Genomic DNA, 57,671 nt, shown 5'->3' with positions numbered 1-57,671 from the left:
CAAGCTCGGCGTCAGCAACCGGATCGAGGCCGTCTCCCGCTTCAAGGAGAAGGGCTGGTTCAAGTGAAATTGAGTAAAGGCCGCAAAAGCCGACTAATCGGCTTCTGCGGCCTTATTTTCGCTCCTCGCCTGCTCTGGCTGCTGCTCTAACGCCGCCGTTACGCGGATAAACCGAGCCACTCCTCTCCAGCCGCCGCCGTAGCTCCGCCGTTGCTCGGATAAACTGAGTAACTCCACTCCAAACACTTCCCTAGCGCCGACGTTGCTCGGATAAACTGAGTAACTCCACTCCAAACACTTCCCTAGCGCCGACGTTGCTCGGATAAACCGAGTAACTCCTCTCCAGCCGCTGCCCTAGCTCCGCCGTTACGCGGATAAACCGAGCAACTCCTCTCCGAGTTAGTGTACCGCAGCGCAACTCGATGGCTGTAACCCGAAAATGTCGGGTTGCAGGCGTCCATGAGCTCGGTTCAAAGGCTGTAACCCGAAAATGTCGGGTTGCAGGCGTCCGGGAGCTCGATTCAGAGGCTGTAACTCGAAAATGTCGGGTTGCGGGCGTCCGGGAGCTCGGGCCAGTGGCTGTAACCCGAAAATGTCGGGTTGCAGGCGTCCGGCGGACGATCGCTTGGTAGGTCAAGTGAAGCGCGACCATCCGAGCGAAGTTGGACTTGGAGCAAAGGTCGCTTGTGCTGCGGCAGTGGGCGTGCTGGCCCAGCGGAGCGGACGGAATCCTCCTGGAGAAGCGGCAGCGGTTCCCTTGAAGGCCGGATTCCTTCCGTTTCGGAAAGGGAGATCAGAGGAATCTGGGCTTCAGCGGAATCGGAGGGAGGTTCCGTCCGCGCAGCGGCTGTCCTCGGCACGCTGCTTCGTCCGCGCAGCGGCTCTCCCCGGCACGCAGCTCCGTCCGCGCAGCGGCTCTCCCCGGCACGCAGCTTCGTCCGCGCAGCGGCTCTACTCGGCACGCAGCTTCGCCCGCGAAGCGACTCCAGCCGTCCGCGAAGCGGCGGACTACGCCAATAACCCCCGCCGCTCAGAAGCCAGGCTTCCGAGCGGCGGGGGCCAGCGGCTTCCCGTCGGCTCAGCCCTTCACGCCGCCGACGGTCATGCCTTTGACGAAGTATTTCTGCAGGAACGGATAAACGATGATCATCGGCAAGCTCGCCACGATCGTCATCGTCGCGCGGATCGACGTCGGCGTGACGAAGTTGGCGCTCGCGTTGGCGCTGTTGGCGAACGCCGAGGCGGACGTCATCGACGAGTTCGAGTTGGAGTTGGCCAGCATCTTCATCAGCTCGTACTGCAGCGTGCTGAGGTTGGCCTTCTCGGAGTTGTACAGGAAGACGTCGAACCATGAGTTCCACTGGAACACGCCGGTGAACAGCGCCACGGTGGCGAGCGCCGGCAGCGCCAGCGGAATGACGATCTGCATGAACGTGCGGAACTCGCCCGCGCCGTCGATGCGCGCCGACTCGATGATCCCCTCCGGCAGCCCTTCGATGAAGGAGCGGATGACGATCATGTTGAACACCCCGATGATGCCCGGCACGATGTACACCCAGAAGCTGCCGATCAGGTCCAGGTCGCGCATGAGCAGGTAGTTCGGGATGAGGCCGCCGTTCAGGTACATCGTCAGGATGAACGTCACCGTCACGAAGCGGCGCAGCAGGAACTCCGGCCGGCTGATCGTATAGGCGACCATCGCGGAGCAGAACACCGTGACGATCGTGCCGATGACCGTCCGCAGGATGGAGACGAGCGTCGCGTGGAAGATCGTCGCTTCCTGGAACACGTACTTGTAGTTGTCGAGGCTGAAGTCGCGCGGCAGCAAGTAGATGCCGCCGCGGATCGAGTCGTTGGCGTTGTTCAGCGACACGGCCAGCGTGTTGAGGAACGGGTAGAGCGTGAAGATGACGAGCAGGGAAAGGAAGATGAAGTTGAACAGGTCAAACAGGCGGTCGCCCGGGGATTGGAACCGTTTGTACACCTTGCGCGGCTTTTCGGGCTTCTTGCCCGCGCCAACCTGCTGCGCTGCCGGTGTTGCCATGATACATCGCTCCTTTTAGAACAGTCTCTGCTCGCCAAGACGCTTCGCCAGCGAGTTGGCTCCGAACAGCAGGATGAAGCTGACGACCGTCTTGAAGATGCCGGCCGCGGTCGCGAGCGAGAAGTTGCCCATCGAGATGCCGTATTTGAGGACGAAGATTTCCAGGTTCTCCGAATAGTCGGCGTTCATGCCGTTGCCCATCAGGTACTGCGGCTCGAAGCCCGTCTCGAGGATGTTGCCGAGGTTCATGATGAGCAGGATGATGATGACCGGCTTGAGGCCCGGCAGCGTGATGTGCTGGATGCGCTGCATCCGGTTCGCGCCGTCGATCTCGGCCGCCTCGTACTGCGACGGATCGATCATCGTCATCGCCGCCAGATAGACGATCGTATTCCAGCCGACGTCCTTCCACACCTCGGAGGCGCCGAGGATGCCCCAGAAGTAATGGCCGACGCCGAGCCACATGATCGGCCGGTCGATGATGCCGAGCCACATCAAGAGCTCGTTGACGATGCCGCCGTCGATCGACAGCGCCGTCGAGATGATGTTCGCCGCCACGACCCAGGAGATGAAGTGCGGCAGGTAGCTGATCGTCTGCACGGCGCGCTTGAAGAACGCGATGCGCACCTCGTTGAGCAGGATCGCCAGAGCGATCGCGGTGACGAAGCCGAGCACCAGCTTGATGACGGCCATCGCCAGCGTATTGCGCAGGACGCGCAGGAACGAGTCGTCGGAGAACAGGAAGCGGAACTGCTCGAGGCCGACCCACTCCTGCTCGAACATGCCCAGGTTCGGGCGGTAATGCTGGAAGGCGATCGTCCAGCCCCACAGCGGCACATATTTGAAGATGAAAATCCAGATGACGAACGGCACCGACATGAGCACCAGCGCCTTCTGCTTGGACAGCGTCCTGAACCAGCGTCCTACCTTTCCCGGCTCCGCGGACGGCGCGGACCGGACGGCGGCGGTTTCTTGGCTGCGCATCGTATCTCTCCTCTCCTATCCAACCGGCATGCCGATCGGCAAAAACCGGACCGGTGCGACTGACCCGGTCCGGTCCGAAACCATTCAGCCTGTTCTCAGTTGCCTTGCGTCTTGGCAATCTTCGCGGCGACTTCCTTGGTCATCGTCTCCTCGTAGGCCTTCACGTCGAGCTTGTTGAATTCCTTGAGGTATTCGTCCCAGATGCCGTCGAACTGCTCCGGCTTCGCCAGCACGAGCTTGGAGAAGTACTTGAGCTTGAGGTCCTTGGACTTCTGCGTGAAGATCTGCGCCGGCGAGCCTTGCTCCAGCGAGATGCTCCAGGCCGGGTACCACGGACGCTCATCCGGCTTGGCGAACAGGTCGGAGAACGTCTTCGCGCCGTATTTCTCGAGAATCAGCTTGTCGCCTTCGGTGAACGAAGCCTGCGCGACCTCCGGCTGGCGGCCGGCGTTGAACGAGTTGCCGTCGGCCAGCGTGGAACCGCCGCCGTACATCGGCCAGCTGTAGTTGAAGTAGGAGAAGCCGATGCTTTCCTGCGTCTTGTTGTCCTTGAGCATCTCGATCTGCTCCGGCGTGCGGTAGAAGCGGCCTTTGTCGTCCACCTCGTACTCCTCGCCCTTGACGCCCCACTGGATGAGCACCTGGTTCTCTTCCTTGAGCATGTTGTCGAAGAACTCGATGATGCGCACCGGATCCTTGGCCGACGTTGTGATGCCGACGCCGCGGTTGTTGACGAAGGACGGCGGATCGAGGTACTGGTCCTTCTCGACGCCGCTGAACACGATCGGCAGCGGCATGTAGTCGAGGTCGTCGTTGCCCGTCTTCTTGATGTTCTGCAGCGCCTGGTTCACCTGCCAGCCGTAGTCGAAGAAGCCAAGCACGTTGCCGGAGGAGATTTTCGCCAGGTACTGGTCGTAGTTGTTGACGAACGAGGATTCGTCGTAAAGTCCCTTGCTGTTGACCTCGTTCAGCTTCTTCAGCCAGTTTTTCGTGTTGTCGGTGTTCGAATACGTCTTGGCCTCGTGGCTCGTCATGTCGACGATGACGTCGCCGTCGTTCGGATAGCCGGCCAGATGCATCGGCGGGTTGAAGATGCCCATCGTGCGCCAGTCGTAGATGAGCGAGGTGAAGCCGGTCAGCTTGTCGCCGGAGTGGTTCGCCTTATACTTGTCGATCAGGTCGAAGTACTCGTCCAGCGTCTTGATTTTCGGATAGCCGGCTTCCTTCAGCACGCGGCGCTGGATGAAGAACGCGCCCTGCTCGATCGTCGGGTTGGAGATGTATTCGCCTACGACCGGGCTGAACGGCAGGAAGTAGATGTTGCCGTCCTCCGCCTTCATCAGGTTCATGTAAGGGCCATAGACGCGCTGGATGTTCGGAGCATGCTTCTCGATCAGCTCGTTGAGCGGGATGAACGCCTTGGCGTCAAGCACCTTGTCGATGGCCGTATCCGGCGAGAGCACGTCCGGATAGTTGCCGCTCGCGATCATCGTGCCGATCTTCGTATTGACGTCGCCGACCGGATACTGGAGGTTGAAGTTGACGCCGGTCTGCTCCTCGAGCAGCTTGCCGATCTTCGTCTTGTTGGACTCGATGTTCGGCACCTGGGCTCCGGCGTTGAAATACGTGAACGTGACCGGATCCTTCGCCGGCGCCGCCTTCTCGCCTGCGCCCGCGTTCGCCGATGCCTCCGGAGCTGCCGCTCCTCCGTTGCTGCCCGCGTTCCCGGAATTGCCCGAGTTGCCGCTGCAGCCGGCCAGCGCCGTGGCCATCGCTACCGCGAGGACCAGCAAGCCCTTTTTCGTCTTGACCATCTCTTTGCTCCCCTTCCCTATCGTCCGTGAATGTGCAGCTGTTCCTGTAAGCACTTTCATTTTATGACGGAAGCGCTTTACCGACACCCCTGCAAACTTTAGCTCCTACCCTAAAAAGTTTAGGAGTTGCCTCGGATCGCTGCCGGCTCCGCGATTTCCTCGCGCTGCGGAAGGCGGATGCGCACGCTCGTGCCCTGGCGGCGGACGCTGTCCATCTGCAGCTCGAACCGTTCGCCGTAATAAAGGCGCAAGCGCCGATAGACGTTCTGGATGCCGACATGGTCGCCGAAAGGCTCGTCCCGCTGCAGCCCGCCGCGGATCGCCTCCAGCTCCTCCGGCTCCATGCCGGCTCCGTCGTCGACCACCTCGGCGATCAGCGCGCTGCCCTCGACGCGGAACAAGAGGTTGATGCTGCCGCCGCGCTTGCTCTTCTCGATGCCGTGGATGCTGGCGTTCTCGACGAACGGCAGGACGGACATCTTCGGCACGAGCCAGCCGAGCGCCTCGTCGTCGGCCACGACGGAGTAGTCCAGCTTGTCGCCGAAGCGGTATTTCTGGATCTCGAGGAAGCAGTGGATCAGCTCGAGCTCCTCGCGCACGGTCATCCAGTCGCGGTCCCAGGAGAGCGAGCGACGGAAGATCTTGGCCATGTTGTGGATGATCTTGGCCGTCTCCTCCTCTTTTTTGATGAGGCTGCGCATGCGGATCGTCTCCAGCGCGTTGAAGAGGAAATGCGGATTGATCTGGCTCTGCAGCGCATGCAGCTGCGCCTGGTTGCGCTTGATCTCGAGATCCTTGCGCAGGATGTCGGCCAGGTAGACGTCGTCGATCAGGCTTTTGATCTGCAGCGTCATGCGGTTGAACTCGTTCGTCAGCTGGCCGATCTCGTCGCGGTAGTCGGGCTGCTCGACCGGCTCGAACGAATGGTTGCGCACCCGCTTCATCTGGTGCAGGATGCGGGCGAGCCGCGAGCTGAGCGAGCGGGTGAACCAGAGGATGATGAGCGTCGGCACGAGGATGTTCGGCAGCGCGAGGTAGACGACGAAGTCGCGGGATTTGTACACGTCCTGCAGCACCCGATGCTCTGGGAACGCGCCCTCGAAACTCCAGCCGCGCAAATAATCGACGTTGGCGATCGGCTTGCTCACCGAGATCGCATCGGCCGCGAGCGCCTCGGGCAGGAACGACGCCTGCTCCTGCTGCCGCTCCGCGCTGCCGGACGCCGCCTCGATCCGGCCTTCCGGCCCGACAAGGTACACGTCTCCCTGCAGCGTCGCGTTGCGCATCAGCGCGCTGATGGCGCTGTAGCCGATGTCGATCTTGAGGATCGAATAACGACCGTGCTTCTGGCCGAAATAGTCGAGCCGGCGCACGAAGCTGAACACCGTCTCCGGACCGTGGGAAGTCTCGTTGACGCTGCGGATGACGATCGGCGAGCCGTCGCCGCCGCCGAGCGCGAGCGCGCGGTACCACGAGGAGGCCTCCACCTCCTCCGTGATCGGCCGCATCCCGCCGCCCCCGACGATGGTCGGATTGGGGGTATAGATGGCGACGTCGCGGATCGCCTTGTAGATCGGCGAGTAGCGGTACATCGTGGCGTAGATGTCCGCGTAGTAGGCATCCACATATTCCGAGGAGCTCGTGTAGGAGCGCTCGATCGCCTCGTTGAATTTGGCGTCGGTGTAGAAGATCGAAGAAATGCCGGCCGCGACGTCCATCTGGTCGAGGAAGTCGCGCCGGATCTGGTCCATCGCCGCCGAGATGTCGCTCAGCTTCTGCTGCCGGACGTTATGGGTCGTCACCTGATAAAAGACGATGTTCGTCAGCACGATCGGGATGAGCACGCAGACGATATAGACGATGAGCATCTTTTTGCGAAGGCGGACGTGGTTCAAGCTGAATCGCATCTCCGTATCCCCGTCTCTGTTTCGATTAAGGACCTTGCGCTGCCGCCGCTGGCGGCTCCAAGCAAAAAAAGCCCTTTCAAGTAGACTTTAGTCGGCTTTCGCCGCCCTGTCTACCGAAAGGGACGATGCGGGAAGGCGCTTTCTTTGCGAGAGCGGCCGTTCCCCGGCGGGCTCAGCCCGCCTTTCCTTCGATCTTGGAGCCTGCGCGCACGATGCTGTAGCTCAGCACGGCGCCGCTCCCGAAATGCAGGCGAAGCCGGACCTTGCGCCCCTCCTGCAGCGATTCCAGCAGCGGCTTCTTGAGCATGATGTCGCCCGTCGGATAGGAGGGCGCGAACGCCAGGCCGTACTCCTTGAACGGAGTCCACTCGCCAGGCCCCGGCACGCCTCCGTCCTCGTACTCGGCCTCCAGCGTCGACAGCCGCTCGCCGCCAAACGCGACCGGAATCGCCAGCCCCTCGATCGAGCCGGTCGAATCCTGGGCCACGGGCTGCGAGACGACGGCGACAAACACGTCCCAGTCCGCTCCGCCGCTGAACGACAGCGTCAGCCGGGCGGCATCGCCGGCCTGGCCGCCGACGAGCGACGAGAGCAGCGCCGCCGACAGCTTCAGCTGGCCGTCCTCCGCCGTGTAGTCGGCGCCTTCCTTCAGCGTCCGCTCTCCCGCGGCGACCGCCTGCAGCCGGTTGCCGTTCAGATCGAGCTGCAGCACGGCTTCCGCCGCCGGCTCGCCGGCCTGCATGTACACGGTGTCGGGCGACGTCGTGGAGGAGCGGCCGGTCCAGCCGGCGACCATCGTCTCCCGCAGCCGGGCGTCCGGCCAGCTGCGCGTCAGGCGGTTGAAATGCTGGCCGTTGTCCCACAGCATCGTCGCGAAGCCTTTCTCGCGGGCGTAGTACGCCAGATGCTCGAAATACTTGAGCTTCTCCCCCTGCTGCACCGTGTCCAGCGACTTGTCGAACCCGAGCAGGCCGAACTCGCCGAGCACGACGGGGATGCCGGCGGGAGAGAAGGTCGCCGCCACGCGGTCGAACGTCTCCTCCAGGTCGCGCCTCGCCCGTTCGTCGAACGTCGTCGCTCCGCCGAGATTGACGCTGAACGGATAGTAGCCGTAATAGTGGATCGTCGCGATCAGCCGCTCGTCCTCCATCTTGCGCATCGTCCGCAGCAGCTCGTCCAGCCTCGCCTGCGACGCGCTGGCCGTCATCGACGAGAGGACGAGCGGCCGCCGCGAGTTGCCTCCTCCCGAGCCGCGCACGATTTCATGGAAGGCCACGTTCAGCTCGTCGAGCATCGCGAAGTACGCGGGATCGTCCTTGTTCCAGTCGTCCGAGAAGCGCGGCTCGTTGACGCTCTCGAACATCAGCTGCTCGGGATAGCCGCGGAACCGCTCCGCGATCTGCCGCCAGAGCGCCTCGTAGCGGGCCTTCACCTCGTCGGGGTTGCTTTGCATGTCCTTGATCCACTCGCCGGAATCATGATGCAGGTTGAGCATGACGAGCAGGTCCGCGCCGAGCGACCAATCGACGACTTCCTGGATGCGGTCCAGAAAAGCGGGATCGATCCGGTATTCCGGCCCCGGCCCGGTCCGGTGGAACCAGGTGACCGGCAGCCGCAGGCTCCGGTAGCCCTGGCCGGCCACCGCCTCGACGAGATCCTTCGTCGTCCGCGGATTGCCCCATGAAGTCTCGTCTCCGATCGCATCGAACGTATTGCCCAAATTCCACCCGGGCTGCATGCGCTTCACATAATCGTCCATCGCCATCTCCTTTTCGGGCTTGACCAGCATCGCCGCCAGGACGGCGCAGACGGCCGCTGCGGCCGCCAGTCCCAGCATCGCGGCAGCCCATCGCTTGTGGTATGCCTTCATGAGCCGCCTTCGATCCGGTCCGCTCCGGTGTCCTGCATGGACATCCAGGAGATGCGGCCGGGCCGGGCCGGCTGCCCCGAGGCGCCGTGGAACGATACCGTCCTCGGCAGGCCCGGCAGCACGTCGAAGAAATTGTCCGAGAACCGTCCGGCCTGCTCCGCCGCCAGCCGCACCTGCCGCGCCAGCGTATCGGACGAGACGGTCCAGCTTCCGTCCTCCGCCTCGGTGACGGCGATGCGCGGCCGCTCCAGCCGCTGCTGCTTGAGCGGGACGAAATAATGCCACGCCTCCGCAAGCGGCGCCCCTCCGTCCTCTTCGAGGGCGGCGACGAGCACGGCGGAGTCCGCCGGCAGCCCGCCGAGCCAATCCTCGTCCCGAAAAGCCAGCAGGACGGAGGAGCCGGCCTCGTCCAGCCGCACCTCCATGGCCTCGCGGCGCCGCTCCGTGCCGTCGAACTCCAGCAGCCGCAGCGTCAGCCTCCCGCGGACGCCGCCGGGACGGTCGGTCACCGCATGCAGGGAACGCAAGCCTCCGCTGTCGCCGAACGAGAGGAGCGTCTCCCGGAAGCTGCGCTTCGCCTGATACTGGAGCGCTTTCCAATGGCCGAAATAATCGATGCCCGACCAGGAGGCCGCCGGCCAGCAGTCGTTCATCTGCCAGTACAGGCTGCCCATGCAATAAGGCTTGGCGCGCCGGTGGGCCTCCATCGCCTCCTTCATCGCCTCGGCCTGCAGCACCTGGCTCCGATACACGAACGACGGAAAGTCCTTGGGCTCGCTCATGTAAAGGTTCATGAAATGCCGGATCCGCTGGTTGCCGCCGCCATGCTTCTGATGCGCGAGCATCGGCCTCGACTCCAGCTCCAGCTCGCTCTCCTCCGCATAGGTTCGGATCGTCGACAGCTGCGGGAACGACTGGAAGCCGTATTCGCTCATGAACCGTCCGACGTTGCCGCGGAACGCCTCGAACGGCTCCATGCCGTGCCACACGCCCCAGTAATGGACGTCGCCCTCGCCGGCATCGGCATGCCCGTGCTGGCCGGCATCGCCGGACAGCCGGGCGAGCGGGGACGACGGCCAGTACGGCACTCCCGGAGAGAACGCCTCGACCGCCCGGGGCAGCAGGACATGGAACAGCTTCTCGTAGCCGCTCCAGATCGCGCTCCGCTGCTCCGCCGAGAAGCGGCCCTTCCACCCCCAGCCTCCCTGCTCGTCGTACTGCGACCAGGCGGAGTCGATCTCGTTGTTGCCGCACCACAGCACAAGGCTGGGATGGCGCCTCAGCCGCTTGAGGTTGTCCTCCGCCTCCGCCGCCACGCTTGCGAGGAAGGCGTCGTCGGACGGATACATGCTGCAGGCGAACATGAAGTCCTGCCACACCATCAGGCCATGCTCGTCGCACAGGTCGTAAAACGCCGAGTCCTCGTACAGCCCGCCTCCCCATACCCGCAGCATGTTCATGCCGCATTCCGCGGCCGCCTCGACCTCGGCCCGGTACTTCTCCACCGGCACCTCGGACGGGAAGCTGTCATGCGGGATGTGGTTGGCCCCCTTGGCGAACACCGGCACGCCGTTCAGCTCCAGCACGAAGCGGCTTCCGCGCTCGTCCCGCTCCGTATTCAGACGGACCGTGCGCAGTCCCGTCACGACCGTCGCCTCGTCGATCGGCTCCCCGTCGTCCAGCCGGAGCAGCTCCGCCTTGAAGGCATGGCGCTCGGGCTTCCCGAGGCCGCGGCACCACCAGAGCCGCGGCTGCTCGAGCTCCAGCTCCACCGACAGGACGTCGGTCCCCGGCCGCAGCTCCACCTGCCGCTCCCAGCGGCGCCCGCCCTCGCTGATGCGCAGGACGGCGGCGCATGCGGCCAGCGTGCGCACCTCGACCTGCGCCGTCAGCCGGGCCGTCTGCGCCGTGATCTCGTCCTGGCGGATGAAGAAGTCGGCGATGCGGCTGCCTCTCCAGCCGGCCAGCCGGGCCTCTCGCCAGATTCCGCTCGTGACGAAGCGCGGTCCCCAGTCCCAGCCGTAGTGGTACGGCGCCTTGCGGGCGAACACGCTGATCTTGTCGTCGCCGAGGCCGCCGAGCTCCGACTGGTCGTTGGCCGCGGGCAGGGCGATGCCGAGCGCCTGGAGCTTCGGCAGGTCCTCGCGGACCGGCGAGCGGAAGACGACGCGGAGCACATTGTCCTTTTCCGCCGCGATGCCCTTGACGTCGGCGCTCCAGCGGCGGAACATGTTGTCCGCCGAGAGCACCGGCCTGCCGTTGAGGCTCACGTCCGCATACGTGTCCAGCCCGTCGAACTCCAGCTCGAGGCTCGGCAGCAGCAGCATCTCCGCCGGAACGTCGAACCTCGTCTCGTAGTCCCAGTCCAGCTTGTCGATCCATTGCAGCTCGCGCTCGTTGTCGGAGCCGAACGGATCGGCGATGACGCGGTTGCGCAGCAGGTCGGCATGCACGCAGCCGGGAACGACGGCCGGCATCCATTCGTCGCTGCCGCTCGACTTGAACATCCATTGGCGAAAACGAAGGACAGATGCCGTCATGCCCGCCCTCCCTCGGCCGCGCGGAGCTCGCCGGCGAGCGGATAGGAGGCCAGGTCGGGCAGCTGGTCGCGGGAGAGGGCGAGCGGATGGGCGTAAAAGGCCCGCAGGCGCTCCGCCTCGGTATGCTTGCCGGAGTAGGCGATGCGGCCGTCCTCGCCGCCCCGCTCATAGACGTACTCCCCGTACCAGGTGCAGATCCACGCCCAGAGCGCGCCTTCGGCGGCCATCGCGTCGAGGTCCGGCAGCGCGCCGTTTTCCGTCATCGCGACGATTTTGTCCTCCGCGGAGAACGATCGGGCGAGCCGGTACCGGCCCGCCTGCGACTCGTGGCTGCGCGCCGGCGGATAGATGTCCTCGCCGATGATGTCCACCGTCTCGTCGCCCGGGTACCAGTCCGCATGCTGTCCGTTCCACACCCAGATCAGGTTGTGGAGGCCATGCAGGCCGGTCAGCCGCCGGAACATCAGGTTCCACAGGGCGATGCACGCCTCGGGGCCGGACGCCCCCCACCAGAACCAGCCGCCGGACGCCTCGTGCAGCGGCCGCCACAGCACCGGCACGCCGGCCTCCTGCAGCTTCGCCAGCTGGACCGCGATCTCGTCGATGTCGCGCAGGAGCAGCCGGTAGCCGTCGGAGTCCTCGTCGGCCAGCGCCCGCGCCAGATCGAACGTCGTCGCCTTCGTATAGAAGCCGCTGCTCCAGCTCTTGTCCGGCGGCTCGTCGATCAGATCCTGCGGCGCGTTCCAATGCCAGCAGAACGTGACGATGCCTCCGCTCCGCCACCAGTCGATGGCGAGCTCCGTGTCCTTGCCGGACGATCCCCGTTCCGTGCGGGACGGAGAGTAGTCCATGAAGTCGAACCCGCCGATCGCGGGATAATGCCCCGTCGTCTCGCGGATGAGGTCCAGCTCCGGCGTCGAGGCGACGCCGATCTGCTGGCCGGTCAAGCATCTGCGGCCGTACTGGTCCCTCAGGAAGGCCATGAGCCGCCGAGCGCCGTCTCCGGCGTCGCGATCGGCCATGCCCTGCCCGCCGAACCGGGAGTCGCGTAGCTGTTCCATCGTTCCTTCCTCCTTGCCAAGTCTGGATTCGGCTGCCGCCGGCAAGCGCCGGGGCGGGTCAGCCGATGATGCCGCTGCGCTCGACGCTCTCGACGAAATAGCGCTGCACGGCGAGATAAAGCAGCACGAGCGGAAGGATCGCGAGCAGGATGCCGGTGTCGATGATCATCGCCACATGGTTCGGATCGGCCTTGACCGCTCCCCCGCCGGCGGACGTGCCCAGCATGCCCGGGATCAGCATGTTCGCCTGCGCGGCGAGCGTGCTGATCTTGGTCGGCATCAGCTTCAGCTCGTTCATGAACAGCGAGGTGAAGAACGTGTCGTTGTACTGCCAGACGAAGCTGAACAGCACGACGGTAATGAGCGGCGGAACCGCGTTCGGCATCATGATGCTGGCGAACGTGCGCAGCCCGCCCGCGCCGTCGATGAGGGCGGCCTCCTCGATCTCCTTGGGCATGCCCTTGAAGAACTGGCGGAAGATGTAGATGAACAGCCCCGCCTTGAGCCCGATCGCCGTCGCCGAGGCGATCAGCGAGGGCCAGTATGTGTTGAGCAGGTTGAAGCCCGGCTTGCCCGTCAGCAGCTGGACGAGGCCGAGCGGGTCGAAGCTGCGGAAGTTCAGGTACATCGGCACCATCAGCGTGCCGGTCGGCACGAGGATCGTCAGGATGACCAGCCCGAACAGGACGCTGCTGCCCGGGAACGGGAAGCGGGCGAAGCCGTATCCGGCGAGGGCGCAGGAGGCCGCCGTCAGCGCCGTCGTCGCCGCGGCGAACAGCAGCGTATTCCCGAGCAGCGGCGCGTAGTCGAGGATCTGGGCCGCCATGCGGATGTTGTCGAGCGTGAAGTGCACGGGAATCATGTAGATCGTCGGGTTGTAGATGTCCGCCTTGTCCTTGAAGGCGATCGACACCTTCATGAGCAGCGGGTAGAGAATGATGAACGAGATTCCCGCAAGCAGCAGGTAGCGGAACAGGACGTACAGCATGTCGGCCGACTTCTTCCCCGCCTTCTGCAGCCGCATGTTTGGGCTCCGGACGGTTCGGCCGCGGCGGGAGCGGCCTCGGGCATTGCCTGCATCGGTTTCCTCCTCCTTCTATTCGGTCAGTCGTAGTGGACCTTGCGGGACAGCGTCCAGCCGATGACGGCCAGGATGATGCCGACGATGACGGTGTAGATCCACGATATGGCCGCGCTCAAGCCGAAGTTCTGCGTCGTGAACGCCGTCTTGAAGATCGTGTCCGTGACGGCGCTGCCGCTGAAGGAATCGATGATCGTATAGATGACGTTCGTCAGGATGAGCGGGCTCACGAGCGGAAAGGTGATCTTCCAGAACGATTCGTACGCGGTCGCGCCTTCCATCTTGGCGACCTCGTACATCGCCGACGGCACCGACTGGAGCGCGGCGAGGAAGATCAGGATCTGCACGCCGGAGCTCGTGATGATGTCGTAGATGCGCAGGATGGCGCTGACGATATAGTCGGCGAAGGCGTCGGGCAGCCCCGCGTCGCCGAGCAGCATGACCATCGACATCGCGTTGTAGGACGAGCTGGACCCGGCCATCTCGTTCACGGCCGTCGCATCGCCGACGAGGTTGATCAGGCCGGACGCCTCCGCCGCGGAGATCGCGCTCGAGGCGAGGATGACGGGCAGGAAGAACACCGCCCTCGCCAGCGCCCGGCCCCGGAACCTCTGGTTCAGCAGCGTCGCGGAGAACAGGCTGAAGAACAGGATCATCGGCACGTTCAGCGCCATCTCGGCGACCGATTGCGTGAGGATCCGGTTGAACGAGGCGTCGACGAACAGCGCATTCCGGAAATTGTCCAGGCCGACCGACTGCAGCGCGTAGCCGCCCGGCTCGACCGTCAGCTTGCTGAGGCTGAAGCGGATCGACTGCAGCAGGGGAGCCGCGAACAGGAACGCGAAGCCGAGCAGCCAGGGCGCGATGAACGCGAGCCCGAGCAAGGAGCGCTTGCGGGCCAGCGACAGCGGTGCCATTCTCATGAGGCCTTCCCTCCGATCCAGTAGCTTTCGGGCGCGAGCGTCCGCCCGTTCACGGTCTGCGGCTGATCCGAATAGTTGATCAGGAACGTCGTGCCCTTGGCGTAACGCACCTCCACGACCCCGCCGGGATGGCGGACATGCTCGGCGATGACGTCGTTCTGCACCGGCGCGAGCGCCTTGTCGGCTTCGAGATAGAGCGCGGCGGCTTCCTTCAGCCAGAGGCCGCTCTCCGAGGAGAAGCGGGCGTCGAACGAGGTGAACTTCAGCTTGGACGACGGCTCATGCGACAAATAGAAGCGCGGAGCCGCTCCCAGCTCCAGCGAGCGCAGCAGCTGCTTGCGCATGTCCTGCTCGTCGGCCAGGTTCCACGCCTGCCCGGCGTAGGGAATGGAGCCGTGGACGACCATCTGGTAGAACGGCACCTCCTCGTCGGTGAGGACGAAGCCGCTGGAGCCCGTCGGCACGTCGACGAGATGGTCGGCGTCCTTCCAGGCGTACGCGTTGCCGCCGACGAGCAGCGTCCGGCCGACGCTGCCGGAGATCTTGCCGAGCTCCCGCTCCACGATCGTCTTGGCCGCCTCCCGCTGCACGACCCGCCCCTCCCGGTAATCCGAGGCGAGCACGTCGCCCAGATCGCGCAAGGCGACTCCGGAGGCGGCGTCCTGCCGCTTGAAGCCGGCGAGGAAGGCGTCCACGTAGGAAGGAAGCTTCGTCGGCGACAGCAGGTAGAAGGAGCCGAGCGTCATGTCCATCCGGCTCAGCGCACGGTTGTACGGATACAGCTCCGCCTGCTCGCGGGTGACGAAGCGCGCCGCGTCCGCGGAAGGCTTGAAGCCCCCGTCGTCCCGGTAGATTCGCTGGAAGGCCGTGTCCGGGAACAGCAGGCCGCCCTGGCTCTCCAGCTGCTGGCGCAGCGCCTTGAGGCCGCGTTCTCCTCCGAGGCCGCCCGCAGCCCGGAGCGAGTCCGGGGAGCCGTGCTCGGCGCCGCCGCTGGACCAGCCCTCGTAGCGCATCAGGACGCGGCTCGCGCCGAGCTGCTTCAGCTGCTCGGCGATGCTTCCCGCCTGCTCGAACGTCGTCATCGTCACGAGCGAGCGGTACGGCACGCCGAGGAACGACTTCCGCTTGTCGACCGCGCCGAGAATGTCCAGGTAGAAGGGAAGGCTCCCTTGCTCCTGCAGCGGCTGCAGGACGCCGGACGCCTGCAGCTGCGAGCGGTACTCGGCCGCCATCCCGGAATAGCTGGCGGCGTCATGGTCGAGGAAGCTGTAGCGGACCGTGAGGTCTCCCCGATGAAGCCGGTCGTTCAGCAGCTGGATCTCCTGGACCTTGTTGCCGGTGTACAGCTCCAGCACGTCCTCGCCGCGGACGTGGAAGCGGCTGTGGACGAAGTTGTAGCTGTTCTTCTTGCCGCTGATGTCGGCCGCGACGCTCGCGAGCGCGTCGCCCTGCTCGATCGTCGCGAGCCACGCCGCGTTCCCCGCCTTCAGGCCGAACACGGGCATGCGCGCGCTCTGGCTCACCTGGCCGCGCCGCCAGCTGTTGTCGTTCGGGTCCATGCCGTAGATGCGCTGCACGTACTGCTCTTCCTTCACCTTGCCGTTGCCCAGATGGATGAGGCTGCCCGAGCCGTCGGGCACGAGCATGTAGCCCTGCTCCCCGCTGCCGGCCGCGCCGAAGAAAGGAAGCACGTCGAGGCTGCGGATCTGATAGCCGGCGCCCTCCTCCACCCGGCCCATCGGCACGGTCGCCCGCAGCGAGCCGCCGTCCAGGCGGTATTCCAGCGGCACGGTGAAGTTCGGCTTGGTCGAGGCGGCTCCGCCCTCGATGCCGGCGGCCGCGTTGTCGGCCGCGAGATCGTCCGGCGTGTAGCCGGCCTTCTCGAACGCCTCGGTCATCTTGCTCAGCACGAGCGGCTTGGAAACCTGGGCGTCGAGGCGCTCCAGCAGCTCGGGATCGGCCTCGGTCGGATAATAGCGCTTCTCGACGTACTTGGCGGAGGAGCTGTCGAGCTTGGAGAGCACCTTCTCCTCCAGCCGGGCCTTGGTGATGAGCCGAGGCAGCGCGTCGACGCCGAGCGACGTGTCGCCGATCGTATAGACGACCCGCAGGCCGCCCGGAATCGCTTCCGCCTTGAACTGCTTGGAGGAGATGCTCTGGGCGAAGTTCGTATAGGTTTCCAGCGTGCCGACGGAATCGCGGAACGAGACGGACAGCTGCGAGGAGAGCAGCTCCTTCTCGAAGCCCGAAGCCTTGGCGTCGGACTCGCGCTCGGGCGGATTGCTGTACCAGACGTCTCCTTGCCGCTTGTCCTTGACGGCGATCTCGGTCGTCTCCATGTCGTAGTACAAGGAGAGCCGGTCGGATTCGGCCGCCAGGATCATGCCGGGCACGCCGTCCGTGGCGTCGGGCAGAGCCTTCAGCTCCGCTCCCGCCTCCAGCGGCGCGGCGACGTCCGCGTAGGCCGAGGCCGGCACCGCCTTCGCCCCCCGGTCGCCCAGCAGCAGGACGGCGCAGGCGGCCGCGACGCAGACGGCGCCTCCGATCCAGGCCGCCGTTGTTCTCTTCGGTTTTTTCACAGCTGCGCCCCCTTAAGTGCGGAAAGACAATTCCCGATAGATGTTGACGACGAACTCGATCATCTGCTGCGCCATGCTCGCGACCAGCGTGCCGAGGAAAACGATGATGCCCATGACGGCGACCGTCAGCGCCATCGTCACGATCGTCTTGAGCGCCGTGTATTGATGCACGGTCATCGTGCCGACGAACAGCAGCGCCACGAACCATAGGGAGGCGACCGACAGCATCAGGTAATAGAAGGCCGTCTCCTCCATCACCATGAAGCGGCTGGCGACGGTCATCGGCAGGTAGATCAGCGCCATCGGCACGAGCGCGTAGCCCGTCGCCATGACGATCTCCTTGAATTTCCCTTCCCCGTCCAGAAGCGTCGTGATCGACCAGTTGGAGACGCACCAGAGGAAAAAGGGCACGACGATCGTCAGCAGCTGGACGATGCTGTTGAGCTGCCGGGGATCGTTGTAGTTGACCAGGAATCCGGCATACTGGCTCTGCACGATCGTGGAGACGACGACGAGGCCGAGCACGATCAGCGCGATCCGGACGCGGCCGCGGCCGTCATATTTGAGATCCCAATAGCCGTCGAACGGATGCACGATGAGATGCAGCGGAAAAGACAGGTCGCTTCGCTTCATGCTCAGCCCTCCTTCGCTTTCGATGAAGTCCATGGCGGCGGCGGTCCGGCGGACCGTCCGCCGCGCAGCAGCCTGCGCCCGGCCAGCCGCCAGAGCGCGTACGCGGCGACGGCGGCGAGCAGGATCATCAGCGCCGTGCCGAAGTGCTCCTTCATCACCTCGCGCCGATATCGCTTGAAGGCGACCGAGTAGGAGTCGCGGTCCATGCCGAGCTCGAAGTACGTCATCGCTTCCTTGTTCTTGCGCTCCATCAGCAGCGACTTGCCGATGCCGATGTAGGCGAGGTCGAAGTTGGCGTTCAGCTTCAGCACTTCCTTCCAGGCGGGAACCGCCTGCAGCTCGTCGCCGGTGTAGTGCAGCCCGGCCGCCTTGTTGACGGCGCTGCCGTACCTCGTCGGGGCATACACCTCGATGCTCGCCCGGCCGCGGTCCAGCACGAGCTGCCGGTCGCCGAGCTGCTCGATCGCCGCCGGCGTCTTGACCGTGCCGCGCTGGCTGCCCTTGCCGCCGTAGATGTAGAGCAGATTGCCTTCATGATCGTAGGTGAACACCTTGCCCTGGCTGGAGTCCAGCACGCTGTAGAGGCCGCTCTCGCGCACGTTCACGTCGATCATCCGCGACGGCCCCACCGCCGAGCGATACCGGACGTCCCCGGCTACGTCGAAGTAGCCGAAGCGCTTGAGCACGTCATCCCCGGACGGGTTGAGCCGCTTGATCGGCTCGCGCGAGCCGGGGTCGATGTTCGTCGCGAACAGGAAGCCTTTGCCGTCCATGTCGAGATTGGAAAATTCCGTCGGGACGAACAGCACCATCTGGGCTTTCTGCGCCTTGGTCGAGAGCATCCTCCAGAAATATTCCGCATAGTCCGGAGACACCTTGTTCGTGCCGACATAGCCGATGAACGCTCCGCTGCCGTCGAACTGCATGATGCCCTCGAAAATGCCTTTGGCGACGACATAGACGCGCCCGGCCTTGTCGACGGCCACCTTCAGCGGCGTGAAGGCGAATCCGTCGGGCAGGATGTCGGAGCTCGGCTTCTCGATCGTCCGGATGAAGGCTCCGTCGGCGCCGAGCACTACGATCCGGGAATGGCCGGAATCCGCGACATAGAGCTGCTCGCCCTCGTCCACGTACAGGCCCGTCGGATTGCTGAAGCCGTCCGGCTGTCCGTCCCGCTCGAAGCGGTCGATGACGGACTTCACCCGCCAGTCCCCGTCCACGACGACGATCCGGGCATTGCCGCTGTCGACGATGTAGAGCAGGCCGCGGGCGGATACGGCGATGTCGCTCGGCTCGACGAAATCGCCGACGCCGAGGTCGGCGCCGCTCACGCTCTTCTCCGGCAAGTAGGCGGCCGGAGCCGGCACCGCGTCGCTCCAGGAGTCGTAATTGTAGCTCTCGTACGGCGCCGACTCGGCGAAGGCCGGGCCGGGAAGGCCGAGCGCCAGCAGCGCCGCCGCCGACAGCGAGAGCAGGCACGCATGGAGTTTCATGGACTTCCCTCCTAATCCTTCATTCCCGAGGTGGCCATCGTCTCGATGATCCGGCTCTGGGAGAAGATGAACATCGTGATCGGCACGCTCATGAGGATGAGCGCGACCGCGGCCGCCGCTCCGGCGCGCGCGATGCCGCCGGCGACGATCTGGCCCGCCGCGAAATGCAGCGACTTGAGCTGCTCGCTGTAGATGAAGCCGTTGCCGTCCGTCCCCCACAGAATCTGGAACTGGAGGATGACGAGCGTCAGCCAGGCCGGCTTGACGTTCGGCATGACGATCGTCCAGAAGATGCGGTATTCGCTCGCGCCGTCGATCTTGGCGGCCTCCAGCAGCGAATCCGGGATCTGCTCCATGAACTGCTTCATCAGGTACAGGCCGAGCGAGTAGGCGAACGCCGGCACGATGACGGCCCAGTACGTGTCGATCAGGCCCAGCCACGACAGGATCATGTAGTTGGGGATGGCCGTTACGGCAGGCGTGAACATCAGGGACAGGACGACGATGCCGAACATCGCCTTCTTGCCGGGAAACTTATGCTTGGCGAGCGGGTACGCCGCCGCCGAGGCGAGCACGACATGGCCGAGGATGCCCGCGCCGGTGATGAAGACGGTGTTGAAGATGTAGCGCGAGAACGGCACCCACGAGTTGCCCATCAGGGCGAACAGGTCGACGAAATTGTTGAGCGTCGGATTGCGGACGAACAGCGTCGGCGGGAACAGGAAAATCTCGTCCAGCGGCTTGAAGGCGTTGTTGACGGCATAGACGAGCGGCAGGATCATGAAGCAGCCGAACAGCACGAGCAGCGCGAACAGCGAGATCGTGCCTCCGAGCGAGCGGTTCACCCGCTTGCGGCGAAGCGGCAACGAGAAGTTCACGGCCTCACTCACCTACCTTGCGCAGCAGTTTTTGGACGAGCAGGTTGGCTCCCACCATGATCAGGAACAGCACGGTCGCGATGGAGGACGCATAGCCCATCTCGTATCTCGTCGTGCCGAAGTCCATCAGATGCGTGACGATCGTCGCGGCCGCGTTGTTGACGCTCGGGAATCCGGCCAGCGCGATCGAGACGTCCGCCACGGCGAACGCCGTCGTGATCTGGATGACCGCTCCGAACATCAGCTGCGGCCGCATCGACGGCAGCGTGATGAACCACAGCTCCTGCCAGCGGTTGCGGATGCCGTCGACCGCCCCGGCCTCGTACAGCGTGCGGTCGACGGTCTGGAGGCCGGCGATGAACGCGAGGAAGCCGGTGCCGAGGCTCAGCCACAGCTGCACGAGGATGATGATCGGCAGGATGTAGGCTTCCGTCTTGAGCCATTGGATCGGCTCCAGCAGGATGCCGAGCTTCATGAGCATCCCGTTCATGATGCCGTAGCGGTCCCCGGAGAAGATCATCAGCCAGATGAAGAAGACGTTGCCGGATATCGACGGGGCGTAGAAGACGAGCGTCATGAACGCCCGCAGCTTCGGCGACAGCTCGTTGATGATCCAGGCGAATACGAAGCAGGCCATGTAGCTGACCGGGCCCGTGATGACGGCGAACAGCAGCGTGTTTTTCATCGCGATCAGGAAGACGTCGTCCTCGAGGAAGAGGCGCGTATAGTTCTGCCAGCCGATGAACTTGGGAAATTCCAGCATGTTGAAATAGGTGAAGCTGAGTACGATGGATATGAGCACCGGAAGCACGGTGAACACCGAAAAGAGGATCATGTACGGAGCCAGCATCGCATAGGACTGCCGGCTCGTCTTGACTTCCTTCCATTTCATGCTCCACCAGGTCTGCATGATCGCTTCCCTCCTCTAGCGAGGCAATCCGAATTCGCTGCGCTTCGTCCGGATCTCGTCTTGAATGTATTGGACGTAGTCCATGATCGATTCCCGCGCTTCCACGCCGCCGTTCACGGTCTTGTAGAAGGCGTTGAACAGATGGCGTCCGGTGAAGTAGCCGCCCGGAACCTCGGGAACTCCCTTCACCCACTCGAACTGCCGCTTCAGGCTGGCGTAGTCCTCCGCCGGCCAGGGCAGGCTGTCGAGCGCGGCGATGTTGGCGGTCGGATAGCGGGCGGCGGCTCCCATCAGCCCTTCCATCTCGCGGCCGAACTTCGTCTGCGTCTGTTCGCTCGTCCACCACTTCATGAACGTCCACGCCGCGTCCTTGTCCTGCGCCTTGCTCAGCAGACGACGCCGCTGCCGCCGCTCGGGACGGAGCGGTCGAGCGATCCGCCGGCTCCGGGCGTGCCGGGGATCGGGGCGAAGCCCCACATGCCGCGGATCTCGGGCGCGAAGACGGACAGCTGGTTGTAGGTCGTATAGTCGGCGATGCCGACGGGCATCTGTCCGGTGCGGAACCGGTTGGCGAAGTCGAATTCCTTCTCCAGCTTGTAGTCGGTGTAGAACTCCGTCCACGCCTTGAACGTCTCGATGCCGGTGCGCGAGTCCAGATCGGACTCCCGGCCGACGTTCCGATAGAACTGGCCGCCGTTCTGATAGAGCAGCGCGGCGTACAGCGAGTTCGGCGGCACGTTCTCCCCCTGCACCGTCCCCTGGACGACGGGCGGCAGGCCGAACTGCATATGGTTCTTGCTCAGCACCGCCAGCATCTCCGAGACGTCCTCCCAGCTCTGCGGCACGCGGAGGCCAAGCTCCTGCAGCACGTCCTTGCGGTAGAAGAGCATGTTGAACGTCTGCGTCTCCGGCAAGGCGTACACCCCGTCGCCATAGCTGTAGGGCACCATCGCGCTCGGGCGGAACCGATCCCGCACGTCCTCGAAGTCGGGGAAGCGGGTCAGATCCTCGGCCGCGTTGCGCATGGCGAAATTGACGGGCAGGTCGTTGCCGATCTGCATCGCGACGTCCGGACCTTGGCCGGCCAGCGTCGCCGGCAGCAGCGTGCCCATGTTCACCAGCTTCAGGTTCACCCCGATGCCGGTCTCGGCCGTGAACGTCTCGTCGATCATCGCCTTGATCGTATTGGCCTGGTCGCGGCCGCTCCCGATCCATACCGTGACGCTGCGCTGCTCGTCGTCCTTCGATACGTTGCCGATCTGGTTGTAATCGGTGAAGAACGAGCTCAGGAACGTCAGCGCCTCATGCTTCAGCTTCGCGCCGAAGCCCATTCCTTTGCGGGGAAGCTCGACGTCCGCGGAAGCGACGTACAGCTCGTCGATCTGCAGCGGCTGCTCGCGCGCCTTCTGCACCCAGGTGCCGAGGCCGCCGGTATTGGTCTTGTAGGCGGCCAGCCGCTTCGGAATCGTATCGGGCTCGCCGATCATCGACTCGAGCTGCTCCGCCATCGTGTCCAGCAGCGCCTCCTGGTCGCCCGAGCCTCCCGACAGCTCGACGATGCGAGCGGAGACGGCCTGCAGCCGGTCGCGCTCGGCCTGCAGCGACTCCATCAAGCCGGGAATCTTGCGGTCGACCTGATAGTCGCGGAACGGGTCCGGCGTATTGCCCGTGATCATCAGAATGCTGCGGTACGCCGCGTTGAGGTTGAACAGGCTGTCCTCGACCTCGCGGATGAGCGGAGCGAACTCGCCGAGCGAGGCGGTCAGCCTCAGCGTCCGCGTTCCCTTTTCCAGGTAGAACAGATACGGCTCCTCGCCGCCGAGCACGTCGATGCGGTAGCCGCTCTTGTAGCGGAACGCCACGTTCTCCATCTCGCGGAACGGCACGACGCCGTCGATGGTCAGCCTGCGGGTCGAGTAGATGCCGCGGACGAAGTTCTGCTTGGACTTGAAGGCGATCCGGTACAGGCCCGTTTCCGGGACGTCGATTTCCCATTCGAGCCATTGGTTCGGGATGCGCCAGTTGTAGCCGCCGATCGCGTTGATGCGGATCTTCGAGCTGCTGTACGGCGTGACCGCGGCGCTCGCCCGCTCGCTGACGGGATACAGCGTCGGGGACGACTTCGCGGATGCGGCCTCTCCCTGCACCGTGACCAGCCGGCCGGACGTCGCCGCCCGTCCCGAGCTCTCCTGCTCGGCGATCCACTCGGAGTAGGTCGGCGGGGACGGCAGCTGATGCAGCCTGAGCTGGCGGATCACCATCGGCTCGCGCGTCGACTCCAGCCGCAGCGTGTGCGTCCCGGCGGAAAAATAAAATTGGAACGGCTCGTTCTCGTAGCCGTCGGAGTCGGCGAACGGCGCCTCGCTCCACCTAGGCGCCTCGCCCTGGTTCGGCCTCAGGTCGTTGTCCTGGTTGTCCCGCTGCACCTGATCCTGCACATTGTCCCAGATCCGGTCGAACTGCAGGAAGCCCGCCTCCCGGAACGGACGCTCCCCGTCGATGGACAAGGCGCGCTCGATCGCCGAGCTTTTGCCCTCGATCGGGTAGTAGAGCAGGCTGATGCGGTACAAGCCTTCCTCCTTGACGTCGAAGGTCCATTCGGCCGCCCCGGACTCGCCGGTCAGCAGCGAGACGCCGTCCATCCCCTCGTAGTCCTGCAGCTGCCGAAAGCCCTCTCCCTCCCAGCGGCTCGCCTGGGCGGCCTGCAGGACGATCTCTTCGCCCGGCGCCTTGGCTTCCTCGTGCTCCGCCAAATAAGCCGCGTAATGACGCTCGCGCATCGCGGCCGCGCCGTGCTCCGCGGACGGCTCGGCCGCGGCGCTCGTGGCGTCAGGCGGCTGCGCCTGCTCCGCCCGGACAGGGGGCAGGCCGAGCGGCAGCAGCAGCGCCAGGCTCAGCGCCGCCGCGGCCAAGCGGACCGGGGCGTTCTTTTTTCGACGATGGCTGATGTTCACCCGAATCCTCCCTTCACGAAAAAAGGGGAGCGCAAGCTCCCCCGTTGCTGGCCGTTCGATGCGGTCAATTGCCGAGTTTGCCGATGGAAGCCTCGGCCTCCGGCTTGTATTTCTGCGCCGAAGCGGTCACCGATTGGCTGTTCACCAGGATGTCCGTCAGGAACTTGCCGGTCGGGTAGTCCGGATACGCGTCCTCGAGCACGATCTGCCCCTTGCCGTTGATGTTGTCCTTCATCATCATGATGTCTTCCTCATGATTGTACTGGCCTTCCAGCCATTCCTGCCCCGGGAAGTCCTCGGTCTGGGCGATGTCGAACGTCTCTTCGTAGATCTTGTAGACGAGCTGGGGATCCTTGACCCCTTTCGGAATGAACTTGGCCGCGCTGCCGCTGTCCGCGAAGGTGAACTTGTCGCTGCCGTGAGGGCCGACCGGGAACGGCACGACGCCGAAGTCGAACGGCAGCTCGCTATTGACCGCCCAGATCGGCGCCGGGAACATCGCGACGTCGCCGTCCTTGAACGTGTTGAACTCCTCGTAGTTCATCCGGTCGCCCGTCTTGTTCTTGACGACGTTCTCGACGTTGTAGAGCTTGTTGACGAATTCGACGGCCTCGATCGTGTTCGGATTCGTGAAGCCCTCCGCTTTGTTCTCGGGGTCGACGAAGGCCCCGCCGTTGGCGGCGACGAAGTTGCGGGCGATGTCGATCGACCAGCCCGAGAAGCCGTACGTGTCGGTCTTGCCGTCGTTGTCCGTGTCCTTGGTCGCCTGCTTGGCGATCTCCAGGAATTTGTCCCAGTTCCACTGTCCGCTGGCGTACAGCTCCTGCAGGTCCGGCAGGCCCAGCTTCTTGAACAGGTCGCGGTTGTAGTGGATGCCGGAGCCGGCCATGCCCGGATTGTCGAAGCCGTACTCCTGTCCGGCGATCGCCGGCGTCCGCACCATCAGCTTCTTTTCCTGGTTGATGTCGTCCTCGGGAGAGGTGAACTCGTCGACCTTCAGCAGCTGGCCCTTGAGCGCCGCCGGCAGCGCCGACTTGTATTCCATCTGCATGATGTCGGCGAACGGCTCGCCGGTCAGCACCGTCGCCGTGAACTTCGGCATGTACTCCTCGAACGGAACGTTGACGAACTCGATCTTGACGTTGTATTTCTTCTCGACTTCCGCGATCTTCGCCAGCCGCTCCTTCTCCGAGGCCGTGTTGCCGGCCGGCTTGAGATCCCACCAGGCGGCGAACTTGAGGACGCGTCCGCCCAGGTCAGGCGGAGCCGCCTCCGGCGCCGCCGTCTCGGCCGGAGCCGCGCTGGCGGCCGGCTCGCTGCCCGGCGTCGCGGCCGCTCCGTTCGTCGCCGCTCCGCCTCCGTTGTTGCCGCTGCATGCGGACAGCAGCAGCGTGAGGCTCATCCCCAGCACCAGGCCCATCTTCGGTCTTCTCTTCATCCCGAACCCTCCCAAAATGATTGATGAATGCGCGCCATCCTTTTTGAAGCGCTTGCAAACCTCGTGGAACAAAAACGCCTTTCCGGCCCTTTTGTTATCATCCCCTTAGGTTTTGTTATTTTTATTTTCATAACGGATCATAATTCTTAAATTTGGAAAGGTCAAGATAAATTTTGAAAACGCTTTATATCCCTCGAATTTCCAGAATCGATGATCCCGCCAGCTCGATTCGACCGGCTTCGATCTTGATCCAACCGGCTTCATTCGTCCTTTTTTCCGCCGAAATCCTTTATTGACCGAATAAACCTTTGGGTTGCACCATCAGCCAGCCGATGGTATGTTGATAACATAACAAATTGTTAGTTCAACCTAATTTCTTTTAGGGGAACTTGAGACTGAAGTTGATGAAGATGAGGATGATATGATGCGGGGCAAAGTGACCATTCAAGAAATCGCAGATCAGACCGGCCTATCGAAATATGCCGTATCGCGGGCGTTGTCGGGAAAGCCGGGCGTCAGCACGCAGACGAGGGAAATGATCTTGAAGACAGCGGGAACGATGGGATATTTCAAGGAGCCGGTCGCCGTTTTCAACGAGCTGGTCGACCTCGACGTGCGGACCTGGTCCGGAACGATCCTGGTGCTGTTCCCTAACGTCCGCCACCAGAACCGCGAATCCTCCTACTGGGGGCCGATCTTCGAAGGCATCTCCGCGAGCCTGAGCAAGAAAAAAATCAATATCCTGACGCTGACGGAGCCGCAGGACGAGTCCATGTTCTCCTTGCTCAACCCGGAAGGAATCATGGGCATCCTGACGATCGGCAACGTCTCGACGTCGACGCTGTTCGACATCCGCAAGCTGAACATTCCGATCGTCATGGTCGACCATCTCGATCCGAGCTTCAACTGCGACACGGTGTTCACCGACAACTTCGCCGGCATGCGGGACATGATGAACGCGATGATCCATCGCGGATACCGGAAGTTCCAGTTCATCGGCAACATCAAGGATGCCCACAGCTACCGGGAGCGCTGGCTGGAGTTCAACGCTTCCCTGGCCGACAGCGGCATTCCGCAGGAGCAGCTGCCCGCGCTGCTCGACCACCGGCTGGATGAGTTCTACGCGACGCTCGAGGAGACGTTCGCCTCGCGCGAGCTGCCGGAAGTGTTCGTATGCGCCAACGACTTCTACGTCAACTATACGATCGAGTCGTTCGAGCGGATCGGACTGCCTGTCGACGGCAAGGTCGTCTTTACTGGATTCGACAACGTCAGCCCGCCCCAGGCCTGCAAGGCGACCATCAGCGTCAACGAGGAGCTGCTGGGCAAGCGGGCGGTCGACCAGCTGCTGTGGCGAGTTCTGAATCCTTCATCCAGCTATGAACGGAAGCTCGTAAGAGGGGATCTGGTCCTTCAGGATTGAACGCGCTTTTCGGAGCGAGGCTCCGTCCGCAAGGCCTTGTTTTAAAGAAATAAGGACCGGAGCCTGAGTGTTTCAGGCTTCCGGTCCTTATTCCATGATCGAGGCGCGTTCCATCCATCCGCTTTCCTTCATGAACCCGTCTTCAGCTCGTTGCGGTAGGAGGTCGGCGACTTGCCCTCGACCTTTTCGAACTTGCAGATGAAGTAGTCCGGATTGTCGAAGCCGACGCTGCGGGCGATCTCGTACACCCGCTTCTCCGTCTGCCGCAGCAGCAGCTTCGCCTGCTGGATGCGCAGCTGGAGCAGATAGTCGTTGAAGTAGACGCCGTAGCTCTTCTTGAACAGCTGGCCGAGATAGACCGGGTTCAGGTAGAAGCGGGCGGCGATGCTCTTCAGGCTGATCTCCTCGTGGAACCGGCTGTCGATGTACTGCTTGATGCGGGCGATGTCTCCCTTGGCGCCGCTGCTGCGCAGCCGGCTGGTCAGCTCCCGGCTCTCCTCGGCGAACGCGGCGAACCGCTCCCGCAAGCCGTCCGGCGACAGCGGCCGGTCGCGCCAGGCGAGCAGCGGCTCGAGCGAGCGCAGCTCCTTCTCGTCGCCGCCGAGCGAGCGGATCGCGGCAATCGCGCCGAACGCGAAGCGGCTGATCGCGTGATGCACGGCGTCGGGAGCGAAGCGCTGCTCCCGAAACCGTTCGAAGATGCGGCGGACCGCTTCCTGCCGGCGCAGCTGGTCTCCGTCCTCGAGCAGCTCGTTCAGCTCGGCATGCTCGCTCGGATCGAACTCCATCCGCCGCAGCTCCTCGCCCCGCAGCGCGCTGCGGCACAGCGCGCGCCGCTCCGGATAGGCGAACCGGTACTGCATCGCCTCCATCGCCTCTTGGCGGGAGACGCGGAGACCGGCCGCCGACTCGGCCTGGCCGCCCGCATAGACGGTGAACGGCCGCCCGAGCCGGCTACCGAGCCGGGCGGCCAGCCGCTCGGCCAGCCCTTCGAGCGTCGTGCCGGCATCGGCCGGAGCGAGATGCACGGCGAGGCCGTACAGCCCCGGCCGCGGCCGGTCGACGCAGCTCGCATCATGCTTCAGGCCGAGCGAGGCCGCGGCCGCCGAAATGGCCGCGCCGAGGCTGTCCTTCGCCTCGGCGTCCTCCGCGGCCGGCTCGGGACTCATCGCCGGGCAGTGCGCCTCGACGAGCAGATAGCCGCATGGAGCGGACTGGGGCACGCCGAGCAGGCGGGCGTACTCGGCTCCCGCCTCCGCCGGCGCGTCGCCTCGCAGCAGCTTGTCGAGCGCGGCGCGGACCGGCGGGACGGCCGCGCCGGGATCGCGGGATTCCTTTTCGATCTGTCCGGCCAGCTCCCGCAGCGCTCCCGTCACCTCGCCGTCGTCGACCGGCTTCAGGATGAAGTCGCGGACGCCGAACTTGATCGCCTGCTGGGCATAGGCGAAGTCGCCGTAGCCGCTGACGATGATGAACTTGACGCTGTCGTTGCCCTGCTCGCGCACCGAGCGGATCAGCTCCAGCCCGCTCACCTCCGGCATGCGGATGTCGGTGATGACCAGATCCGGCGACAGCTCGCCGATCAGGCGCAGCGCCTCCTCGCCGTCCTCCGCCTCCCCGCATACCTCGAAGCCGCAGTCCTCCCAGTCGATCATCGTCCTCAGTCCTTGCCGCGCATACCCCTCGTCGTCGACCAGCATGACCTTGTGCATGGCAATACCTCCTCCGTAGGAATGGGAATGCGATCCGCCCGGCGGCCTCCCGCCCGAGCTCGGCCGCCGCCTGCCGGCGCGGCCGCTTATGCGCGCTCCGGCATCCAGATTCGGTAGCGCCCGCTCAGCGCCAGCATGGCGAACAGGTACAGGCAGTTGTCGTAGTAGCGGCGCTCCCCGGTGCGCACCGGCGTCTCCCAGAAGCGGCGCGCCGTCTCCAGCGCGAGCTCTCCTTCCGCGGCCAGCGAGGCGGCGGCGTTGGTCGCGAGCAGGCCGACCGGATGAAGCGATTTTTCCTCGAGCGGCGTGCCGTCGATCTGATAGCGCCGGTAGTCGTCCGGCTCCTTGTCCGCGAAGAACGACTGGATGCGGCCGGCGATCGCCGGCTGCTCGGGATCGGCGCGGAACCACTCCCAGTCCAGGCCGATGTTGGCCGCGACGCGGTAGGCGTCGCTGAAAAACTTGCCGTAGCCGCGCTCGTCGTTGGGCGTGCCGTCGTAATGGGCGTATTCCGGCGCCAGCCCCGTCTCGGGATGGCAGGAGAGGCGGATGTACGCCCGGCTCGCCGCGGCGGCCTCCTGCCAGAATGGCCGGTCGGCCGGGTCGGCCCACAGCGCGAACAGCTCGTAGAAATGCGGCAGGTGGTAGGACGGGTCGCTGAACTCGCAGTTCGGAACGAACTTGATCAGCTTGTTGTCCGGGTTCCACATCGGGTCGCCGTCGCCGTCCTCGCCCTTGTGGATGCAGACGCTCAGCAGCTCCCGCGCCTTGACGCCGTAGTCGAGCGGATGCTCGCCGTCGCCCCAGCGATGCGAGGCGAACAGCAGCGCGAGCGCATAGTACTCCTCGCCGTCGGGAGCGGGTCCGTTCGAGTTGCGCGTGCCGTCCGGCAGGCAGGACCAGGCGAAGTAGCCGGCTCCCGGTCCTTCTTTCATATGCATGTACTGCCAGCTCCAGCGCCAGATGCGGTCGAACACGTCCTTATGGCCGAGCTGCACGGCCATCATCATGCCGTACGACATGCCCTCGGTGCGCACGTCGAGATTGCCCGTATCGAGCAGGTAGCCCATCCCGTCGTCCGTCTCGTAGTAGATGCGCGTCTCGTCGCCGTCCTCGAACAGCTCTCGCCACGTCTGCTCAAGCCGCGCGGCGATCTCTTCCTCTCCGTAGCCCGCCTCGCGGAATACGCTGCGGTACGTTCCGGTGTGGAACGCTCCAGCCTTCGTGCCCGTGCTCGCTTCCGTCATGCCGATTCCCCCTCAGATCGTCTGGATTCCGTCCCGCTCGTTCAAAAAATGAACCGGCACGCCCGGCAGCATCCTGCCGATCCGCTCCGCCGCCAGCTCCATGCCCGGCTGCTCGCTCGCGGCGTGCCCGACGTACAGCAGCGCGATCCGGCGTCCGAGCCGGACCGCGTCCCGCACGTACTCCGGCGCCTCCCACTCCGGGCCTTCGCCCGCGAGCAGCAGCTCCGCTCCGTGCTCCTCATACAGCCGTGCGGCCAGCTCGCCGCCGCCGCGATAGCCGACCGTGACCGCAACCGTCCGGCACGGATGCGCCAGGTCGCCTGCCGCGCGCACGCCGCTTGCGCCGAGCCGGCGCTTGGCAAGCTCCGCCGCCGCGGCCGCGCTCAGCGGCTCCGGCAGCCGGATGATCGTCGCCTCCGGCAGCGTCCGGACGACGGCGTCCTCCCAGCCGAGCCGGCGCACGAGCCCTGCCGTGATGACGTCCGGCCGCAGCCGGTGCGGGCCGTCGTGCCAGCGGCAGACGGCGATGCCGCTCGCCTCGATCCGGCGGCGCTTCGCCTGCGCGGCCGCGCTGCGCGCCGTCCATGCGGCGTCCGCATGATGGCTGAAGTAGAGCCCTTCATGGACGACGAGCAGATTCGCGCCGACGTCCCCGGCCCGCTCCAGCGCGTCCAGCGATGCGGCGAACGAGACGGCGACGCCGGTCAGCGTCCGCTGCGGATCGCCGGCCAGCAGGCCGTCCGCGCCGGCTGACAGAGGCGCGCTGCCGGCTCCGGCGGCCGGCTGGCCGAGATTGCCCCGGCTGTCGGGCCCGGCGGCCGAGCCGCCTGCTGCCGGCTCGCCGAGCCGGGCTTCGTCCAGCTCTAGTTGCAGCAGCCGGCGCACGGCCTCGCCGATCGTCCATGTCATGGGCGGTCCCTCCTTGTGCTCTTCTTCAGCGCTCGACTTTCGCCGCTGCGGCGCTGCTCAGTGCCGTTTTTACCACCGAGGAGCGCGCTCGCTGCGAAGGCCCAGTCCGTAAATTCAGTCCGTAAATCCAGTCAGTAGATCCTGCGGCCCCGATCGTCCGGAATGCCGCTCTTGCGCCAGAAGTAGGTGTTGAGGACGTCGCGCCACTCGCGCGCATGCTCCGCCTGGTGGCGGAACCGCTCCAGCGTCTCGCTGTACGCCGGCTCCGGCACATGGCCGCGCAGCGACTCCCAATCGGCCAGCAGCCCCTGCGCGCGCTCCGCTCCCTCGAAGCGGGAGTCGTAGATATGCTGGATGACCGTCTTGCCCGAGCGCAGCCGATGCGTGTACGGCACATGGTGGAAAAACAGCAGCAGCTCGTCGGGCGTCGTCTCCGGCGACTCGTACAGGCGGGCGACCGGCTCGGCATACTGCGCCGCATAGCCGGTGCCGCTCGCCGAGCTGCGGTCGACGCCGATGCCGTCGCGGTCGGCGAAGTGGTACGTGCCCCACATCGAATACTCGTAGCCGTCGACGTCCGGGCCGTAGTGATGGTTCGGCTTGACCATCCAGCCGACGCCGAGCGGAGCGGTGTACGACTCGTAAATGCTCCAGGACCGCGCCAGCATGCCGCAGACGGCGTCGGCCGCCTGCGGGCGGTCGCCGAGCGTCAGCTCCGCCCACTCGCGCGCGATCTCCTCCGCGGACAGCTCCGGCTGCCAGGCGAGGCGCCCGAAGCCGTACAGGTTCGCCTGCGCGAGCAGATGCCCGGTCCAGTTGGCGTCGTCCCCGATGTTGGAGACGGCGGCGAGGCCTCCCGCCGGACGGCCGTGCAGCTCGCCGCTCGCGATCCGCTTCACGGTCGAGCCCGCGCCCTTCAGCCGGGTGTCGAAGTCGAGCGCTTCCTTCCACTGCGGCACGAGGTAGCACAGATGGCGCTGCTGGCCCGTGTACTCCTGAGCGATCTGGAATTCCACCAGCAGGTTCGTGCGCGGCACCGCCCCGATGAGCGGCGACACCGGCTCGCGGACCTGGAAGTCCATCGGGCCGTTCTTGACCTGCAGGAAGACGTTGCTGCGAAAACGGCCGTCCAGCGGCTTGAAATGATCGTACGCCGCGCGCGCCCGGTCGGTGCCGCGGTCGCGCCAGTCCTGGCGGCAGTCGTAGACGAAGCAGCGCCAGACGACCCGGCCGCCATGCGGCGCGAGCGCGTCCGCCAGCATGTTGGCGCCGTCCGCATGGTCGCGCCCGTAGGTGAACGGACCCGGCCGGAACTCGGAGTCGGCCTTGACGAGGAAGCCGCCGAAGTCCGGGATGTGCCGGTAAATGCGGTCCGCCGCCTCGCGCCACCAGCTCCGCACGCCCTCGTCGAGCGGATCGGCCGTCTCCAGGCCGCCGCCCTCGACCGGCGCGGCATAATTGACGCTCAAGTACAGGGAGATGCCCCAGCCGCGCAGGATGCCGGCCACGGCAGCCACGCTCGGCAGATCCTCCTCGCCGATGAAGCGCGTCTCGCGGGCATGCACGTTGACGTTGTTGATCGACAGCGCGTTGATGCCGGCGGAGGCGAGCAGGCGGGCGTAGTCGCGGATGCGCGTGCGGTCCGGCACGAACTCCCCGTCCCGGTAAAAGATCGAGCGGCCCGCATAGCCGCGCTCGACGCTGCCGTCGGCGTTGTCCCACTGGTTGACCATGCGCAGCGCGTTGGCCGGCCGCTCGGCGATGTCGAGCCCGGCGAGCGGCGCGCCGGAGCGCAGCAGGCGGCGCAGGTGGAACGCGCCGTACAGCACGCCGGCCGGGCCGGAGCCGGCGACGACGAGCAGGCCGCCGCGCTCGACGAGCCGGTAGCTCTCGCCTGCCGGATCATCCGGCAGGCCGTCCGCAGCATCGGCCGCCTCGGCGCAGCCGGCCGGCGTGCCGAGCACGATGCCGCGTCCGCCCTCGGGCGGCAGTACCGACTGCGGCTCGCGGCCGGTCAGGCCGATCGCCGCGGCGCGCAGCTCCGCCAGCGCGGCACGGATCGGCGCCGCCTCCTCGGGAGCATGGAGATACGCCATGCGATCCAGCGCCTGCCGCCGGGCTTCGCCGCTCGCCGGCGGCGCTCCGAGCCAGGCGTCGTAGCCGCTGCCCGGCTCAGCCTGCGCGGCTTGCCGCATCGCGCTCGCCTCCTTCCGCCGCGAGCGCGCGGCTGCCGCTCTCGCGCAGCCACAGGATCGCGGTCACGCCGCGCGGATAATATTTGCTGCCGATGATCTCGCCGGCGAGAATCTGGTCGCTCCACGCCCAGTACGACAGCTCCGGATGCTTGAGCCAGGCGGCGTGGGCCGCGTCGGCCGCCGCCCCCTGCTCCTCCCACGGGAGGCCGAGAATCTCGCGGGCGATGAACTGGCAGAGGTAGATCTTGCTCAGCCAGGAGTTGTCGCTCGTCGACGACAGCTTCCAGCCGCCGTCCGGGAACAGGCAGGTCCCTTCCTGCAGCACCGTCGCCAGATGCGTCCGAAGCGCCGCCAGGTAGACGGAGAAGCGTCCGTTCGGATCGAGGGCGTCCCGCGCTCCTGTGAAGTACGGGAATACCAATCCCTCGATCGCCGGGATGATGCGCGAGTCGTTGTTTTCGCCGATGACGGCGGGGATGTAGCCGCGATCGTTCAGCTGCGCCGCGATCGTCGCCGCCGCGCGATCCGCCTGGGCGCCCGCCTCGGCCGCGAGGCCGGCGAGCCCTTCGGCGGCGAGGCGCTTCTCGAGCGCCACGTACACCGCCCAGCATTTGCCCGCCATATAGATGTTGTTGCGCGACTGGCCGAGCGACACGTCGAGGCTGTCGTACGTCGTAATCTCCGCTCCGCCGTCGGTGCGCGAGCTGTCCAGGCCCATCAGCCCGTTCCGCTGCGCCGGGTCCGGATGGTCGCGGCGCAGCATGCTTTCTAATCCGTCCTGCAGCACCGGCAGCGCGCGCTCCAGGAACTCGCGGTCTCCCGTCTGCTCCAGGTAGACGAGGGCGCAGCAGAGCCAGTTGACGAGCTCCTCGTGGCTCATGTAGGAGAAGCAGCCGTCGATGCCCGCCAGCTCGTAGGCCGAGCGGCCCGGCGGCGAGAATACGTTGGCAACGCCCATGTCATGGGTGAAGGCGATGCCGCCCGGATGCTCCTCGGCGTCGCCGGGGAAGCGCACCGTATCCCGGTAGCTGTAGCGCTTGACGAACCAGTCGAGCTCGTTGCGCACCGTCCACGGGTTCAGCTCCAGCTCGAAGAACAACTGGTCCGCCGTCAGGTCGAGCGTGTTCATCATCCGGTACTCGCCCTCGTTGACGATCCACATCGGCTCGCCGTCCACGTCGAGCAGCTGCGTGCTGCCGTAGTAGCTGTGGATCGCGTGGTCCAGCATGAACCGCTGGTCCGCCGACAAGCCGTCCCCGCTCCAGCGCGCCTCGGCGGCGCGGCAGGAGGCGGCGAGCTCCTCGTAATGCTCCAGCGCGTAAGCCGCGACGTCCTCGATGCGGCCGAACCAGCGCGTATACAAATAGGAAGCGTCCAGTCCCGACGTCGCGATGCCGCCGCGGTAGAAGCAGACCGTGAAGCGGAACGTGCACCGCTCGCCCGCCGGCGTGTCGAGCAGCAGCGCGCCCGTGCCGCCGAGCCCGAACGTCAGATGCTGCTCGTGGCGCGCGGTCAGGATGCTCTCCATCGAGAAGCCGAAGCCGGTGCGCACGCCCGGAGCATGCGGCGCCGCGATGGCCGTGATGCGTCCCTGCCCGACGCCGGAGAAGCCGTCTCCCTCGACGGGGCGCATCGCGCTGTACGGGTCGTTGCCCTCATAGCCGAAAAACGCCGGGCGCGGGATGCTGCCCGCCGTATTGTCCACCGTCAGCTCGGCGAATACGGCCGGCACGAGCGCCGCCTTCAGCTCCTCCTCCGAGGCCGCCGCCGGATCCGGCACCGGTCGGACCGGCGACAGGATGCGGAACGTCAGGTCGCCCGCCTCCCAGACGTCCTGCCCTGCGGTCAGGCTGCGGCGGATGCCGTCGAAGTCGAACGGCTGCAGCAGGGACGGGCCGCCTCCGCCCTTCTTCTCGACGTCGTAACGCGCCGCCTCGTCACCGAGCGCGCCGTAGAACGGCAGCGCCTCATAGCGCGAGCCGTCGCGCGACTGGAGGCCGATGTAGACGTTCTGGTCGGCCGGCCGGCCGAGCTCGAGGCCGAGTCCTCCTTTGGCGCCGGGATAGCCGAGCGTGAAGCTGGCGAAAGCTCCGATCGGAGCGTGATGAGCATTGTAGAACCGGTTGTCGGACAAGCGGTACAGCCCCTTCCTTGAAAGCGATTACATTTATCCTAACACGGCATGGATAGGGCGGAAATGGTCAAATCCGGCGACTATTTACCCAAATCAAGCCAAGTCGTATACTGAAATAAAAGGGCTGCGGCCCAAGGAAGGATGACACGCCAATGGCTGACGCCGCTGCGGCTCCTGGCGGAGGAGCCGTCCTGTCCGAGACGATGTTCGCGGATGTGAAGACGACGCTGAACCTGTTTGGCATCCACCGGCGCGAGGTGCGCGGGGACTGGTCCTATCCGCCGCATCAGCATCCCCAGTACGAGATCAACTTCCTGCTCGCGGGCAGCCAGATCATGACGGTCGGCGGGCGCGAGCTCGTCCAGTCGCCCGGCGACCTGCTGCTCATCCGTCCGGGCGAGCTGCACAGCAGCCGCAGCGGCGACGGCCTGCCGTTCGACTATTTCTGCCTGCACTTCGACCTCGATGACCGGCTGTTCCTGCCGCTGCTCGGGCGGCTCGACCAGACGCTGTTCCGCGCGGAGAGCGAGCTGGCCCGCAAGGCGAGCCCGGTGCTGCGCAAGATGCTCGAGCCCGGCCAGGGCGGCGGCCCCGGCTCGGTCGCCGCGCGGATGCGGCTGCAGGCGGCCGCGTTCGAGCTGTTCGCGATGCTGTGGGACGCGATCACGGCCGAATCGCTGCTGCTCCCCCGCCCCTCGCACGCCAAGGAGGAGCTGGCGCAGGAGATCGCCGCCCGGCTGCAGAGCGCCGCCAGCCTGAACTTCCGCCACGCCGGCGGCCGCAGCGGAGCGGCCGCAGCTGGCGCCTCGGGGGCGGCCAGGGCCGGCGCCGGGAGCAGCGGGGAGGACGGCGAGGAGGACGGCGCGGGCGGCCACGGCCAGGGCGGCCTGGGGCGGATCGCCGCCGAGCTCGGCATCAGCGCCTCGCATTGCGGACGCGTGTTCCGCGAGGTGTACGGCCAGTCGCCGCGGGCGTACTGGTCCTCGCTCGTGCTGCATGAATCCAAGCAGCTGCTCGCGGATTCCCGGCATTCGATCCAGATGATCTCCTCGGTGCTGGGCTATCGCGACATCGCCCATTTCAGCCGCCAGTTCAAGCGCTGGACCGGCCTCTCCCCGTCCGCCTATCGCCGGCTTCATCTGCATAGTTCCGACAGCGGCGGCACAGACTAACTCCCGAATAGCACTTTCTGCCAAGGGAGGTTCTGCCATGCCGGCATTGCTCGCCAGCCTTCATAAGTGGACCGTCGACGAGCCGGCTCGCTCCTTGAACAAGGAGCTGGCGCTCCTGTTCGCCGATGCCCACGACTATATATGCGTCAAGATCGGCGAGGACGGCGGCCGGGAAGTATGCCTGTGCTACCTGTCCACGCTCGCCTCGCCCGCCAAGCTCCGCTTCGTCGTCTCCGAGGAGGCGGGCACGCTGGAATCGCGGCTCAGCCAATACGAAGGCACCGCGCTCCAGGAAGCCCAGGCGGACAGCGCCGAGCACGCCATCTGCCTCGGCATGGCGGTGCTCTGCATGGAGGGCTCCTCGCATGGCCTCGTGCTCAACCTGCATAAAGTGCAGCAGCGCAGCCTCAGCTCGCCGTTCACCGAGAACGTGCTGCAAGGCCCGCTGTATGCTTTCAACGAGAACCTGGAGGTCAATACGGCGCTCGTGCGCCAGCGATTCCGCAGCTCGAAGCTCAAGTGCCTGATCTCGGATATCGGCACGGCCACCCGCACCAAGGCGGCCATCATGTATGCCGAGGACAAGGTCAATCCGGACTGCCTGCAGCGTGTCCAGGACGCGCTGGACGGACTGGACGTGCAGAGCGTGCAGGACACCGGCGAGCTGCTCCGGCTGATCGACACGAAGCGCTGGGCGAGGCTGTTTCCAAAGGCGATTTTGACCGAGCGTCCCGACCGCGTCAGCAACGACCTGCTCCGCGGCAAGATCGTGATCCTGCTCGACGGCATGCCGTTCGCGCTGCTGCTGCCTGCGGTCTACACCGATTTCTGGCATTCGCCCGAGGACAGCTATGTCAATCCGTTCGTCTCGGTGTTCCTCAACGCGCTGCGCTTCCTGGCGATGTTCTGCAACCTGACGCTGCCCGCGCTCTACATCGCCCTCACCTCGATCAACGTCGACGTCAACCGGCTGGAGATCAGCCTCGCCGCAGCCGCCAGCCGGGAGGGCGTCCCGTATCCGGTGTTCATCGAGACGATGCTCATGCTCATCATCATCGACTTCATCACGGAGGCGGGCACCCGGCTGCCCAAGGCGATCAGCGCCACCGTCACGATGGTCGGCGGCGTCGTGCTCGGCCAGGCGATCATCCAGGCCAATATCGTGAGCAACCTGCTCGTCATCATCGTGGCGGCGACCGCGATCACGAACTTCATCGTCATCGACTATCAGATGGGGCTCGTGCATCGCATCCTGAAATATTTCGTCTGCATCGGCGCCTCCGTCGCCGGCCTGCTCGGCATCGTCTTCTGCCTCGTCTGCCTCGTCTTCTACCTCAGCTGCCTGGAGTCGTTCGGCACGCCTTATTTGACGACGATGCTGAAGAAGAAAGGCGGGGGAGCATGACGAAGCAGCCTCGACGGTCCGCTTACGCCTACTTCTGCCTGTTCAGCCTCTATTTCGGAGCGGCGGGCGGCTTCCTGTATCCGAGCCTGGTCATCAACAGCACCGATGGAGCACTGTGGCTCCCGATCCTGCTATGGGCCTGCGCATCCGCCGCCAGCTGCCTGCTCTACGTCCGTCTGCTCCGCGGGCTGAAGGGCCAGCCGCTCTTGCCGTTCGCGCGCGGCCTGCTCGGGCCCGTACCCGCGTGGCTGCTCGTGTTCCCCTTGCTTCTGTTCGCTTCCGGAGCGGTCATCGTCATGCTCCGCTCGTTTTCCGAGCTGGTCACGATGACGCTGCTGCCGACAACGCCGATCCCCTTTCTCGACGGCATGATCGTGCCGGCGGCGCTGCTGGCCGCGGCCGGCCTGCCGCCGATCTTCCGCGCGGCAAGGCTGCTGTTCCTGCTCGCCTACGCCATCCTGCTGTTCCTGCTGCTCGTCGGCTTCATCAACACGCATCTGTACTACGGCGGGCCTTGGCTGAGGGCGGATCCGGCCTTTCTGCTGAGCGGGGACTTCTACGGAGGCTCCTTCCTGTGGATGGGCTTCGCGTTCGTCGCGCTCTGCGGCAGCTATGATGCGGAAGACAGCCGGGCGTTCCGAAAGGGCTATCTGCTGGCGCTCGGCGTGGGCACGGCTCTCGTGCTGGCGTTCGTCTACTTGCCCGTCCTGACGTTCGGGCGGGAGCTGAGCTCGAACCTGACGTTTCCGTTCGTGACCAAGATGGACTCCGTCTATCAGTATTGGATCGTGTTCGAAAATCTGACGTCGATCTTCCTGTCGGCGACGATGTTCTGCCTCCTGGTCGTCATGGCGCTCAAGCTGCGTACGATCGGGAGCGTCGCTCACGGGCTGTGGCCGAAGCTGCCCATGAGCAAGCTCGTCCTGGCGGCAAGCGCGGCCGTCTTCGCCGTGGCGACGTGGATTCCGGAATGGCGCGTCATCGAGAGCTGGCTGTTCAACAGCCTGGTCATCCGGCTGTATGTGATGTTCGCCTTTCCACTGCTGCTGCTTGCCGCAGGCAAAAGGAAGAATGCGAAGGAGGAGTCCAGATGAAGCCGAAAAAGCCGGCCGCCTCGCCGGCGTCGGAACGGCGCCGGGAGCAGGCGCAAGGACGGAAGGAGCAGGGACGGGCGAAGGCGCTGGCGCGGCTGCGGACGGCATGGAGCGGAACAGCGGCGCTGCTGCTCCTGCTGGCAGCCGGCGGCTGCTGGGACTCCAAGGATGTTGACAACCGCTTCCTCGTCGGGGCGATGGGGCTGGACGTGAAGTCGCCCGAGCGGCTGGAGGTGTGGTTCCGAGTCCCGGTGACGAGCACGACGGGCGGCGGCCACAAGAGCACCTTCTTCTCCATCAGCCAGGAAGGGAGCACCGTCATGGACGCGGTCAACAGGGTGCAGTACAGGCTGCCCAAGGCGATCGACGTCTCCTCGACGCGCGCCTTGTTTATGGACGAGCAAAGCGCCCAGTACGGCCTGCTCCCTTACCTTGAGTTCGCGGTGAGAGAGCGGACGGTGCCGCTCGATGCGGTCGTGGCCGTCGTCGACGGCGGCATGAAGCGCGTCTTCGAAAGTCCGAATCCGGCAGGCGAACTGTCCGGCATCTACACGAAGCTTTATTTCGAGCCGTATGCCGGAGGCATCCCGCGCAAAAACAAGACGATGCTGTGGGAGGTGTACGCGAAACTGCACAACCCGATGCACGCCAACCTCATCCCGGTGATCCGCCAGGAGAAGAAAAACTTCGTCCAGATCGGCAACGCCATGTTCCGGGGCGACCATATGGCAGGCAGGCTGACGATGGACGAGTCGCTGCTGTACGAGATGATGACCAAGCGTCTGACCGATTCCGAGATCGTGCTCATGAGCCGCTCCGACCTCAACATCGTCCATAACAAGACCCGTGTCCGGAGCCGGCTCGCAGGCGGCAAGCCCCGCGTCGAAGCGGAGATCTCGCTGTCGGTCTCCCTGCTCGACAAATCGCATTCCAAGCGGCGCAGCGAGGACGAAATCAAGGAGGAGCTCGCCGAGCAGCTCGAGCAGCTGAGCAAAGGCTTGATCTCCAAAACCCAGAAAGCGGGGTCCGACATCTTCGGCTTCGGCAACCGGTTCCGCGACCGCATCGAGCCGGATCAGTGGCCGGACCTGTACCGGCAGGGCGACATCCGCTGCACGTTCAAGATCAAGATGCGCAATACGGGACTGGAGTTTCTGCGGGCCTGACGCTTCGCCCCGGGCTAGGGCTCATTCGATAAAGATCACGGGCTTGCGCGCAGCGTCCAGGCGGGCCAGCAGCTTGAGCAGGGCGCTTTCCGACAGCGCGACGCAGCCTGCGGTCGGCTGGTCCGCTCCACGCCACAGATGGAGAAAAATCGCGCTGCCCTTGCCGGGCACGACCGGCTGCTCGTTGTAGCCGATGACGACCGCGTAGCGGTACAGCGGCTGACGCAGCCGCTCGAACGAGGCCCATTCCGCCTTCGGCCCCGTTTCCGAGCGGATCCAGCGGTTGTAGTCGGGCGAGGCCGGGTCGTCGACCCAGAAGTCCGAGCCGTCCGTCTTTGTGTAGGGGAGGCGCAGCCCGGGCGGCTTGCCGGCGGAGCCGAACGCTTTTCCGAGCGGATAGAGGCCGGACGGCGTGCGGCCGTCTCCTTCCTTCATCTTGCCGATGCCGCTTCTCCCGACGACCGCCGGCGCCTTGCCGAGCGTGCGGAGCCACTTGCCGTCCTGCCTTTCATAAAAGGAGAAGGAGGCCCGGAACGAGTCCGGCCCCGCCGCGTCGATGACGACGACCTGGCTGGAGCCCTGCTTCTCGGCCTGCGCCTTCCACCCTGCGGACGCCGCCGCTTGCGCCGTCCCTCCGCCCGCCAGCAGCCCGGCCAGCATGATCGCCAGCGCGCGTCCGGCTCCGCCGTTTCCTGTTCGCTTCATGCGCCTCGCTCCTCTGCTCCTCTTTTCCTCTTCGTACCCGGATCCAAAGGTTCCCCAAACGCGGCCGCGCCATCCCTCGGCAGCCGTCGGAGCCTTTGCGGCAGCATAATCGGGAGGGATGGCGCGGGCTTTTTTTTCGCCGGACATTCCGATAGACTGATCGAGATGGCCTTGCAGCGAAGCCTGCGCAGGTCGAAGCCAGAGAGGAGCCTTTCGATGACTACGTTCGACAACCCGCCTTCTTTCGAGGGCATCGCTTCCGAAAAATGGGATCTCCACAAAGGCAAGGACATCCTGCCGATGTGGGTCGCCGACATGGACTACGCCGCGCCGCCGAGCGTGCTGGACGCGCTCGCGCGGAGGATCGGCAGAGGCGTGCTCGGCTATACGAGCGTCACGCCCGAGTACAAGCAGGCTGTCGCCGGCTGGATGTCCCGCCGCCACGGCTGGCAGGCGCAGCCGGAATGGGTGCGCTTCTGCCCCGGCGTCGTCGTCTCGCTGTCCGTCATCGTCCGCGCCTGCACGCAGCCCGGGGATGCCGTCGTCATCCAGCCTCCCGTCTACCCGCCGTTCCGCTCCGTCGTCGAGGACAACGGACGCGAGCTCGTGCTCAACCCGCTGCTGCGCGGGGACGACGGCCGTTACGAGGTGAACTTCGCCGAGCTGGAGGAGCAGCTTGCCGAGGAGCGCGTCAAGCTGCTGATCCTGTGCTCCCCGCATAATCCCGTCGGGCGCGTTTGGTCGCGTGAGGAGCTGCTGCGGCTCGCCGAGCTGTGCGCGCGCCACGGCGTGCTCGTCGCTTCCGACGAGATCCATGCGGACCTCGCATACGAGCGGTTCGTGCCGTTCGCCTCGATCTCGGAGGAGGCGGCCGCGCTGGCGCTCCTCTGCACGTCGCCGAGCAAGACGTTCAACATCGCGGGCATGAATACGTCCAACATGATCATTCCGAATCCGCAGCTGCGCGCGGCCGTCACCGCCGAGCTGAAGCGAGGCGCGCTCGCCTCGCTGTCCGCGCTCGGACACGCGGCCGTCCTTGGAGCCTACAACGGCGGCGAGGAGTGGCTCAAGGAGGCGCTCGCGTACATCCGCGGCAACCAGCAGTACCTCGCCCAGGAGCTTCGCCGCTCCGCGCCCGAGATTTCCGCCTCCGTGCCGGAGGGGACGTACCTGCTCTGGCTCGACTGCCGCGGCCTCGGCCTCGCGGAGCCGGAGCTGCACCGCTTCTTCCTCGAAAAGGCCCGGATCCAGCTCAGCCCCGGCTCCTCGTTCGGCGAGGGCGGCTCCGGCTTCATGCGGCTCAATGCCGCCTGCAGCCGGGCGACGGCCGAGGAGGCGGCGCGCCGCATCGCCGCCGCCGTGCAGGAGCTGCGCGCCTCGCGCTAGCGGAGGCGGGCCAGGCGGCGGAGCGCTCTGGAGGCGGGGCGACGGCCGTATTGTACCATCGGCATGAGCGGTCCGCTGGCCGCTCTTCCGTCGGCAGGACGGTCCGGGTGCCGCTCTTCCGTTGGCAGGAGCGGCTCTGGCCGCCGCTCTTCCTTTTCGCGCGGCAGATGCCTCCGGCCGGCTGGAAGACGCTGCGTCGAAAGGCTTGCCTGCGGGTATGAATACGGGAGCCGAGCGCCCGAAAACGACTTGGCGGCGACTGTCACAGCCTCGCCATAATCCGGCGAGAATGCCCCTTGCGTCCCCTGATGACGGATGGTAAGATAAAGCCATCAAGACATTGTGATTAATTTCACAACATCTCTGACACCGACGATTCTGCTTCTTTCGCTCTTCGGTCCGTCCCGACGCGAAGGCTCTCCCTCTCTCAAGAGTCCCAGGGAAGCAGGATCGTCTCCCTTTCGCCCAACATTGTGATTAATTTCACATAATGAGCGAAGCGCAGCTCCTGCAAGCAGCGGCGGCAGCAAGAAGCAAGCCGCAAGAAGCAAGCCACGCGATCGACCTACATCCCTCAAGGAGGAATACCTTTATGAAAATCGCCGTCATCGGATGCACGCACGCCGGAACCGCCGCCGTCAAAGCCATCGCGGCCGAGCATCCCGAAGCCCGCATCACCGTCTATGAGCGCAACGACAACATCTCGTTCCTGTCGTGCGGCATCGCCCTGCATGTCGGCGGCGTCGTCAAGGACCCCGAGGGACTGTTCTACAGCAGCCCCGAGCAGCTCGCCCGCCTCGGCGTCGACACGCGGATGCGCCATGAGGTGCTGCGGATCGATACGGCCGCCAAGACGCTCCGCGTCCGCAGCCTGGAGACGAACGAGGAGTTCGAGGACAGCTACGACAAGCTCGTCGTGACGACCGGCTCGTGGCCCGTCGTTCCGGACATGGAAGGCATCCGGCTGGACAACGTGCAGCTGTGCAAAAACTTTTTCCACGCCAAAGAGATCATCGCCCGCGCCGGAGCGGCCCGCAAGGTCGCCGTCATCGGCGCCGGCTACATCGGCATTGAGCTGGCGGAGGCGTTCAGCGATCTCGGCAAGGAGGTGACGCTGCTCGACAACATGGACCGCGTCATGGCCAAGTACCTGGACGCCGAGTTCACCGACGCCGCCGAGGAAGCGCTCGCCGGCCGCGGCATCCGCACGGCGCTCGGCGAGAGGGTGAGCCGCTTCGAGGGCCGGGACGGCCGCGTCGCCAAGGTCGTCACCGACAAGGGCGAGCACGAAGCCGACCTCGTCGTGCTGTGCATCGGCTTCCGCCCCGGCACCGAGCTCGTGAAGGGCCAGCTCGACATGCTGGACAACGGAGCGCTGCTCGTCGACGAGTACATGCGCACGAGCGATCCCGACGTGCTCGCCGCCGGCGACAGCTGCGCGGTGCGCTACAACCCGACCGGCCAGCAGGCGTACATCCCGCTCGCGACGAATGCCGTGCGCATGGGCACGCTCGCCGGACGGAACCTCGTCGAGCCGAAGGTCAAGTACCGCGGCACGCAGGGCACGTCGGCGATCAAGCTGTTCGACCTGAACATCGCCTCGACCGGCATGACCGAGGCCGCGGCCGAGGCGGCCGGCCTCGACGCCGCAGCCGTGACGCTGCGCGAGTCGCATCGCCCGGACTTCATGCCGGATGCCGAGGAGGCGCTGCTCAAGCTCGTGTACGAGCGGGGGACGGGACGCCTGCTCGGCGCCCAGATCCTGTCGAGGGCCGATCTGACCCAGGCCGCCAACACGCTGTCGGTATGCATCCACAACCGCATGACGACCGAGGATCTGGCCTATGTGGACTTCTTCTTCCAGCCGCACTACAACCACCCGTGGAACCTGCTCAACCAGGCCGGCCTCGCGGCCGAAAAGCAGCGCGCCGAGGCGCTTCGCCGGCAAGCGGCGGAGGAGCAGGCCGGGGCGGAGCAGGCCGCAGCGAAGGAGCAGGCTGCAGCGGAGCCGAAGCCGGAGCGCCGCGCGAGCGCCTGACGGACTTGCGGCGCTTCATTCCTCGCCGCTGTGCTCCGGGCGTGGACCGGATGCCGTGAAATCGATCTCCTTCCAGCCGAGCGCCAGTGCCGGCGAATCCGCAGCGGCCCCGGAGGATGCCGGACTTGCCGTGCTCCAGCGAGAATCGCCGTCTCTTCCGCCTCCCTGCGGATCGGGCGCCAGCCCTTCGCCATCCGCTTCAAGCTTTCATTAAAGGACGCATTCCGATGCGTCCTTTTTTGCTCGCCGGCGGCGGCGGTCCAAAACGAAACGCCCTGCTTGGACCCAGGATCGGAAAGAGCGGAAATACAAGTTGTGCAAACGCTTGCCAAAGTGCGGGACTTGCCTTTATAATGATCCCAGAAGTCAAAGGCAATGCTACCCCAGCCATCCGGGTACAACCTCGCGCGGCCGCCGCCTGGTTGTGCCTTTTCTATTTCTGACGCGCTCTCCGCGCGGCTGCCGCGCCGACTCCATATCCGATGAGGAGGAATCACCATGAATCTCGAAGCGATCTACCACCGCCCGCGCGGAAACTGGGCCTACGCCTACGACAAGGCGACGCTGCACATCCGGCTGCGCACCAAGAAGGACGACCTGGACGAGGTCGTCCTCATCCACGGCGACAAGTACGCCTGGGAGCGCACGCTCGAAAAGACGTTCATGGCCAAGCTGCCCTCCGACGAGCGGTTCGACTACTGGCAGGCGGCCGTGCAGCCTTCGCTGCGCCGCATGAAGTACGGGTTCGAGCTGCGCTCCGCGGGCGAGACGCTTTATTTCGAGGAGAAGGGCTTCCGCGAGGACGAGCCGTCCGATCCGGACAAGATGTTCGACTTCCCGTACCTGAACGGCGCCGACGTCTTCTCCCCGCCGGACTGGGTCAAGGAAGCGGTGTTCTACCAGATCTTCCCGGAGCGCTTCGCGAACGGCGATCCATCCAACGATCCCGAGGGCGTGGAGCCTTGGGGCGGCAAGCCGACTCCGAAAAACTTCTTCGGCGGCGACCTGCAGGGCGTCATCGACCATCTCGACCATTTGCAGGAGCTCGGCGTGAACGCGATCTATTTCAACCCGCTGTTCCAGGCGACGACCAACCACAAGTACGACACGTCCGACTACATGAAGGTCGACGCCCACTTCGGCGACAACGCGCTGCTGAAGCGTCTCGTCGACGCCTGCCACGAGCGCGGCATCCGGGTCATGCTCGACGCCGTGTTCAACCATAGCGGCAAGGAGTTCGAGCCGTTCCGCGACGTGCGCGAAAAAGGGAAGGACTCCAAGTACGCCGACTGGTTCCATGTGATGGAATGGCCGATCCAGGTGAAGGACGGGCGGCCGACGTATGAGACGTTCGCCTTCGAGCCGCTCATGCCGAAGCTCAATACGGAGAATCCGGAGGTCAAGGACTACCTGCTCGGCGTCGCCCGCTACTGGATCGAGGAAATGGGCATCGACGGCTGGCGCCTGGACGTCGCCAACGAGGTCGACATGGCGTTCTGGCGGGAGTTCCGCCGGACGGTCAAGGACGTCAACCCCGACGCCTATATCCTCGGCGAGATGTTCCACGACGCGCTGCCATGGCTCGGCGGCGACCAGTTCGACGCGGTCATGAACTATCCGTTCACCCATCTGGTCATCGACTACGCGGGCAAGGGCATCATCGGCGCCGACCGCTTCGCGGACAAGATCGGCGAGCTGATGGCGAGCTATCCCGACTCGGCCAACGAGGTCGCCTTCAACCTGCTCGGCAGCCACGACACCGAGCGCCTGCTGACGCTGTGCGGCGGCGACAAGGAGCGCATGAAGCTGGCGACGCTGCTGCAGTTCGTCTTCCCCGGCGCGCCATGCGTCTATTATGGAGACGAGATCGGCCTTGACGGCGCGGGCGACCCGGACTGCCGCAAGTGCATGGAGTGGGACGAGAGCAAGCAGGACCGGGAGCTGCTGGGCTTCTTCCAGCGGGTCATCTCCCTCCGCAAGGAGCATCGGGCGCTGCGCACCGGCAAGCTCGGCTTCCTGCACGCGGCCGAGGGCGGGAGCCTGCTCGTGCTCGAGCGCAAGGACGAGCAGGAGCATTTCCTGATCGCGGTCAATCCGGGCGCGAAAGCGGCTTCCGTGCAGCTCGACGTCCATCAGGCGGCGTGGAGCGACCTGCTCGGCGGCGGCGAGCTGCGGGCGAAAGGCGGCAAGCTGAGCGTCGAGCTGGCGCCAGGCGGCTTCCTGCTGCTGCGCGCGGCTTCCGCGATCAGCGCCGGCGGCTTCCCTTCCGGCCGCTAGAGCGGGGACAGCCGGGACGGCTGTGCCGGCGGCCGGCTCGCGGGCCCCGGGTCCGCGAAGCGCGGGCTTGAGGGCGCCGGGTTCGGGTCGGCCTCGGGCTCGCGGGCGCAGGTGCGGGTCGGCCTCGGGCTCGCGGGCGCAGGTTCGGGTCGGCCTCGGGCTCGCGGGCGCAGGTGCGGGTCGGCCTCGGGCTCGCGGGCGCAGGTGCGGGTCGGACACGGGCTCGCGGACCGCAGGTTCGGGTCGGACACGGGCTCGCGGACCGCAGGTTCGGGTCGGACACGGGCTCGCGGACGAAAGGCTGCTGCCCGATGCTTGAAGCATCGGCGCAGCGGCCTTCTTTTCGTCTCGAACGGCCGGCGGCCGATCAAGCCGAATGGCGGTCTGCGCGCAAGCGCAGCGACAGCAGCGACAGCCATCCGAATGCGAGCAGGCCGGCCGCCCCCATGGCGACGCCGATCCAGCTGCCCGGGCTGGAGCCGGCGGCGATCAGGATCGGAGCGAGGAGTCCTGTCGCGATGCTGTAGGCTTTCCAGCCGCGCTCTCCGGTCCGCCCGAAGCGGCGGGCCAGCACGAAGCACGCCGCGACGAGCGCCAGGAAGGCCGCGAAGAAGGCGCCGGAATGGACGGCGGCGGAAACGCTCATCGTCGCCGGCATGCCTGCCGGAGCGCCGGGAGGGAAGCTCATGCCCGGGTCGGGCCGGAACAGCCCCGCGCAGGCCATGCCGATGCCGTAGACGGCGATGAGCAGCGGGCCTGCCACGCTTCCCGCGCCGCCGCGCAGCGCCTGGCGGATGCCGATGGAGCCGAGCAGCGCCAAGCATCCGGCCGCGACGAAGGCGGCGCTCTGGATCCATCCGAGCTCCCCCAGCGTCAGCGTGCTGATGGCGTGCTTGCGGATGTCGAATCCTTCCCGGACGAGCATCAGGACGATCGCCACGGCGAAAAACAGCGGCGCGGACATCGCGCCGGCGAGCAGCAGCCCCCCTCCTTTCGGGGCGGCTTCCAAGCTTCGGCCGAGGCCGGGCTCCAAGCGATTTTCCCGGCTTCCTCTAAGGGTATTCGTCGATCCGGCTTCCACGCTTGCTTTCCGTCTATCGATTCGTTGCATGCTCCTTCATCCTCTCTCGGTCTGTTTGGCCTTCTGACTGGACGACGAAGGAGCGAGGAGGAAATCGACACCCGGCAAAAAAAGAGATTCGGCTTGCTCCGAAGCGGCGTGACGAATTCGCGGGTGCAGGCGTGCCTGCTTCCGTCTGTTAGGACCGCCTGCAAGGCCGTCCGCAAGGATCGCCTGCAAGGCCGTCTGCAAGGACCGCCTGCAAGGACCGTCTGCAAGGACCGCCTGCAAGGACCGTCTGCAAGGACCGCCTGCAAGGACCGCCTGCAAGGACCGCCTGCAAGGACCGCCTGCAAGGACCGCCTGCAAGGCCGTCTGCAAGGCCTCCTGCAAGGCCGTCTGCAAGGCCTCCTGCAAGGCCGTCTGCAAGGACCGCCTGCAAGGCCATCTGCAAGGCCTCCTGCAAGACTTGCGTCCGCAGGACCCGCCTCCCCGCTCCGCTTGAGCAGAGCCAGCCTGTGGAAGCGATTACCGCACCTGGTCCCCGGCCTCGACAGCAGTCCTTCGCAGAACGCCCGGGAGCCGCGCCGCCGTCTTGCTTTTGTTTGCAGCGAAGCTTACAATTTTCATAGTTTCCATCAGGCGCCCCCAGCCTGCCATCCGCATAAGCAGAGGACTGTAACCGATGAACGTAACGATAATCGATGTCGCCAAAAAAGCCGGCGTCTCTCCCTCGACCGTCTCGCGCGTCATCTCCGGCAGCACGCGCATCAGCGCCGCTACGACGGAGAAGGTGAAGGCCGTAATGGAAGAGCTCGGCTATCATCCGAACTTGATGGCCAAAAACCTCGTTTCACGCACGACGATGACGATCGGCCTGCTGCTCCCGCGCAACGCCGACGAGGCCTTTCTCGATATTTTCTTCTCCGACGTCACCCGCGGCATCCTGAGCCAGGCGACACGGGCCGGCTACGACCTCCTGCTGAAGACGGGCCGTTCCGAGCAGGAAGAGCTGGAAGCGGTAACACGTCTGGCCAAGGGCCGGCGGGTGGACGGCATCATCCTGCTTCAGTCGCGGCGCGACGATACGGTCATCCGCTATTTGCAGCAGGAGAAGTTTCCGTTCGTGCTCATCGGGCGCGACCCAGAGCGGCCGGACATCCTGACCGTCGACAACGACAACGTGCAGGGCGCCTACGACGTGACGCGGCACCTGTTGGAGCTGGGTCATCGCCGCATCGGCTACGCCAGCGGCCCGCTCGACCTCGTCGTCTCCGCCGACCGCTACGAGGGCTACCGCAAGGCGCTGGACGAGTCGGGCATCCAGCCCGATCCGAGCTGGCTCGTCAGCGCCGATCGGATCCGCGCCGACAGCACGGCCGCCGTGCGGGCTCTGATGGAACGGCCGGAGCGGCCGACCGCGCTCGTCGTCATGGACGACCTGCTCGCGTTCACCTTGCTCGGCACGCTCTCCGAGCTCGGCTACAGCGTGCCGGGCGACATGGCCGTCTTCGGCTTCAACGACAATCCGATGTCGCCGGTCAGCACGCCGCCGATCAGCTCCGTCGACATCGGCGTCTACCAGCTCGGCCTGCAGGCGGCCGGACTGCTGCTGAAGTCGATCAAGGGCGAGGCGATCGAGCAGCGGCGGGTCATCGTGCCGCATCGGCTCATCCCGCGCGAATCCTCGCAGCCTTCGCGGAGCTGAGCGGAGCGCATCGGCTGCGGGCGGAGCGGCAGCGGATCGCCAGCGCCAGCGGGCGAAGCAAAGCGGTTCGGCGGCGCCAGTGGGCCGAGCGGAGCCGTCGACAGCGGCTGCGGGCGGAGTTGAGCGAATCGCTAGTGGCGGAGCAAAGATGAGCGGATCGCCAGCGCCAGCGAGGCGGAGCAAAGCGGTTCGGCGGCGCCAGCGGGCCGAGCGGAGCCGTCGACAGCGCCAGCGAGGCGGAGCAAAGCGGTTCGGCGGCGCCAGCGGGCCGAGCGGAGCCGTCGACAGCGGGCCGAGCGGAGCACCAACGGCAGCGCCAGCGGGCAGAGCGAATCGCCAGCGACGACAGGCGGAGCGGAGCACCAACGGCAGCGGGCAGAGCTGAGCGGAGCCGTTCGACAGCGCCAGCGGCGGCGGGCCATCGAGGAGCCAACGGCAGCGCCAGCGGGCGAGCGGATCGCGTTCGAGCGCCGCGTTCCTTTTTGGAAGCGCGGCACTAGGCCTGGAGGCTTTTGTCCCCTGCTCCTGCTTGACGGAATATGATACACTAGACTGATCTGTCCCCTGGCGGGGCAGGTCTTCTTTTATTTCTTGGAGCGAGACACTTCCCCGGCTTCCCACGATCCGAAAGCCCGCTGGAAAAACGATGCTCGGCTGGAGGGTATTCATCATGCTTCGCCACGAACCCGCGCTGCGCGGGAAGCTGCTGCTGTTCCTTACGATTCTCGGTCCGATCGTCATCACCCAGGTGAGCTACACCGCGATGAGCGTGCTCGACACGATGATGTCCGGACGCGCCGGCACGAACGACCTCGCTGGAGTCGCCGTCGGCTCCAGCCTGTTCATGCCGATCATGACGGGGATGAACGCCATCCTGCTGGCGGTGACGCCGATCATCGGCCAGATGATCGGCCGCGGCGAGAAGGACGGGATCTCCCGTCCGGTCGTGCAGGCGCTTTACTTGTCGCTGCTCATGTCGCTGATCATCCTGATCGGCGGCTCGCTGGCCGTCGAGCCCGCGCTGTCGCTGATGGGGCTCGACGACGAGGTGCACCGCATCGCCAAGCAGTATTTAGGCGGCCTCGCCATCGGCTTCATTCCTCTCTTCGGCAGCTATGTGCTGCGGTATTTCTGGGAAGCCCAGGGCTATACCCGCATGACGATGGCGCTGCTGCTCGCGTCGCTGCCGCTGAACGCCCTGCTCAACTACGGCCTCATCTTCGGCGAGCTCGGCATGCCGCGCCTCGGCGGCGTCGGCTCCGGCTACGCGACCGGCATTACGTACTGGTTCATCTTCGGCGTCTCGGTCTGGCTGACGTTCCGCACGGAGGCGCTGCGCCCCCATCGGCTGTTCCGGCGCTGGTACGCGCCGTCCTGGCGCAGCTGGAAGGAGCTGCTCGGCATCGGCGTTCCGATGGGGCTGTCGACGTTTTTCGAGGCGAGCATCTTCGCCGTCGTGACGCTGCTCATGGGCGGAATGTTCAGCACGACGTATATCGCCGCCCACCAGGCGACGCTCAACTTCTCGTCGCTGCTGTTCATGGTGCCGCTGAGCATCAGCATGGCGCTGACGATCCTCGTCGCCTACGAGGCCGGCGCGGGACGCGCTCGCCATGCGCGGCAGTACGCCCTGCTCGGCGTGACGACGGCGGTCGGACTGATGGTGACGGCGGCCGCAGCCCTCTACTTTATCCGCCCGGCCATCGCCTCGTTCTATACGAACGACCCCGAGGTCGCCTCGCTGATGGTGACGTTCCTGCTGTTCGCGCTCGTCTTCCAGCTGTCCGACTCCTCACAGGCGGCGCTGCAAGGAGCGCTGCGCGGCTACAAGGACGTCAAGGTGCCGTTCATCGTCGCCTTCGTCTCCTACTGGCTGATCGGCATCCCGCTCGGCTATGCGCTTGCCGCCTGGACCGGCCTCGGTCCCTACGGCTTCTGGGTCGGCATCACCGCCGGCCTGACGTTCGCGACGATCGGCTTCGCGATCCGGCTGTGGATCGTGCAGCGCCCGATGGCGCTGCGGCCGGCCGGGGCAGCCGCAGGCGACTCCGCAGAAAAGGAAAGCTGACGCGAGGAGGCTGGCCGGCCGGCGGGCTGCACCGCAGACGGGCCGGCGGGCCGGATCCAAGGCATATTTCTGCCTTGGTTCGCCCGGCTCCCGGCCGGCCCGCCGGATCCAAGGCACATTTCTGCCTTGGTTCGCCCGGCTCCCGGCCGGCGGGCCGGATCCAAGGCACAATTCTGCCTTGGTTGGCCCGGCTCCCGGCCGGCGGGCCGGTTCCAAGGCACATGTCTGCCTTGGTTGGCCCGGTTCCCGGCCGACGGGCCGGATCCAAGGCATATTTCTGCCTTGGTTCGCCCGGTTCCCGGCCGGCAAGCCGGATCCAAGGCACATTTCTGCCTTGGTTCGCCCGGCTCCCGGCCGGCGGGCCGGATCCAAGGCACATTTCTGCCTTGGTTCGCCCGGTTCCCGGTCGACGGACCGGATCCAAGGCATATTTCTGCCTTGGTTGGCCCGGTTCCCGGCCGGCGGGCCGGATCCAAGGCATATTTCTGCCTTGGTTGGCCCTGTTCCCGGCCGGCATGCCGAATCCAAGGCATATTTCTGCCTTGGTTGGCCCGGTTCTCGGCCGGCGTCTACTCCTCCCGGTAGATCGCCAAGGCGGTTCGCTAGAACATCCTATTCATGCAGCTGTCTCGGCAAAATCTTGTCGCTCATGCGGTCCACAGCCGCATTCACGACACAAACGAGACGGCTTTCGGGGATGTCCTCGGACAAATCCATGGGCAGGGCAAGCGGGTCCATGGTATGTTGGATGCACACAAAGATCTTCCATTCTGGCCGATGTCGGGGTGGTACCTGCATCTTATCAGAGGTGTTTAACCCATTTAAAAGAGGGTGTCCCTAAGCCAAGGCTTTCGGGACACCCTCTTTTTCGTTCAGGCCAAGCTCCCTCCCGCTCACCGGACAGGCGGATGCCCGTCGCCGGAAGCCGCTGCGTCCGCGGCAGCGCCTCTCTCGCCCGCGGACCCGTCTGCGCCTCTCTCCGGCGCAGACGCGGCAACGCCTCTCTCGGACGCGCCCGAGCCCGCAGACCCATCAACGCCTCTCTCGCCCGCGGACCCGGCAGCGCCTCTGTCGCCCGCGGACCCGGCGGCGCCTCTCTCGCGCGCGCCGCCATGCCGAAGCGCGGCGGCGCATCCGACAAGCGAGATCAGCGCGCATGCCGCATACATCGTCGAGTAGGAAGAAGCCTGCACGAGCCATCCCATCCCGAGGCCGCCGAGCGAGAAGCCGAGGTCGTAGGAGCTGAGGAACAGGCCCAGAAGCACGTACTTGGACGGACCGGGCAGCGCGAACGAGAGATAGGTGACGAGCGTTGGGTACAGGAGGGCCATGGCCAGCCCGCCGAACAGGGCGGAGACATAGACCCAGCCGCCGAGCGAGCCGGACAGCGCCAGCATCGCGAAGCCTGCGGCCGCGCACAGCATGAGCCCCGAGACGAGCGGCCCGCTCCAGCTTCCGTCGGACGGAATGCGCTTGCGCAGCACGAAGCGGCAAGCGACGACGACCGCCCCCTGCAGCATCAGATACAGTCCGGCGTGCCCGCTGCCGTCTTTCATCATCGACAGCGGCAGGAACGTCGCCGTCGCTCCGAATCCAAAGGACGCGCACAGCATGACCGCCATGCTGGCCTGCAGCGGCCGGCTGCCGCGGACCTGCCGCAGCGAGCGCCCGAGGTCGAGCAGCGTATACGAGCGGTCCGCCGCTCCGCGGCGCGCCAGCGGCGCTCCGAGTCCGAGCAGCAGCGGCAGCAGGGCGAGCGCCAGCAGGACGGCCGCGAGCAGCAGCCGGTCCCCGTTCTGCCACAGCTCCACGGCCACGATCGGCCCGATGAGCGAGGGCACCATCGTGGACAGCGTATACAGGGACAGTCCCTGCGCCCGGTCGCGCTCCTCGAGTCCTTCGACGATGCCGGTCTGCATCGTCATCGAGAAGAAAGCCGTCACCGCGCCCTGGACGATCCGCAGCCCTGTGAACTGCTCCGCGCCGGCGACCGCGTACAGCGCCAACGAGACGGCATGGGCCGCCAGCAGCCAGCGCATGACCGCAAGCGGGCCATGCCGGCCGATCAGCTGTCCGGCCAGCGGCCGCAGCAGCATGCACGTCAGCATATAGCTCCCCATCATGAGCCCGATCTCCGCCTCGCCGAAGCCTTCCTGCGAGCTGAGCAGCGGCAGCATCACTGTCAGCACCGAGTTGGCGGAGAAGAACAGGAACGCGAGCCCGTACAGGCGCAGGAAGCCCGGCGATGAAGGATGAAGGCGGCCCGCGCTCACGTAAACGCCTCCTCGCCGTGGACCGCCGATACGAGCTGCCTCGTGTAGGGATGGCGGCCCGCGAGACGGATGTCCCGCACCGGGAACTCGTCGACGGCCAGGCCGTCCTTCATGACGAGCAGCCGATCGCTGATCGAAGCGGCTGCGGCGATGTCATGGGAGATGAATAGGATCGACATCCCGAGCTCCCGCTGCAGCTGCTTCAGCAGCCGCAGCACCTTCTTCTGCAGCGTCACGTCCAGGCTGGACGTCGGCTCGTCGCAGACGAGCAGCGACGGACCGATGGCGATGCCGCGCGCGATCGCCGCCCGCTGCCGCTGCCCCCCGCTCAGCTCCTGCGGATAGCGATCCGCATAGCCGGAATCGAGGCCGGCCTGCTCCAGCAGCAGCGCCGCCAGCTCTTTGCGCGAGCCCGCCCGGCCCGCGCCGAACGGCGGCTCCGCATCCGGAAAGCAGTCGAGCGGCTCGATGACCGAGCGCCAGATCGGCAGCCTTTCGTTGAAGGCGGAGGCCGGGTCCTGGAAGACCGCCTGGACATGCCGGCGCATCTGGCGCAGCTTCTCTCCCTTCAGTCCCGTGAGCGGAACGCCGTTCAGCACGATCTCGCCGCTGTCGGGCTTGTCCAAGGCGAGCAGCAGGCGCGCGACCGTGCTTTTGCCGCTGCCGCTCTCCCCGACGACGCCGAGGCATTCGCCCGGCGCGATCGACAAGGATACGCCTCGCAGCGCCTGCACGGAGCTGCGGCCCGAGCGGTACGTCTTGACCAGCGAAGCCGCTTCAACAATGGGCTTCATGGACATGGCCTCCTTCGTGGCGGTGCAGCGCGTCATCGAGCGACGGACAAGCCGCCAGCAGCTCCTGCGTATAGGGATGGCTCGCGGAAGTCCGGAGGACGTCGCACGGCCCCTCCTCCACGAGCCGCCCCTTCCTCATGACCGCAGCCCGGTCGGCCCAGTCGAGCACCAGGTTCAGATCATGGGAAATGAGCAGGATGCCGCATCCGGTCTGGCGCTGGATGTCAAGCATCAGCTGCATGACGCTGCGGCCCGACACGATGTCGAGCGCCGTCGTCGGCTCGTCCGCGATCAGCAGCTCCGGCCGCAGCAGCAGCACGCACGCGAGCGCGGCGCGCTGCAGCTGGCCCCCGCTCAGCTGGAACGAATAGCTGGCATAGGCGCGCTCGGCGGGCAGGCCGACCTGCTCCAGGCTATCCAGCGCCATTTGCTTCGCTTCCTTCCTCTTCATCGGGCGGGCGGTCCGCAGCGCCTCGGCCAGCTGGCTGCCGACCGTATGGTACGGCGAGAAGCTGCCGCGGTAATCCTGGAACACGCAGCCGATCCGGGCTCCCAGCCCTTTTCTCCTCTCCTTGCGGGACAGCCCGGCGAGATCCGTTCCTTGGAAGCGGACAGTGCCGGCCGTCACGCGCAGCGGAGCCGGGAGCAGGCCGAGGATCGCGCTCGCCGTCAGGCTCTTGCCGCTGCCGCTTTCGCCGACAAGGGCAAGCCGTTCTCCGGGAGCGATCTCAAGATCGATTCCCTTCACGAGGTTTTCCCGTCCGTCGCCGATGCATAGTCCGGCCAGCGAGACGATTGGAGCCGCTGCTTCCGTCATCGAAGGACCTCCTTTCCGAATATCGTTGGTCCAGCCTGGACCGCAGTCCCTCGCCCATCAGATTGAAGGCGATGACGACCAGCATGATTGCCAGCCCCGGATAGACCATCAGCTGCGGAGCCGTCTGGAAATACGCCCGGCCGTCGTTCAGCATCGCTCCCCACTCCGGGGAGGGCGGCTGCGCGCCGAGGCCGAGAAACGACAGCGAGGAGACGACCAGAATCGTCTTGCCGATGTCGAGCGCGGCGTAGACGAGCACCGGCGACAGCACGGACGGCAGCAGATGGCGCCGCAGCAGCGCCGCCGGCTTGCAGCCGGAGACGATTGCCGCCGCGACGTAGTCCTTTTCCCGCTCGGACAGCACGACGCCCCGGACGATCCGCGCGTAGCCGATCCAGTTGATGGCGACGATCGCCACGATCAGATGGACCTGGCTCGGCCCCAGGAAGCCGGAGATCGCGATGACGAGCAGGAAATCCGGCAGCGTGCTCAGTCCGTCCACGATGCGCATGAGGAAGGCGTCGACGCGCCCGCCGGCATAGCCGGCGAGCAGGCCGAGCGGCACGCCGATGAGGAGGACTGCGACGATGACCAGTCCCGCCAGTCCGAGCGTCGTCTGCGCGCCGACGAGCAGCCGCGACAGCAGGCAGCGCCCCAGGGCGTCCGTGCCGAGCGGATAGGTCCAGCTGGACGGCAGCAGCCGCAGGTCCATGCGGACGGTCAGCGGGTCGTGAGGGGCGAGAGCCGATCCGAAAAAGGCCAGGACGGCCAGCACCGCCCCGACCGCCAGTCCCGCGATCCCCCATGGACGGCTGGCCAGCCTGCGGAGCGCGGCCGCTCCGATGCTTATGACCGCTTTCATCGCCGTCCCCCCTTGCCGCTCAGCCGCACCCGCGGATCGATCCAGCCGTACAGCAGGTCGACCGCCAGATTCACGAGCACGATCAGCGCGCCCGACAGGAACAGGAAGCCCTGCACGAGCGGATAGTCGCGCTGAAAGATCGCCTCCACGGCCATCAGCCCGATGCCGGGCCAGGAGAACAGCGTCTCGACGACGACGGATCCCGCGAGCAGGCTGCCCAGCGTCATCCCGAATACGGTGAGCACCGGAGCAATCGCGCCGCGAAGCGCATACTTGCCATAAATGGTGCTCTCCCGGATGCCGCGCGCACGGGCGGCGCGGATGTACGGCTGGGAGAGGCTGGCGAGCATGCCGCTCCGCAGCAGGCTCGCATGGACGGCCGACAGGCCGAAGCCGAGCGTGACGGAGGGCAGGATCAGCTGCCGCCAGTCCTCTCCTCTTCCCATGAAGGGCAGCCATTGGAGCCGGTAGGCGAACAGATAGATGAGCAGCAGCCCGATCCAGAAGACCGGAATCGACGCGCCGAGCAGCGAGAACGCCCGTCCGGCATGATCCGGCAGCCTTCCTGGAAAGCGGGCGGCGAGCAGGCCGGCCGGCACGGCCAGGGCGAGCATGAACGCCATGCCTCCGAGAGCCAGCTCGACCGTCGCCGGCAGCTTTTCCACATACAGCTCCAGCACCGGCCGATGGCGCATGAGGGAGTCTCCGAAATCCAGCCGGGCCACGCGGGCCAGCCACTGCCCGTACTGGACGAGCATCGGCTTGTCCAGCCCGAGGGACTCGCGCAGCGCCTGCTCGTCCGCCATCGTCGTCTTGACCTCATCCGCCTTCAGCAGCGCGAATACCGGATCGCCGGGCGCCAGCTTCATCAGGCCGAAGATGAGGATGGACATGAAGAACAGGACGAGGAGCAGCTGCAGCAGCCTGGCCCGTACCAGAGCCAGCATTTCAGCTCACGTCCAGTTCGTTCGTCAGGATCGTATATTCGGACGGGTCGGTGCGCCAGCCGACGATGCGCTCGTTCAGGCCGACGATCAGGTTCGGATAGACGGCATAGGCGTGCGGCGTCCGGCTCATGGCGATGTCGACCGCCTCGCGGGTCAGGGCGATGCGCCGTTCGGCCTCGCTCGTCGCGTTCAGCGTCTTCATGACGTCCGTCAGCTCGTCGATCCGGATGTCCGCCGCATTCAGAGAGCCTCCCGGCATCAGCGCCGAATTCAGGAAAAAGCCGCCGTCTCCGCGCGGAGCGGACAGATTGCTGTAGGTGACCAGATCCCAGTCGCGATTTTGGCGGATTGTGTCGTCGATGTTCTCCACGGTCCGGATGTCGATCGCGATGCCGATCTTGGCCGCGTCCGATTGGAGCAGCTGCGCGATCAGCGGCAGCTCCGGGCGCGCCTTGTAGGTCAGCAGCTTGAGCGTAAGCTTCTTGCCGTCCTTGACGAGGCTGCCGCTCGCATCCGGCGCGTATCCGGCCTGCTCCAGCAGCTGCTTCGCCTTGTCGAGGTCCTGCTCCGCCGCCGCCGCGGTTCTCCCGAACGGCAGCCGGTCATTGAACGGGCCGTTCGCAGGAGCGGCATGTCCGAGCATGATGTCCTCGACGATGCTGCGGCGATCGAGCAGGACGTCGAACGCCTGCCGCACGCGCAGGTCGCCGGTCGCTTCCCCTTGCGGATTGAACAGCAGGAAGTGCACGCGCAGCCCGGGCTCCGACTCCACCTTGAGCTTGGGGTTCAGCCGGATCGCCTCGACCGATTCCGCCGGCAGCTGCGTCGCGATATCCGCCTCGCCGGACTGGAGAGCCAGCGCCCGCACGTTGCCGTCCTCGTTGAACCGGAAGGACACCTGCTCCAGCTTGGCGGCGCCGTCCCAATAGCCGTCATGCCGCTCCAGCTCGATGCGGGCGTCCTGCGCGAAGCTCGCGACGCGGAACGGGCCTGTGCCGACCGGAGCCGAGGCGATGGAAGCCTCCTCCTTCACCTGGATGATCGCCGTATGGGGATTCAGCAGCTCCGACGCGAGCGCAGGATGCGGCTCGAGCGTCTCCACCGCAAGCTTCTGGCCGTCCGCCGTCATCGAGCGGATCTTCAGGGCGAGCTTCATCGACTCGTTGCGGG

Annotated in this window: 41 protein-coding genes (2 of these 41 cut by a window edge); 11 read left to right on the top strand and 30 right to left on the bottom strand. The window is 65.8% G+C overall.

Features of this window, described 5'->3' with window-relative positions; genetic code table 11:
• Nucleotides 1-67, top strand: the 3' end of a protein-coding gene (locus tag NYE40_RS06550) for a response regulator transcription factor (RefSeq protein WP_028600437.1). Its footprint begins 533 nt before the window's first position; the window shows 67 of its 600 coding nt (coding positions 534-600); its start codon lies beyond the left edge, outside the window; it ends in the stop codon at nt 65-67.
• 1,011 nt (nt 68-1,078) lie between these two features.
• Here the strand turns inward: NYE40_RS06550 and NYE40_RS06545 are convergent.
• From NYE40_RS06545 to NYE40_RS06465, 17 genes are all read right to left on the bottom strand, one after another.
• Nucleotides 1,079-2,044, bottom strand: a complete 966-nt coding sequence (locus NYE40_RS06545) for a carbohydrate ABC transporter permease (protein WP_052333585.1) — start codon at nt 2,042-2,044, stop codon at nt 1,079-1,081.
• A 15-nt stretch (nt 2,045-2,059) separates the two neighbouring features.
• Entirely contained in the window at nt 2,060-2,923 is an 864-nt protein-coding gene (locus NYE40_RS06540) for an ABC transporter permease subunit (protein ID WP_228551822.1), read from the bottom strand.
• A 200-nt stretch (nt 2,924-3,123) separates the two neighbouring features.
• The gene (locus NYE40_RS06535; protein ID WP_028600434.1) at nt 3,124-4,842 is read right to left on the bottom strand and encodes an ABC transporter substrate-binding protein; all 1,719 of its coding nucleotides are present in this window, start codon (nt 4,840-4,842) and stop codon (nt 3,124-3,126) included.
• 119 nt (nt 4,843-4,961) lie between these two features.
• Nucleotides 4,962-6,737 (bottom strand): sensor histidine kinase, encoded by a 1,776-nt coding sequence (locus NYE40_RS06530; protein ID WP_339279620.1) that lies wholly within the window; start codon nt 6,735-6,737, stop codon nt 4,962-4,964.
• Between the two features lie 184 nt (nt 6,738-6,921).
• Nucleotides 6,922-8,619 (bottom strand): cellulase family glycosylhydrolase, encoded by a 1,698-nt coding sequence (locus tag NYE40_RS06525; protein ID WP_339279619.1) that lies wholly within the window; start codon nt 8,617-8,619, stop codon nt 6,922-6,924.
• Nucleotides 8,616-11,159 carry a glycoside hydrolase family 2 protein gene (locus tag NYE40_RS06520; protein WP_101808705.1) on the bottom strand — a complete coding sequence of 848 codons (2,544 nt, stop codon included), beginning with the start codon at nt 11,157-11,159 and terminating at the stop codon, nt 8,616-8,618. The genes NYE40_RS06525 and NYE40_RS06520 overlap by 4 nt, the downstream gene beginning before the upstream one ends.
• Nucleotides 11,156-12,220, bottom strand: a complete 1,065-nt coding sequence (locus NYE40_RS06515) for a glycosyl hydrolase (RefSeq protein WP_101808704.1) — start codon at nt 12,218-12,220, stop codon at nt 11,156-11,158. Before NYE40_RS06515 ends, NYE40_RS06520 begins: the two co-directional genes overlap by 4 nt.
• A 58-nt stretch (nt 12,221-12,278) precedes the next feature.
• A complete protein-coding gene (locus tag NYE40_RS06510) occupies nt 12,279-13,244 on the bottom strand; it encodes a carbohydrate ABC transporter permease (protein ID WP_101809433.1) in 966 nt (321 codons plus the stop codon).
• 80 nt (nt 13,245-13,324) lie between these two features.
• Nucleotides 13,325-14,224, bottom strand: coding sequence for a sugar ABC transporter permease (locus tag NYE40_RS06505; RefSeq protein WP_339279615.1), 900 nt, complete (start codon nt 14,222-14,224; stop codon nt 13,325-13,327).
• Entirely contained in the window at nt 14,221-16,803 is a 2,583-nt protein-coding gene (locus tag NYE40_RS06500; protein WP_339279613.1) for a DUF5696 domain-containing protein, read from the bottom strand. Before NYE40_RS06500 ends, NYE40_RS06505 begins: the two co-directional genes overlap by 4 nt.
• Before the next feature lie 12 nt (nt 16,804-16,815).
• Nucleotides 16,816-17,436, bottom strand: a complete 621-nt coding sequence (locus NYE40_RS06495) for a Yip1 family protein (protein ID WP_028600427.1) — start codon at nt 17,434-17,436, stop codon at nt 16,816-16,818.
• A gap of 2 nt (nt 17,437-17,438) precedes the next feature.
• The gene (locus NYE40_RS06490) at nt 17,439-18,929 is read right to left on the bottom strand and encodes a gluconolactonase (protein WP_339279611.1); all 1,491 of its coding nucleotides are present in this window, start codon (nt 18,927-18,929) and stop codon (nt 17,439-17,441) included.
• An 11-nt stretch (nt 18,930-18,940) separates the two neighbouring features.
• On the bottom strand, nt 18,941-19,807 hold the full coding sequence (locus NYE40_RS06485; RefSeq protein ID WP_028600426.1) for a carbohydrate ABC transporter permease: 867 nt from the start codon (nt 19,805-19,807) through the stop codon (nt 18,941-18,943).
• A gap of 4 nt (nt 19,808-19,811) precedes the next feature.
• A complete protein-coding gene (locus NYE40_RS06480) occupies nt 19,812-20,717 on the bottom strand; it encodes a sugar ABC transporter permease (protein ID WP_043111862.1) in 906 nt (301 codons plus the stop codon).
• Nucleotides 20,718-20,732: 15 nt separating this feature from the next.
• Nucleotides 20,733-21,068: a hypothetical protein gene (locus NYE40_RS06475; protein ID WP_339279608.1), complete on the bottom strand. Its 336-nt coding sequence runs from the start codon at nt 21,066-21,068 to the stop codon at nt 20,733-20,735.
• Nucleotides 21,069-21,103: 35 nt separating this feature from the next.
• Nucleotides 21,104-23,671: an extracellular solute-binding protein gene (locus tag NYE40_RS06470; RefSeq protein WP_339279606.1), complete on the bottom strand. Its 2,568-nt coding sequence runs from the start codon at nt 23,669-23,671 to the stop codon at nt 21,104-21,106.
• 64 nt (nt 23,672-23,735) lie between these two features.
• Nucleotides 23,736-25,109, bottom strand: a complete 1,374-nt coding sequence (locus tag NYE40_RS06465; RefSeq protein ID WP_101808703.1) for an extracellular solute-binding protein — start codon at nt 25,107-25,109, stop codon at nt 23,736-23,738.
• A gap of 421 nt (nt 25,110-25,530) precedes the next feature.
• Between NYE40_RS06465 and NYE40_RS06460 the strand changes: the two genes are divergently transcribed.
• Nucleotides 25,531-26,532 (top strand): LacI family DNA-binding transcriptional regulator, encoded by a 1,002-nt coding sequence (locus NYE40_RS06460; protein WP_339279603.1) that lies wholly within the window; start codon nt 25,531-25,533, stop codon nt 26,530-26,532.
• Between the two features lie 128 nt (nt 26,533-26,660).
• Here the strand turns inward: NYE40_RS06460 and NYE40_RS06455 are convergent, their stop codons facing one another.
• The 5 genes from NYE40_RS06455 to NYE40_RS06435 form a co-directional block, all read right to left on the bottom strand.
• Entirely contained in the window at nt 26,661-28,244 is a 1,584-nt protein-coding gene (locus NYE40_RS06455; RefSeq protein WP_339279601.1) for a response regulator, read from the bottom strand.
• A gap of 86 nt (nt 28,245-28,330) precedes the next feature.
• On the bottom strand, nt 28,331-29,491 hold the full coding sequence (locus tag NYE40_RS06450) for a glycosyl hydrolase family 8 (RefSeq protein ID WP_339279600.1): 1,161 nt from the start codon (nt 29,489-29,491) through the stop codon (nt 28,331-28,333).
• A gap of 12 nt (nt 29,492-29,503) precedes the next feature.
• Nucleotides 29,504-30,400 carry a Nif3-like dinuclear metal center hexameric protein gene (locus NYE40_RS06445; RefSeq protein WP_339279598.1) on the bottom strand — a complete coding sequence of 299 codons (897 nt, stop codon included), beginning with the start codon at nt 30,398-30,400 and terminating at the stop codon, nt 29,504-29,506.
• Between the two features lie 131 nt (nt 30,401-30,531).
• Nucleotides 30,532-32,595, bottom strand: a complete 2,064-nt coding sequence (locus NYE40_RS06440; RefSeq protein ID WP_339279597.1) for an alpha-glucuronidase family glycosyl hydrolase — start codon at nt 32,593-32,595, stop codon at nt 30,532-30,534.
• Complete coding sequence (locus NYE40_RS06435; protein WP_339279595.1) at nt 32,573-34,729, bottom strand: glycoside hydrolase family 52 protein; 2,157 nt, start codon at nt 34,727-34,729, stop codon at nt 32,573-32,575. The genes NYE40_RS06440 and NYE40_RS06435 overlap by 23 nt, the downstream gene beginning before the upstream one ends.
• Before the next feature lie 152 nt (nt 34,730-34,881).
• Between NYE40_RS06435 and NYE40_RS06430 the strand changes: the two genes are divergently transcribed.
• The 4 genes from NYE40_RS06430 to NYE40_RS06415 are packed head-to-tail and all read left to right on the top strand — an operon-like array spanning nt 34,882 to nt 39,566.
• The gene (locus NYE40_RS06430; RefSeq protein WP_339279594.1) at nt 34,882-35,901 is read left to right on the top strand and encodes a helix-turn-helix domain-containing protein; all 1,020 of its coding nucleotides are present in this window, start codon (nt 34,882-34,884) and stop codon (nt 35,899-35,901) included.
• Nucleotides 35,902-35,938: 37 nt separating this feature from the next.
• Nucleotides 35,939-37,306: a spore germination protein gene (locus NYE40_RS06425; RefSeq protein ID WP_339279592.1), complete on the top strand. Its 1,368-nt coding sequence runs from the start codon at nt 35,939-35,941 to the stop codon at nt 37,304-37,306.
• A complete protein-coding gene (locus tag NYE40_RS06420) occupies nt 37,303-38,400 on the top strand; it encodes a GerAB/ArcD/ProY family transporter (RefSeq protein WP_339279590.1) in 1,098 nt (365 codons plus the stop codon). Before NYE40_RS06425 ends, NYE40_RS06420 begins: the two co-directional genes overlap by 4 nt.
• Nucleotides 38,397-39,566, top strand: coding sequence for a Ger(x)C family spore germination C-terminal domain-containing protein (locus NYE40_RS06415; protein WP_339279589.1), 1,170 nt, complete (start codon nt 38,397-38,399; stop codon nt 39,564-39,566). The genes NYE40_RS06420 and NYE40_RS06415 overlap by 4 nt, the downstream gene beginning before the upstream one ends.
• 21 nt (nt 39,567-39,587) lie before the next feature.
• On the opposite strand, the gene NYE40_RS06410 is transcribed toward NYE40_RS06415, so the two are convergent.
• Nucleotides 39,588-40,271, bottom strand: a complete 684-nt coding sequence (locus NYE40_RS06410; protein WP_240479068.1) for a L,D-transpeptidase family protein — start codon at nt 40,269-40,271, stop codon at nt 39,588-39,590.
• A gap of 216 nt (nt 40,272-40,487) precedes the next feature.
• Here NYE40_RS06410 and NYE40_RS06405 point away from each other — a divergent pair, with 216 nt between their 5' ends.
• The 3 genes from NYE40_RS06405 (at nt 40,488) to NYE40_RS06395 (ending at nt 45,972) form a co-directional block, all read left to right on the top strand.
• The gene (locus tag NYE40_RS06405) at nt 40,488-41,657 is read left to right on the top strand and encodes a MalY/PatB family protein (RefSeq protein ID WP_028600413.1); all 1,170 of its coding nucleotides are present in this window, start codon (nt 40,488-40,490) and stop codon (nt 41,655-41,657) included.
• Nucleotides 41,658-42,249: 592 nt separating this feature from the next.
• Nucleotides 42,250-43,695, top strand: a complete 1,446-nt coding sequence (locus NYE40_RS06400) for an FAD-dependent oxidoreductase (protein ID WP_028600412.1) — start codon at nt 42,250-42,252, stop codon at nt 43,693-43,695.
• 498 nt (nt 43,696-44,193) lie between these two features.
• The gene (locus NYE40_RS06395) at nt 44,194-45,972 is read left to right on the top strand and encodes an alpha-glycosidase (RefSeq protein WP_052333578.1); all 1,779 of its coding nucleotides are present in this window, start codon (nt 44,194-44,196) and stop codon (nt 45,970-45,972) included.
• Between the two features lie 367 nt (nt 45,973-46,339).
• On the opposite strand, the gene NYE40_RS06390 is transcribed toward NYE40_RS06395, so the two are convergent.
• On the bottom strand, nt 46,340-47,083 hold the full coding sequence (locus NYE40_RS06390) for a DUF998 domain-containing protein (protein WP_084137558.1): 744 nt from the start codon (nt 47,081-47,083) through the stop codon (nt 46,340-46,342).
• Between the two features lie 634 nt (nt 47,084-47,717).
• On the opposite strand from NYE40_RS06390, the gene NYE40_RS06385 reads away from it, so the two are divergent.
• Together NYE40_RS06385 and NYE40_RS06380 are read left to right on the top strand one after the other, a co-directional pair.
• Entirely contained in the window at nt 47,718-48,740 is a 1,023-nt protein-coding gene (locus NYE40_RS06385) for a LacI family DNA-binding transcriptional regulator (protein ID WP_028600409.1), read from the top strand.
• Nucleotides 48,741-49,410: 670 nt separating this feature from the next.
• A complete protein-coding gene (locus NYE40_RS06380; RefSeq protein WP_052333596.1) occupies nt 49,411-50,808 on the top strand; it encodes an MATE family efflux transporter in 1,398 nt (465 codons plus the stop codon).
• Nucleotides 50,809-51,701: 893 nt separating this feature from the next.
• On the opposite strand, the gene NYE40_RS06375 is transcribed toward NYE40_RS06380, so the two are convergent.
• The 6 genes in view from NYE40_RS06375 to nikA are tightly spaced (at most 1 nt apart) and all read right to left on the bottom strand, a layout consistent with a single transcriptional unit that may run on beyond the window.
• Complete coding sequence (locus NYE40_RS06375; protein WP_339279584.1) at nt 51,702-53,081, bottom strand: MFS transporter; 1,380 nt, start codon at nt 53,079-53,081, stop codon at nt 51,702-51,704.
• Nucleotides 53,078-53,875 carry a dipeptide/oligopeptide/nickel ABC transporter ATP-binding protein gene (locus tag NYE40_RS06370; RefSeq protein ID WP_339279582.1) on the bottom strand — a complete coding sequence of 266 codons (798 nt, stop codon included), beginning with the start codon at nt 53,873-53,875 and terminating at the stop codon, nt 53,078-53,080. The genes NYE40_RS06375 and NYE40_RS06370 overlap by 4 nt, the downstream gene beginning before the upstream one ends.
• Nucleotides 53,859-54,692, bottom strand: coding sequence for an ABC transporter ATP-binding protein (locus NYE40_RS06365; RefSeq protein ID WP_052333576.1), 834 nt, complete (start codon nt 54,690-54,692; stop codon nt 53,859-53,861). The genes NYE40_RS06370 and NYE40_RS06365 overlap by 17 nt, the downstream gene beginning before the upstream one ends.
• The gene (nikC, locus tag NYE40_RS06360; protein WP_084137557.1) at nt 54,604-55,554 is read right to left on the bottom strand and encodes a nickel transporter permease; all 951 of its coding nucleotides are present in this window, start codon (nt 55,552-55,554) and stop codon (nt 54,604-54,606) included. Before nikC ends, NYE40_RS06365 begins: the two co-directional genes overlap by 89 nt.
• Nucleotides 55,551-56,501 carry a nickel ABC transporter permease gene (nikB, locus tag NYE40_RS06355; RefSeq protein WP_028600407.1) on the bottom strand — a complete coding sequence of 317 codons (951 nt, stop codon included), beginning with the start codon at nt 56,499-56,501 and terminating at the stop codon, nt 55,551-55,553. Before nikB ends, nikC begins: the two co-directional genes overlap by 4 nt.
• 1 nt (nt 56,502) lies before the next feature.
• On the bottom strand, nt 56,503-57,671 hold the 3' portion of the coding sequence (gene nikA / locus NYE40_RS06350; protein WP_339279580.1) for a nickel ABC transporter substrate-binding protein. 406 nt of this gene lie beyond the right edge of the window; the window shows 1,169 of its 1,575 coding nt (coding positions 407-1,575); its start codon lies beyond the right edge, outside the window; its stop codon occupies nt 56,503-56,505.

This window comes from Paenibacillus sp. FSL W8-1187 (genome assembly GCF_037965485.1).
GTDB lineage: Bacteria > Bacillota > Bacilli > Paenibacillales > Paenibacillaceae > Paenibacillus_O > Paenibacillus_O pasadenensis.
This window is presented reverse-complemented; position numbering and strand designations above follow the sequence as displayed.

Coding starts and splice junctions, on each gene's coding strand:
- NYE40_RS06545 (WP_052333585.1), bottom strand. CDS start 2,044: ATGGCAACACCGGCAGCGCAGCAGGTTGGCGCGGGCAAGAAGCCCGAA.
- NYE40_RS06540 (WP_228551822.1), bottom strand. CDS start 2,923: ATGTCGGTGCCGTTCGTCATCTGGATTTTCATCTTCAAATATGTGCCG.
- NYE40_RS06535 (WP_028600434.1), bottom strand. CDS start 4,842: ATGGTCAAGACGAAAAAGGGCTTGCTGGTCCTCGCGGTAGCGATGGCC.
- NYE40_RS06525 (WP_339279619.1), bottom strand. CDS start 8,619: ATGAAGGCATACCACAAGCGATGGGCTGCCGCGATGCTGGGACTGGCG.
- NYE40_RS06520 (WP_101808705.1), bottom strand. CDS start 11,159: ATGACGGCATCTGTCCTTCGTTTTCGCCAATGGATGTTCAAGTCGAGC.
- NYE40_RS06515 (WP_101808704.1), bottom strand. CDS start 12,220: ATGGAACAGCTACGCGACTCCCGGTTCGGCGGGCAGGGCATGGCCGAT.
- NYE40_RS06510 (WP_101809433.1), bottom strand. CDS start 13,244: ATGCGGCTGCAGAAGGCGGGGAAGAAGTCGGCCGACATGCTGTACGTC.
- NYE40_RS06505 (WP_339279615.1), bottom strand. CDS start 14,224: ATGAGAATGGCACCGCTGTCGCTGGCCCGCAAGCGCTCCTTGCTCGGG.
- NYE40_RS06495 (WP_028600427.1), bottom strand. CDS start 17,436: ATGAAGCGAAGCGACCTGTCTTTTCCGCTGCATCTCATCGTGCATCCG.
- NYE40_RS06490 (WP_339279611.1), bottom strand. CDS start 18,929: ATGAAACTCCATGCGTGCCTGCTCTCGCTGTCGGCGGCGGCGCTGCTG.
- NYE40_RS06480 (WP_043111862.1), bottom strand. CDS start 20,717: ATGCAGACCTGGTGGAGCATGAAATGGAAGGAAGTCAAGACGAGCCGG.
- NYE40_RS06475 (WP_339279608.1), bottom strand. CDS start 21,068: ATGAAGTGGTGGACGAGCGAACAGACGCAGACGAAGTTCGGCCGCGAG.
- NYE40_RS06465 (WP_101808703.1), bottom strand. CDS start 25,109: ATGAAGAGAAGACCGAAGATGGGCCTGGTGCTGGGGATGAGCCTCACG.
- NYE40_RS06460 (WP_339279603.1), top strand. CDS start 25,531: ATGATGCGGGGCAAAGTGACCATTCAAGAAATCGCAGATCAGACCGGC.
- NYE40_RS06455 (WP_339279601.1), bottom strand. CDS start 28,244: ATGCACAAGGTCATGCTGGTCGACGACGAGGGGTATGCGCGGCAAGGA.
- NYE40_RS06450 (WP_339279600.1), bottom strand. CDS start 29,491: ATGACGGAAGCGAGCACGGGCACGAAGGCTGGAGCGTTCCACACCGGA.
- NYE40_RS06445 (WP_339279598.1), bottom strand. CDS start 30,400: ATGACATGGACGATCGGCGAGGCCGTGCGCCGGCTGCTGCAACTAGAG.
- NYE40_RS06440 (WP_339279597.1), bottom strand. CDS start 32,595: ATGCGGCAAGCCGCGCAGGCTGAGCCGGGCAGCGGCTACGACGCCTGG.
- NYE40_RS06430 (WP_339279594.1), top strand. CDS start 34,882: ATGGCTGACGCCGCTGCGGCTCCTGGCGGAGGAGCCGTCCTGTCCGAG.
- NYE40_RS06425 (WP_339279592.1), top strand. CDS start 35,939: ATGCCGGCATTGCTCGCCAGCCTTCATAAGTGGACCGTCGACGAGCCG.
- NYE40_RS06420 (WP_339279590.1), top strand. CDS start 37,303: ATGACGAAGCAGCCTCGACGGTCCGCTTACGCCTACTTCTGCCTGTTC.
- NYE40_RS06415 (WP_339279589.1), top strand. CDS start 38,397: ATGAAGCCGAAAAAGCCGGCCGCCTCGCCGGCGTCGGAACGGCGCCGG.
- NYE40_RS06410 (WP_240479068.1), bottom strand. CDS start 40,271: ATGAAGCGAACAGGAAACGGCGGAGCCGGACGCGCGCTGGCGATCATG.
- NYE40_RS06405 (WP_028600413.1), top strand. CDS start 40,488: ATGACTACGTTCGACAACCCGCCTTCTTTCGAGGGCATCGCTTCCGAA.
- NYE40_RS06400 (WP_028600412.1), top strand. CDS start 42,250: ATGAAAATCGCCGTCATCGGATGCACGCACGCCGGAACCGCCGCCGTC.
- NYE40_RS06395 (WP_052333578.1), top strand. CDS start 44,194: ATGAATCTCGAAGCGATCTACCACCGCCCGCGCGGAAACTGGGCCTAC.
- NYE40_RS06390 (WP_084137558.1), bottom strand. CDS start 47,083: ATGCAACGAATCGATAGACGGAAAGCAAGCGTGGAAGCCGGATCGACG.
- NYE40_RS06385 (WP_028600409.1), top strand. CDS start 47,718: ATGAACGTAACGATAATCGATGTCGCCAAAAAAGCCGGCGTCTCTCCC.
- NYE40_RS06380 (WP_052333596.1), top strand. CDS start 49,411: ATGCTTCGCCACGAACCCGCGCTGCGCGGGAAGCTGCTGCTGTTCCTT.
- NYE40_RS06370 (WP_339279582.1), bottom strand. CDS start 53,875: ATGAAGCCCATTGTTGAAGCGGCTTCGCTGGTCAAGACGTACCGCTCG.
- NYE40_RS06365 (WP_052333576.1), bottom strand. CDS start 54,692: ATGACGGAAGCAGCGGCTCCAATCGTCTCGCTGGCCGGACTATGCATC.
- nikC (WP_084137557.1), bottom strand. CDS start 55,554: ATGAAAGCGGTCATAAGCATCGGAGCGGCCGCGCTCCGCAGGCTGGCC.
- nikB (WP_028600407.1), bottom strand. CDS start 56,501: ATGCTGGCTCTGGTACGGGCCAGGCTGCTGCAGCTGCTCCTCGTCCTG.